A 57,671-nucleotide genomic window follows, 5' to 3' on the forward strand; every position below is an offset into this window, starting at 1 on the left:
ATAAATTTGGTTGCTCATACTACAGCACTCTTTATATGGTATATACCAAATTTAAACTTTAAATATTTCAGTTGAGTGACAAATTTATAGAAGCTAAATGACAGTTATATTGCAGATATAATAAGCATTTAAGATGCGTGCCCACACTGTATTACAAGCCCTCTGTAGCGATAAAAACTGACATGAGGGCTGAGTTTAGTCTTAGTTTAGATAATAATATTGACCTATAACTCCACCTTATCGGCCTTGCCTGCTGCACCAGCCAGCTTTGCCAATTGCTTATCTAGCCAACATGACGCCTTTCCTGAGTCTTCTGCGTTTTCTTTTCTGCGTACTGCATTGCGCACCGTCATAGCCCCTACCCAACGGAATGGCTCTGACGGGAAATGGCCAAGCGGTCCTTTGGTTAGCCCGCAGCAGGTCCAAGCGTTATCAGTTCCAAGTACCATAGACGATAAAATCTTTCCGCCCATACGAGTTTGTGCAACACCATTTCCAGAATAGCCGAGCCCATAATAGATGTTGTTTTGGTCTGTTAGATTACCGAAAAATGGTAATCCTGTTACCGATCGATCTGATCCCCCCGACCAGTTGTAATCAAATTCACTCTGCTCAAGCTTGGGAAACAGTTTTTGGAAGGATTGATTCAGAATCGGCAGATAGTTTGTCTTTTGGTTAAACATGCTTTCAACTTGATTGGCAAACGAGAATTTATTGCCACCTTTACCCAGCATCAATCGCCCATCTTGGGTGTCTCGGTAGTAGTGGACAAAGATACGTGAATCCACCACTGCCGCTCCTTTCTCAGGACCAAATTGTTGGAGCTTTTCAGGGATAGGCTTAGTGACGACCATGTCTGACGAGACAACCACAATACTGCGTTTAAACTCTTTAAAGTGATCGAGCATCCATGCGTTGAGCGCCAAAATCAATTTATCGGCAAATATTGATCCACCCTTGGTTTGGATTCGAGCTGGGTCTCCATAATCAAGCGAAGTCATCTCAGTATTCTCGTGAATCTCAACACCTAATTCAATGGCAACTCGACGTAAACCTCTCGCCAATAATGCTGGCTGCACACTACCTGCTGCTTCTGAGTAATAACCCTCAATATGGCGCTCAGATCCTGCTTTATCAGGCAAAGACTCATCACACTTCTTCCAACTATTGATGCCTTGCTTGACCAACTCGTTCACAACCGGCTGCATTCCACCTTTTTGTGCTTCATTGGTTGCCGTGTAATACGTACCGCTGCGATACAAATGCGCGTCTATGTTGTGCTCATTACAGAAAGCTTCGATCTCGTAAATGACCTTTTCCGATTCTTTAACTAGCCATTTTGCTTGTTCTTTTCCGTAGAGCTTTTTCAGTGTCGGATACTTGGTCGACCACGTCAGCATACAGCCACCGTTCGCGCCAGAAGCACCACTGCCACACAAGCCTTTTTCTATCACTACAACATGTTTTTGAGGTTGCTGTTGTTTAATTAAAATCGCCGACCATAACCCTGTGTAACCACCGCCAACAATCGCGATGTCGCAGTTAATGTCTTTTTGAAGTGGCTTGGCTGATTCTAACCCTGCGTTGATGTTGCCAAACTCCTTTTCTAGTGCTTGTTTGAACCAATATGAGTAGTGCTTTGTCATTTGTTGTACCTAACTTAAAACCTAAAGGCGTAAACTAAAAAAGGAAGACCGAAGCCTTCCTTTACTGATTGCTAACTTCCAACGAACTAAATAGTTAATTGACTGAGTAGATCGATAGATTAAGATTTTGGCTCTGATTTAGCGTCGAACTTTTCAGACCATGTTTTCAATACATCTGCACGTTCGCTGCCCATGCGTGCAAAGTCCATTTTTGCCATGTTCTTTTCAACCTTAGGGAAGTTATCAATTGTTGCCGTCACGTCTTGGTGACCAACAACCGGGTACATTTCGATGTAGAGCTCATTTGCTGCTTTAGAGATAGACCAGTCAACAACGCGCTGCGCCGCATCAGACGGCTTAACAAGACCAACCGCTTCAGATTCCCAACCGATACCCTCAGGTGTAATCACTGATAGTGGTGCACCTTGAGTTTTCAGCTTAGCGCCGCGGCTTGCCATAGAGATACCGATAGCGACTTCTCCCATACCCGCTTGAACACATGGCTTAGAACCAGAGTGCGTGTAGTGAGCGATGTTTTGGTCCAGCTTCTGCATGTAGTTCCAACCTTGGTCTTCACCCATGTTTTGTAGCCAAGCCGATACCTGCATGTACCCCGTACCAGAAGACGCTGGGTTTGGCATCGCGATGTGACCTTTGTAAATCGGCTTAGTGAGATCTTCCCAAGATTTAGGTGCTGGTAGGTTAAGTTGTTTTGCTACCGCTTCGTTGAAACAAACCGCATTGAAAAATGCATCATTGCCATACCAAGCTTGAGTAGATTGCGGATCATTAAGGTTAGCACGTAGCGCTTCTACACCTTGAGGAGTGTAAGGCTTAAGAATCCCCTCTTCTTTCAGTAAAGCCATTGAAGAACCTGCAAGGCCCCAAACCACTTCTGCACGAGGGTTGTTTTTCTCAGCCAATAGTTTTGCCGTCATGATCCCGGTTGAGTCACGAACCCACTTAATGCTGATGTCTGGGTTTTCACTTTCAAAAGCATTTTTGTATTTAGCTAATATGTCGGTTTCAAAAGCAGTGTAAACCGTCACTTCCTGTGCCGCATAAGCGTTACCAGCTAATAGAGTGACTAATGCTGCAAGTGATCCTTTCATAAAACGGTTTTTCATCATTTTCTCCAGTCAGGCCCGATGCCAAAGTTAGAAATTAGAAGTCCCATCAAGAGATGGCTATATCCATAAATTCATTTATGTTGTTGACACACATTTAAACTGGTATTTACCAGATTTTGATTATTAAGCTAAATGGCTTTTATGACGGTTAAATGAACAAAAAATGGCAGTTTAAAGATCGGTGAATTTCTCAGGGCAAGGGATTAATTTTAATATGAAGCTTTTGTGAAAATGGTATTTGGGCTATTTACGACCGTTTAAATTGGTTGTTAAAGTAGCCACACAAATTGGTATAGTCCAAATTAAATCGCGAGAAATTGAACATGAGAAACGATTACTTATTACTGACACCGGGCCCACTATCGACTTCTGAAACCGTTCGCCAAGCGATGCTTAAAGATTGGTGTACTTGGGATGATGATTACAACAAAGACATCGTTGAAGTGATTCGTAGCAAGCTAGTGAATTTAGCGACGAAACAAACGGGATACACGAGCGTATTAATGCAAGGTAGCGGCACCGCTTCAGTTGAAGCAACAATTGGTAGCGTTATCTCAAAAAATGGAAAACTTCTTGTGGTGGATAACGGTGCGTACGGCGCTCGTATTGCTCAAATCGCAGAATATTTAAACATTCCATGCCATGTCGTTTCTCCTGGTGAAACATCACAGCCTGACTTGAACGAAATGGAAACGGTATTGGCCATGGATTCAGACATCACTCATGTTGCGATTGTGCATTGTGAGACCACAACTGGCATGCTGAATTCAATTGATGACATTGCTAAATTGGCAAAACTGCACAACAAGACTGTAATTCTTGATGCAATGTCGAGCTTTGGTGGCATCCCTATGGATATTGCTGACTTAGGTATCGATTACATGATCAGCTCAGCTAACAAGTGCATCCAAGGTGTACCAGGCTTCGGCTTTGTCATTGCTAAGCAATCAGAACTAGAAAAGTGTCAAGGCCAAGCTCGCTCGTTAAGCCTTGACCTGTTTGATCAATGGCACTGCATGGAAATCAATCACGGTAAATGGCGCTTCACCTCCCCAACTCACACGGTGCGTGCTTTCTACCAAGCACTGCTTGAGTTTGAGCAAGAAGGTGGCATCGAAGCTCGTCATAATCGTTACCACACCAACCAAACTACGTTAGTGGCTGGCATGCGCTCCCTAGGTTTTGAACCACTACTTACTGATGAACTTCACTCCCCTATCATCACCTCTTTCTATTCTCCAACTCATAGCGATTACCAATTCAAGGAATTCTATGACCGTTTGAAAGAGCAAGGGTTTATGATTTATCCGGGCAAGGTTTCAAACGCAGACTGCTTCCGCATTGGTAACATTGGTGAAGTTTACCCGTCTGATATTGAGGCTCTCATTAGCGCTGTTAAGAATGCTATGTACTGGGACATTAAGTAATGCAAATAACTAACCAAGAGCCAGCACTAAAGGCAACGCACTCTCTAAGTGAAGGCGATGTGAACACCACACCCGCACGTGAAAAGTGGAATGAATCGCTAAACGATGAGGCAACTCAAGCGATGTTAAAACGCGACTCTGACGTGTTTCTCCATCAAGCAATGTCAACGCCTTGCCTAGACACACTTGAAGCCGCAGAAGGCATTTATATTCAAGATACGACGGGCAAAAATTATATGGACTTTCATGGCAATAATGTCCATCAACTAGGTTATGGCCACCCGCACATCATCAATAAAGTGACTCAACAAATGGCCTCATTGCCGTTTTCACCACGTCGCTTTACCAATGAAACAGCCGTGCAATGCGCTGAAAAGTTAACACAGATCTGTGGTGGTGATTTAAATCGCGTGCTGTTTGCACCGGGTGGCACCTCTGTGATTGGTATGGCACTCAAGTTAGCTCGACATGTCACCAACAACTTCAAAGTTGTTTCATTGTGGGATTCATTCCATGGCGCGTCACTGGATGCTATCTCTGTCGGCGGCGAAGCTTGTTTCCGCGAAGGAATGGGCCCGTTAATGGCTGGCGTAGAACGTATCCCACCGGCAGTCTCGTATCGCGGTGCTTTCCCCCTTAATGACTCTTTATCGCGTCGCGGGCAAAACTCAGGCGGTGAAAGTGAGATCTCATGTGATGTTCACTATGCAGATTACCTTGAGTACGTGATTGAAAAAGAGGGTGGTATTGGAGCCTTCATTGCAGAAGCTGTGCGTAACACCGATGTTCAAGTACCAAGCAAAGCTTACTGGAAGCGCATCCGGGAGATCTGTGATAAGCACAATGTCATGCTAATCATTGATGATATTCCAAATGGTATCGGTCGTAGCGGCGAGTGGTTTACTCACCAAGCGTTTGGTGCCGAACCTGACATCCTATGTATTGGTAAAGGTTTTGGCGGTGGCTTGGTGCCAATTGCCGCCATGGTCACCAAAGATAAATACAACACGGCAGCACAAGTATCACTTGGGCATTACACCCATGAGAAAAGCCCAATTGGTTGCGCAGCTGCACTGGCAACCATAGAAGTGATTGAGCAAGAGAATTTGCTTGAAAAAGTACAAGCGGACAGTGCATTCATGCGTGAGCAACTACTTAAAATGAAAGAGAAATACCCAGTCATTGGCGACGTTCGCGGCATCGGGCTGCTTTGGGGCGTTGAGTTGGTCACCGACCATATCACCAAAACCCGAGCGTTCGACGAAGCGGAAGCAGTACTTTATCAGTGTCTGAACGATGGCCTGAGCTTTAAGGTGTCGCAAGGCAATGTGATTCAGTTAAGCCCACCATTGATCATCAGCCGTAGCGAGCTAGAAGCAGCTTTGGCTGTCTTCGAAAATGCGATAGCAAAAGTCTGTAAAGACTTTGGATACCTTTAAACCAACATTAAATCAATAACCTAAAACATCATTCGTCCCTCCAGTGCTTTTAAGTGGGAGTGGCAAGAAAGGACACCACTATGAACACAACATCACCTATCCAAGCGGTTATCTTTGACTGGGCCGGCACTATCGTTGATTTTGGATCGTTTGCTCCAACCAGCATCTTCGTTGAAGCATTCAAACAAGGTTTCGACTTTGACATTGACTTAGCAGAAGCTCGTGAACCTATGGGCATCGGCAAATGGGATCACATCCAAGCAGTGGGTCGAATCCCTGCAGTTGATGCGCGTTGGAATGCTCAATTTGGTCGTTCGATGACCAGTGAAGACGTTGATACAATCTATGAGGCATTCATGCCTCTTCAAAAAGCCAAAGTTGCCGACCACGCCGCGCCAATTTTAAACGCGATTGAAGTAGTAAATAACCTAAAAGAGAAAAGCGTAAAGATCGGTTCTTGTTCCGGTTACCCACGTGAAGTGATGGATGTTCTGATTCCTGCAGCAGCAGATTACGGCTATCGTCCAGACAATGTCGTTGCAACCGATGATTTACCTCAAGGTGGTCGCCCTGCACCATTCATGGCACTTAAAAACGTGATTGATCTAGGCGTAACAAACGTTGCAGCCTGTGTAAAAGTGGATGATGCAGCCCCTGGCATTGATGAGGGTCACAACGCAGGCATGTGGACGGTAGGCCTTGTTTTATCCGGCAACGAAGCAGGATTAACTTACCAAGAATACTTAAACGCAGATGAAGCAACGCTCACAGCAGCACGAGAAAAAGCGAGCGTTAAGTTAAACAAATCAAACCCACACTATCTAATCGACACCATCGCCGATTTGCCTGAAGTAATTGCTGATATCGAAAAGCGCTTATTGGCTGGTGAGCGTCCTTAAAGACACTCACCTTTCTACTCATACAAGCTTCAGTACAAAACGAAAGCCTCGCATTACCTTTACATAAGGTGATGCGAGGTTTCTTCATTTCCAATATTTGAGACAACAATTAACTGACAAAATCGCCTGTAAATAGCACTTTGAACATATAAATCTTAACAACTTCATTGACTTCCACAAACAATAGGACTAACAATGTATTAACAGTTCCACGACAGGTTCGAACTGGATCACGCCTTGATTTGCTTACATTTGCAGTGTGCCTATCAGTAAGAAATAGTTTTAAAGGGCTGATTCAGATAACAATAAGAGTTAATCCAAGGATAAGATTATGAAAAAACTCTCAAAGATAATGTGCGCCGTCATTGCAGCTTCAGGCTTTGCTGCTGCCCCGTCAATCGCTGCAACCACTTATGTTGGTGCGAAAGTCGGGATGGGGTGGCTCGATAGTGCTTGTGTAGATAGTGTGAACTGTGAAGATGATTCCGTTGCCGGTGGTCTTTACGGTGGCTACAACTTTACCGATAACATTGCACTGGAATTAAACGCTGACTACCTAGGTGACTACGACACAAGTTTTAATTACAACGGGACAACTCAGCGCTACAGTGATTCCATTATTGCAATATCGTTGAGCCCAATTTACCGATTAGCGATCAAACAAGAGTTTGATGTCTTCTTCAAAGCTGGCCCAGCTTACATCATGCACGACGATGAAGATGATGTGGTACTGGCTCTGGGTATCGGTGCGGAGAAACAGTTTGCCGACGACTGGGCAGTGAGAGTGGAATACCAATACTTCGATGATTTTGACGATGAGATCATCCACAACCTAAACTCCAACCTTGTTACAGTAGGTCTTAGCTACAATTTCGGCACAGGTAATACAACCGCATCAGCGGCGGCAGTGGCTCAAGCACCTGCCGAACCAATAGCAGAGCCAGAAACTGTAGTTGTTGAAGAGGAAGCTGAGGTAGTGGTTATCAAAGCGCAAACTGAGAGCTTCTCTCAAGGTACATTTGCGACTAACAGCGCAAAGCTTTCAGACGAAGGTAAAGCCGCTATACAGCCAATTGTGGAAGTCTTACAAACATACCCTCAGTCTACCGTTAACATTGTTGGTCACACAGATTCAACAGGTGCAGCTGAGTACAACATGATGATCTCTAAGAAACGTGCGGCAGCAGTAGCAGCATACATCGAAGAGCAAGGCATTGAGTCAAGCCGCATTACCGCTTCTGGTGAAGGGGAAGAAAACCCCATCGCATCCAACGATACGGCTGAAGGTCGTGCGCAAAACCGTCGTGTTGAAGCAACAATTCCAAGCTTTGAGTACCAGGAAAAAGTTCAAGTTGAAGAAGTAATCGTAGAGACAGCGGAATAATCGCATCCCGCCGCAATCACGATATCTTACTTAATAATAAGGGCGGAGCACTGATAAGTGCTCCGCCCTTTTCTATATCTGTTTAACACTGAAACTAGTGGTCTAACTCTAATGCGCTGTCATTTGCTCAGAATTAAACAATTTCCCAGCTGTGCGTCATTTCTACGCCTGCACCTAGCATTAGGCACACTGAACAGTATTTTTCCAATGAATCAGCGCATACTTTTGCAACCAACTCAGGATCAAGGTTGTCACCTGAAACTTCAAAGTGAATGTTAATCGCAGTAAAGATTTTTGGCGCGGTTTCACGACGTGTAGTTTCAAGCTTTGCGTTACAACCTGTAATGTTTTGACTAGCAGATTTTAATCCATCAACCACATCAACAGAGCTACAACCACCAGCGGCCATAAGGACCATTTCCATCGGGCTTGGTGCCGTTGCACCACCGCTGCCATCCATAACAATAGAGTGGCCTGATTGAGATTGACCAAGGAATTTAAAACCTTCGACCCATTTAACTTCTGCTTGCATGCTGTTCCTTAGATGACTGATAACCGCCATCACTGTCTGTTATTTATTGTCAGTACCGACACCCTACTACTGGCAGCATTCATGAGCAAGATTTTCTCTAACACATATTTTTTCCTGAATGGTGCAATTTTTTCCATCTAAAACCTGTCTCTATTCGTACATTCAAAATCGAATAAAAAAGAACGTCAAGATGAGGTATCTATGAATAAATTATCTAAAATATTGGTATCACTCGTGGTTGCATTACCACTGATTTCGTTGTTTGTCAGCCAAACTGGTACTGCCAATACAATGGATAAAACGGCTAATTCAGGGAAAAGTGAAATCGCAACACTCGCGGGCGGTTGTTTTTGGTGTACAGAGTCTGATCTAGAGAAACTAAAAGGCGTAACAGACGTTGTCTCTGGCTATTCTGGTGGCGAGCTAGAAAACCCAACCTACAAACAAGTTTCTTCAGGTAAGTCTGGTCACATCGAAGTGATCAACGTGACCTATAACCCTGATGTTGTTAGCTATGAACAGGTTCTTGACCAATTCTTCCGACATATCGATCCAACCGATGACAAAGGGTCATTCGTAGACCGTGGTCCGCAATATAGACCTGCCATTTTCTATCATAACCAAGAGCAAAAAGACGTTGCTCAAAACTTTATGATGGAGATCGACAAGGCTCAAATCTTTGGTGCACCACTAAAAACAGAACTGATCAAATTTGAGAAGTTCTGGCCAGCAGAAGATTACCATCAAGATTATTACAAAAAGAGTAAGGTTCGTTATAACTACTACCGCTACGCTTCAGGTCGTGATCAGTATTTAGATAAGATCTTCGGTGACGATAGAAAGGATAATCCTAAAACACTTCGCCAGATTATCGACAGTAAGAGTGCAACAGCGAATGCTAAAACCTACGTTAAGCCTTCTGATGCGGAGATCAAAGCGAAGCTTACAGCACTTCAATACGATGTAACGCAAGAAGACGCTACTGAGCGCCCATTTGACAACAAATACTGGGACAACAAAGAAGAAGGTATTTATGTGGATATCGTTACCGGTGAGCCTTTGTTCTCGTCAAAAGACAAATACAAATCTGGTACGGGTTGGCCGAGCTTTACCCAACCAATCAACGAAGCTTACGTAGTGACAACCACAGACTACAAATTACTGTATCCACGCACAGAAGTGCGAAGCCGATTTGGTGATTCTCACTTAGGGCATGTCTTCAAAGATGGCCCTAAACCAACAGGCTTACGTTACTGCATGAACTCAGCGGCGATGCGTTTTATTCCAGCAGATAAACTTTCTGAAGAAGGGTATGAAGAATACGTTGAGATGTTTGAGGGCTAAACGTTCAGCAGTTAACGCTATGCCTATAACAACAAAGCCAGCATAACGCTGGCTTTATGTTTTCTGATTCATTAACAAACGCGCTAGCCTGTTAGAACAGTATCTTCTGGGTATTTGAGTAGTGAAGGCTCAGGGCGAGCTAACATATACGCCAACGTTAAAGGCCCGATACGACCAATAACCATCACAACAATCATAATGTATTTACCAGGCTCCGTTAAGTTTGCGGTTAACCCTGCCGTCAGTCCTACCGTTGCAAAAGCGGAAATGACCTCGAACATAACTCGATCAAAAGCGGCTTTTTCGGTAAGCATTAGCAAAAACATCGCCGTCGTTAATAACGCCCCACTGACCACGATAATGGCCAATGACTTGGTGACCGCCTGCCATGTAACAGTACGTTTAAACATCACAACATGCTTTTTCTGACGTAGGAATGTCCAAGTGGCGACAAAAGCAACTGCAAAGGTCGATACCTTAATCCCCCCCCCAGTTGAGGTAGAGCCAGCACCAATCAGCATCAACACAATCATCACCAATAAAGCAGGCTGCGTGTACTGAGATAAATCCACACTATTAAAACCAGCGGTACGAGCACTTGCTGATTGGAAAAACGCCGCTAACCATTGGCCCTGATTTGATAGCCCTTCCATAGTCGCAGAGTTGTTTCTTTCTAATAACCAAAATAACACTGTCCCCACTAACAATAGAGTCGGGGTTGCGGTTAGCATGATCTTGGTATGTAAATGCAGATGATGGAAGCCTTTGCGCCAGTTACTCGATAAGTCACCGACCACCGTAAAGCCTAAACCACCAAAAATGAAAAGAGCCGCTAAGGTAAAGGTCACCAATGGGTCGTCAACAAAGCTCATCATACTATCTGAGAACAGAGCGAAACCCGCGTTATTGAATGCTGATATCGCATGAAACAGTGCGTAGAAGCTGCCTGTTGACCAGCCCATTTCAGGTACCCATCGAAAACAAAGCATTACAAAGCCGATAAATTCAGCCACTAGTGCAAAGATGATGATCTTCTTTACTAGCTTACGCAGGTTAATCTTGCGATCTTGTCCTAATGCCTCTTTAGCCAATGCCTGTTGCTTCAAGCTTAACCGAACCCCAAACATGTACAGAAGAACCGCAGATAAAGTCATCTGCCCTAACCCGCCAACTTGCATCAAGAACATCAGCAAGATTTTTCCAGCCAAAGTAAAGTGTTCGCCCGTATCAACGACCCCTAACCCTGTTACGCTGATTGCAGAAGTCGCAGTAAACAATGCATCTGTGAAACTGAGCCCTGTGACAGAAAAAACCGGCATCGTGAGTAAGATGGCCGAGGGAATAAGAACCGCCAAAAAGCTGGTCAGGATTATCTTAGGTTCAGAGCCTTTACGCGGCTTTTCATCTCTTGTGAGTGTGTAGAAAGTACCCTTTCGCTGAAACGAATTCATACTGTTACCCTATTACAAGTTCCCTTACCAATTACGTAGCTTTCTAGATAGGGTCTCTTTAGGCCCAGCGATGATCACCACATCTCCGATTTCTAAACTAATATCGAGCTCCGGTGCTTTAGTGAGATTAGGACCGCGCTTGAACCCAAGAACTTCGACACCAACCTCCTTGCAAAGCTTCAAGTCACGAAGTTGCTTACCCAAGAGCTTTGAACCAATAACAATTTCAGTCATCGCTAAATCACTTCCAAGATCAATAAATTCAAGAACATGCCTATCTAGCATTTTACGCGCGACACGAATTCCCATGTCTCGCTCCGGCATAATAATATGGTCAGCGCCAATTTTAGAAAGGATCTTGCCGTGGAACTTGTCGTTCGCCTTAACCCAAACCGTTTTAGCCCCCGACTCTTTTATGACGAGAGTAGTCAATATGCTCGATTTCACATCAGAACCAATCGAAACCATTACCATATCGTACTCGTCGAGCCTGAGCTCTTTAACCGTCTCTTCACTCGTACAGTTAGCAACAATCGCTTGTGAAACAATGGACGCGGCTTCTTTCACTCGCTCTTCATCAATATCGACAGCTAATACCTGCGCACCAGAACTTTGAAGTTCTTTACACACAGATAAACCAAAACGCCCTAAACCGATAACTGCATATTGTTTGTCGCTCATTTGAAATCCTGTTTAGAAATTTTAACAACCCGGGATAGTCAAACCTACATTAGTTTCTATCTCAAAAAAAGTTAGTTCTGCAATAATAAGGTTATACTATTATCATAATCGCTTGATTTATAAAGGTAGAGAACAACTCGAGTTTCTGCTAATTTCCAATTCATAATTTCTGCGGCAGCACACACAATGAATGAATTCTTAACCCAAGTACAAATGTACATTAACCAGAGCCATAGTGATTGGGCCAACAGTGTCCTATTTATCACTATTGCGAGTTTTCTCGCTTGGGTAGCTTGGCGAATTATCCACAATCGCTTAGAAGTTCTGGTACAGAAAACCCCTTTTCACTGGGATGACCTGCTACTCGCAGCACTGAAAACTCCAGTCAGTACGTTACTTTGGTGTTGGCCGGCGACTGTCTCTATTGGGTTGATCCTTCAAGACCAGTTTGGCAACGAAATCAACTGGTTAAAAACACTAAAACACATTTTAATCATATGTACTTTCGTTTGGTTCACCTTGCGAATGATCACCAACACTGAAACGTACGTCTTAAAACAGAAAAACAGAGATGAAACGACAGTACAAGCGATCGCAAAAGTAGCTCGCCTATTCTTTATGGTCATGGGTGGCCTGACGATCATGCAAGCATTCGGTCTCAGCCTATCAGGCTTGCTGACCTTTGGTGGTGTGGGTGGTTTGATTGTCGGTTTGGCAGCAAAGGATCTACTCTCGAACTTCTTTGGTGGCATGATGATCTACTTCGACCGACCTTTTAAAGTCGGCGATTGGATTCGCTCTCCTGACCGTCAAATCGAAGGTACCGTAGAGCGTATCGGTTGGCGCATGACCATCATTCGTACGTTCGATAAACGCCCACTTTACGTACCAAACTCGGTATTTAGTAACATTGTCGTGGAGAACCCATCACGAATGCTAAACCGCCGAATTAATGAAACCTTTGGGCTTCGTTACGAAGACGCAAGCAAGTTAGCTATTATCGTGGATGACGTAAAAGCCATGCTTGAAGCGCACCCAGACATTGATGCTAAACAAACACTCATCGTGAACTTCGATAAGTTTGGTCCATCAACGCTGAACTTCTTTATCTACACCTTCACTAAAACCGTCAACTGGGTGAGATACCATGAAGTGAAACAAGATGTGCTACTGCAGGTGCTAGCAATTATTCACAAGCACAATGCGGATATCGCTTTCCCAACTCAAACACTAAAAATCGATCCACAAGGTTTGAGTGAAGCTCAGGATATTGCACTTCCTAGCGCAGAAGGACCTCGATAGCACAACGGCTCTACTGTTTATCGACAAGTAAGTCGCTTAACGATAATGAAAAAGTGTGAAGCGTGGTAACATGGCGCCAGAATTTTAATGCACCCTGTACCACGCTATGATTTTACCTGTCATTCTAGCTGGCGGCTCTGGTAGCCGCCTTTGGCCCCTGTCTCGCGAGCTTTATCCTAAGCAGTTCCTCAATATTGCTGGCGAACAATCGATGCTTCAGCAAACCCTTGTACGTCTTCAAGGTCTTGAAACGAACTTAACTAACACAGAATGCACTGCTCCGTTCATTATCTGTAATGAAGAGCACCGCTTCATTGCTGCAGAACAAGCTCGAGCGGCTAACATAGTACACAGTGGTATTTTATTAGAACCTGTCGGCAGAAACACAGCTCCCGCCATCGCACTCGCTGCGTTAGAGACTTTAAGTCACACAAGCGATAACCAACAAAATGAGTCAGAACCAATATTATTGGTACTGGCCGCTGATCACCACATCGCGAAAACAGCTAAATTTCAACAAACGTTGGCGAGAGGCGTTGAATACGCAAAACAAGGTAAACTGGTTACTTTTGGTATTACTCCAAACACACCAGAAACTGGCTATGGTTATATAAAACAAGGAGAACCACTCTCCCATCATGCTTTTGCCATTGAATGTTTCGTTGAAAAACCCGACCTAGCGACCGCAGAACAATACGTTAATTCAGGGCAATACCTCTGGAACAGTGGCATGTTTATGTTTAAAGCATCACGCTACTTAGAAGAACTGGCAAAACATCACCCACAGATCCTTGAGGCCTGTAAACGCTCGCTCGAAAAGAAAAATACCGATCTCGATTTTATCCGTATTGACGCCGAAGCATTCCAAAGCAGCCCGAGCGACTCTATCGACTATGCCGTGATGGAAAAAACGTCGGATGCTGCGGTGATTCCGATGGATGTTGGTTGGAATGATATTGGTTCATGGTCTGCAATCTGGGATGTCAGTGATAAAGATGAACACAACAATGTGATTGAAGGCGATGTTTTAACTGTTGATTCTCAGTACAACTATATCCGCGCTGAAAACAAACTGGTTGCAACTGTAGGTGTCGAGAATCTTATTATTGTCGAGACAAAAGACGCTATTCTCGTCGCGAACAAAGACAAAGTTCAAGGCGTGAAATCGATTGTCAGCCAACTGAATCACGCCGATCGCACAGAGCATGTTCATCACCGTGAAGTATTTAGACCTTGGGGTAAATACGATGTAATTGACCTAGGCAAACGCGACAAGGTTAAACGTATTACTGTAAAACCCGGTCACAAGTTATCGCTACAGATGCATCACCATAGAGCAGAACACTGGGTTGTAGTAGCAGGTATTGCGAAGGTGACCAATGATGACAAAACCTATCTCGTTAAAGAAGACCAATCCACTTATATTCCGCTTGGACATGTACACAGTCTAGAAAACCCGGGGGACACTCCACTCGAAATGATCGAAGTACAAACCGGTAGCCACTTGAGTGAAGACGACATTATTCGATATCAAGATAGTTACGGGCGAAGCGAACAACCCAGCTCTCCTCAAATCAACAAATCGAACTAAAGTAGCGGTGATAAAATGAAACAGACTTTAGACCTCAGCTGCTTCAAAAATAACGATATCCGCGGCATCATAGGTGAGCAAATCGATGAGCGCCTTGCCTACCTGCTTGGTCGTGCATTTGGCGAATATGTCCTTGCAAAGGCATCTAAAACGTCATTCGATGAGCTGGCACAAGTAGTCATTGGCCGTGATAACCGTGAAACCTCACTGCCATTGCAGAAAGCGATGACCAAGGGTTTGATTGAATCAGGGATCAACGTGGTAGCTCTCGGTATGACAGGCACAGAAGAAGTCTACTTTGCAACTCGCCACCTACAAGCCATTGGCGGAGTCCAGGTTACGGCAAGCCACAATCCAATAAATTACAACGGTATGAAGTTAGTCGGTCTAGGTGCTAACCCAATCAGCAAAAACAATGGGTTAGATGTGATTAAACAGCGCATTGAAGGTCTAGAGCGTGAGAGGATCAGCGAACAACCGCTCATCCATGAACAAGCTAGTAATCTCAGTAAAACAACCAGCATTCTCGCTCCTTATGTGGATCACCTACTCTCTTACATAAGGCCATCAAAACTATCATCGATGAAGATTGTGGTTAACGCGGGAAACGGCGTTGCTGGGCATGTTATTGATGCCTTAGAGACCAAATTCAATGAACTGAATGCTCCAATCACCTTCATCAAAGTACATCACACTCCGGATGGGATGTACCCAAATGGCATCCCTAACCCTTTACTCAAAGAAAACCAAGCTGCTACCCGCGACGCCGTTTTAGAGCACTCCGCAGACCTCGGTATCGCCTGGGATGGTGATTTTGATCGTTGTTTCTTCTTTGATGAAAAAGGTAATTACATTGAGGGTTACTACATCGTCGGTCTGCTAACCGAAGCCTTCTTGCTGAAGGATTCCAATGCAACTGTATTACACGACATGCGCATGACATGGAATACAATCGAGATTGCAGAAAAGCTCGGTGGAAACGCTGTTGGCATAAAAGCTGGGCATGCTTTGATCAAAGAGAAAATGCGAGAGCTGAACGCTGTGTACGGTGGAGAAATGAGCTCACATCACTACTTTCGTGACTTTGGGTACTGCGACTCAGGGATGATTCCTTGGCTACTCGTCATAGAGTTGATCAGTAAGACTCGACAATCTCTTCATCAACTTATCAGCTTTAGCGTAGAAAGGTTCCCCTCATCTGGAGAGATCAATCGCAAGGTAGCAGACCCGGAACAAGTTATCGCTCGTGTACTTTCATGCTACCAAAAGAGTGCTATAAACATAGATCATTCCGATGGTATTAGCATAAATATGGGTACTTGGCGCTTTAACTTAAGGAAGTCAAATACCGAGCCCCTAATCCGGCTTAACGTAGAAGCCAAACGAGACAAAGCTCTATTGTCACGTAAAGTCGACGAGCTATTACCTTTGCTCGTTTAGAGATACTAACAATTTCATATTGATCTCAAAAAAACCCTTACTCACGAAAGCGAGTAAGGGCTTCAATTGTCTAAGTCATTCTATTAACTAATTAAAGTCACTAATTTACTTATTACGGCGAGCTTCAACTGCATCTGCTAGTTGACGAAGTACTGTTTCAGTATCTTCCCAACCAATACAAGCATCAGTAATTGACTGGCCGTATGTCGGAGCTTTGCCGTCAACCAAATCTTGGCGACCTTCAACTAAATGAGATTCGATCATCACACCAAAGATAGCTTTATCACCACCAGAGATCTGTGCGCTCACGTCATCCGATACGTTCAGCTGGCGCTTAAATTGCTTAGAGCTGTTTGCATGACTGAAGTCGATCATTACTTTCTGTGGTAGGCCTGAAGCTTCAAGCTCTTGCTTAATCTTATCAACATGCTCTGCGCTGTAGTTTGGCTCTTTACCACCACGTAGGATGATATGACAATCAGGGTTGCCAGCCGTTTCAACGATAGCTGAATGGCCGTACTTAGTTACAGACAAGAAGTGGTGAGAAGCGCTTGCAGAACGGATTGCGTCTGTTGCGATCTTGATGTTTCCATCAGTACCATTCTTAAAGCCAACAGGGCATGAAAGACCAGAAGCGAGCTCACGGTGAACTTGAGATTCTGTAGTGCGTGCGCCAATTGCACCCCAGCTGATTAAGTCTGCTACATATTGAGGCGTGATCATATCTAGGAATTCACTTGCCGTCGGCATACCCATGTCTGTCAGATCAAGCAGCAGCTTACGTCCAAGACGCAGGCCATCGTTTAACTTGAACGTGTCATCCATGTACGGGTCATTGATCAGACCTTTCCACCCAACGGTAGTGCGTGGTTTTTCAAAGTAAACACGCATTACGATTTCAAGCTTATCGCCTAGTTCGTCACGCAGTACTTTCAGACGCTTACCGTATTCAAGAGCCGCTTGTGGATCATGAATAGAACATGGCCCAACAATAACCAGCAGGCGATCATCGTTGTCTTCTAGAATGTTGTGAATTGCTTTACGGCTTTCAAAGGTTGTAGAAGAAGCAACTTCGGTCGCTGGAAACTTTTCTAAAACAGCAACAGGGGGTAATAACTCTTTTACTTTGTTAATTCTTACATCATCAGTCTGGAACATTGCTTACTTCTTCCTATATCTATCCTAGAGCTGAATGTACGTTATCTCACGTAACTTTACATCAGCACATATCTTCTTGTTCCCTGTAACTTAACTAGTAAAAACGCTAGTTTCAATCACTAATTTAAAAAGAACGCAATTTTTTTTATGTTTTATATTCAAAACACCCTGTATAATTTTATTTACACGCTATCGATTGCTCAATTTCAATAGGATAACGTTGAATATTTTTTCACCCATCACTTCTCAACAAAACTGTTCTATCAACAGAAACAAACAAGCCCACGCCGTCAACGTGATTTTTATAATTAATTGCATTATTTTCAATTACTTGCAGACAACTCCGAGTCCTTCTGCTTTTGGCGCTAGACACAGTTTGAGCAAGTCACCTGGCTCATCGTTTGGGAACCCTTTCTAGTCAAATCAAACGTAGCTAATGCCGGCGAGATAATTGCTTGGAAGAGTAGTCCAATGGAGCGATTCTTCGGAAGCTACGAGACAAAGTGGATAGCAATTTCGTGATATCGGAGTTTTGAATAAGCAACAGATCACATAACACGAGATATCACAGGCGACTAAAGCCAATTCAGGCCGCGTCAAAATGATGGTGACATAACACTCAACGAGTCTGAAAGATGGAATTGGAAAGATCCTAAAGCCATGATCAATTTTAGTTACCCACTACATAGTGACCAATAAGATGAAAGCCAGCAAGAACACGTAATAACGAGTAAAATTAATCAATGTGACGTTCAAAACATTAGTATCTGTAACGAGTATCGTTATTTTGTAACGAAATACAACTGACGCTTTACACGGCTTTATTTTACCTGCAAATTGCAAATATAAACACACAACATGAGGAAGGTAGTCGGGCGCGTTTCACATCAAAATGAAATTACAGTCCAAGTCGCGGACATTGAATCCACGAGAATGAGTGCTGGTGACGAAATAACATTGAAAAACTCCTAATCTAGGTATGCGTAATTGAATGAATAAGGTTGTTCCGGATCGACGACTAAATTCAGTTGGATTAAGACCAAGACAGAAGGCATTGCTCAAAACCACCATAAAACAATGATGTTCACTCAAATCAATCACCGCACCACGTCCTAACCGTTTTGCTGGCTAAATAAGGTTGACAGGGAAGAGAAGCATTATTTGGTCGCCGCTAGTAGCGCAGGCGTGAATTTACAAGTTACAGCGCATTACGTTGGACATCAGGGTGAAAATGACTCTGGTCAACGTCGCGAGGGGTTGCAACTCTAAACATCCCGTAAATGCACTTGGGAATCTAATAAATTTCTATAACGTTAAATAGTTACAAACTCTAAATATTTGACATTTTTTTAAAGCAGTCTTCTGATTTTGTCACTGGGTTAATTAGTAGCAGTACAAAATTAGGGAGGAAAAATGAAGACAACACGTAGCAGGAAAGTTGAGATAACAATCCTTGCAATACTATCAATAGCACTCTTAACGTTTCTATTTACTAGCAGCAACATGGTTCTATTCGATTCAAAAGGTTCGATTGGTCAAGCCCAGTCTTCGCTAATCATTACATCAGTACTTTTGATGGCGATAATAATAGTCCCTGTTTTGCTGATGTCCGTGTATTTCCCTTACAAATACCGCCACAGCAATAAAGACGCTGAATACAAACCAAACTGGGAGCACTCCACAAAAATCGAAGCGGTTGTGTGGGCTGTACCTTGCTTAATCATTCTTGCGCTTGGTTGGATCACTTATCAAACCTCATACTCTCTCGACCCGCGTAAAGAGATTGCATCAGAAGAAAAGCCGTTAACTATCCAAGTTGTTGCAATGAATTGGAAGTGGCTGTTTATTTACCCTGAACAGCAAATCGCAACAGTTAATGAGATTGCACTACCTGTTAACCGCCCAGTTAGATTCTTAGTTACATCTGACACTACGATGAATTCATTCTTCATTCCACAACTTGGTAGTCAAGTATATGCAATGGCTGGTATGGAAAATAGACTTCACCTTATGGCAGAAGAAAAAGGCGTTTACCGTGGTATTTCTGCGAACTATAGCGGCTTTGGTTTTACCAACATGAAGTTCAAAACACACGCAGTAGACAATGCCGACTTTGACCAATGGGTTCAAAAAGTAAAAGCATCCGACAAAGTATTAAACGACAGCAGCTACGAGGTGTTAACAGCAAATGCTAAAGAGCAAATTAAAACAGCTCACCCTGTGACTTATTTTGCTTCTGTCGATCCTCTTCGATTCAAAGATATTATTGAAAAACACGCGGGAGTCCAAAATGGCTTATAAAGGCGATGTGTACGCCGATCCGGATCCTATCTTCGGCAAACTAAATTGGGATGTAATTCCATTTACAGACCCAGTCATATTACCCGTTATGCTAGGCGCCCTTCTTGGTGGACTAGCACTCGTAGCTGCAATCACTTACTACGGAAAGTGGAAATATTTGTGGGAGCAATGGTTTACCTCCGTCGACCACAAAAAAATCGGTATTATGTACATCATTGTCGCGGCAGTGATGCTTTTCCGTGGTTTTGCTGACGCTTTTATGATGCGTACTCAACAAGCAGCAGCAACCATCAATGGAACGGGTTATCTACCCCCTGAGCACTACGACCAAATCTTTAGTGCCCATGGTGTAATCATGATTTTCTTTGTTGCTATGCCATTCGTGGTTGGCCTTATGAACATCATCGTTCCACTTCAAATTGGTGCTCGTGACGTAGCCTTCCCATTCTTAAACTCTTTGAGCTTCTGGCTATTCGTTGTTGGTGCAATTCTGATCAACATGTCACTGTTTATCGGTGAATTTGCTGCAACAGGCTGGCTTGCCTACCCGCCATTATCTGGTATGGAGTACAGCCCTTGGGTAGGTGTCGACTACTGGCTTTGGGCGCTACAGATCTCTGGTATCGGTACCCTACTGACTGGTGTTAACTTTGTTGTGACCATTATACGTATGCGTGCACCAGGTATGAAACTGATGCAAATGCCTGTATTTACATGGACATCGCTATGTGCAAACGCACTGATTGTTTTAGCTTTCCCAATTCTGACAGTAACGTTAACGCTACTAACACTTGACCGTTACATTGGCACTCATTTCTTTACAACAGATATGGGCGGTAACGTAATGATGTACGTTAACCTTATCTGGGCATGGGGTCACCCTGAAGTATACATCCTTATTCTACCTGCTTTTGGTATCTTCTCAGAAATCACAGCGACATTCTCACGTAAACGTCTATTCGGCTACACCTCACTTGTGTGGGCAACAGCTGTTATCATGATTCTCTCATTCGTGGTATGGCTACACCACTTCTTCACTATGGGAGCTGGGGCAAGTGTTAACGCTTTCTTCGGTATTGCTACGATGATTATTTCAATTCCGACCGGGGTTAAGATATTCAACTGGCTATTTACTATGTACAAGGGTCGCGTCGAGTTTACAGCAAGCATGTGGTGGACAATTGCATTCCTAATTACCTTCACAATTGGTGGTATGACGGGTGTTATGCTTGCCGTTCCAGCAGCAAACTTCGTACTTCACAACAGCTTATTCGTTATCGCTCACTTCCATAACGTGATTATCGGTGGAGCGCTATTTGGTTACTTTGCAGGTTTCACTTACTGGTTCCCGAAAGCAACGGGGTTCAAGCTAAACGAGAAACTAGGCAAACTTTCTTGTGTTCTTTGGACTGTAGGTTTCTTCGTAACCTTCATGCCAATTTACGTTTTAGGTTTCAGTGGTATGACCCGACGCTTGAACGTTGCTGATAACCCTGAGTGGGCGCCGTTACTTTGGATCTCAGCAGTTGGTGTATTCATCATCGCATCTGGTATTGCGACTCAGTTCTACCAAGTTTACGTAAGTATTCGTGATCGTAAGAATAACCTTGATCTTACTGGTGACCCTTGGGATGGGCGTACGCTTGAGTGGGCAACTTCTTCCCCACCAGCGTTCTACAATTTTGCGACGCTTCCTAAGATTCACGATCGTGATGAGCACCACTATGCAAAAGAGAACGGTTTAGCGTACATAGCGCCTGAACGTTACAAACGTATTCATATGCCGAAGAATACTTGGGCAGGTGTCGTGATTAGCGCATTTGCATTAACACTCGGTTTTGCATTTGTATGGCACATCTGGTGGATGGTAATCGCTAGCGGTGTTGGTATTTTGGCGTCATGGATTGCATACAGCTTTGAGCGCAACAAAGACTACTACGTTGAAGTTGCTGAAGTTGAAGCAATTGAGCGAGCACATCTAGCAAATGTTAATGACAAACAAAAACTGACTAGCAAAGAGAACAAAGACGAAGATCAGGACGAAAGTGATTCTTCTGACTTAAAACCCGCTACGGCATAGGGACTGAAAGCAATTATGACTACAGAAGTTAAACATACATTTGAACCAAACGTCGCTGCTCAGTCACATGGAGGTCATGATCACGATGATCATGACCATCACGATTACGCAGGCGATACGATCTTTGGTTTCTGGATTTATATCCTTAGTGACTGTTTATTATTTGGCACGCTTTTCGCGGTGTTTGCTGTTTTCTCAAGCAGCTTTGCTGGGCAAATTGAGCCAACGGAACTGTTCAACTTAACCTTTGTTGCTGGTGAAACTGCCCTACTGCTTCTTAGTAGTTTCACTTTTGGCATGGCGATGCTAAAGGCGAATAAAGAAGACATGAAAGGCATGCTTAAATGGCTAAGCATTACCTTTGCACTCGGCCTGTCTTTCTTAGTAATGGAGCTTTATGAGTTCTGGCATTTCAGTAATGAAGGTGCCACTTTCCACAGTAGTGCATACTGGTCATCTTTCTATGCACTTGTTGCAACGCACGGTCTTCATGTATTTGCTGGTCTAATTTGGATGATTGTTCTATTCGTGCACTTTAAGCGCGATGGTTTTTCTGAAGACAATAAAACTCGTCTAGCTTGTCTGAGCTTATTTTGGCATTTCCTAGATGTTATCTGGATCTGTGTATTCAGCGTTGTTTATTTGATGGGAGTATTATAATGGCTAATTCATCTGAACACGGTCAAGGTGGACAGGCTCACGGTAGCGTAAAAGAGTATGTGAATGGTTTAATCCTATCCATAATTCTTACTGTCGTGCCTTTTGCTATGGTGATGGCCGGGATCGGCTCTAAGCCGCTGATCATTGGTGTAATCATGGTTTTTGCAGTAGCACAAATCTTTGTTCAACTTGTTTTCTTTTTACATATGAACACTTCATCAAAGCAGATGTGGAATACCTCTTCTGCCGTTTTTGTCGTGGTGATTGTTGCAATAATCCTCATCGGTTCATTGTGGATTATGGAACACTTAAATCACAATATGCTGATGGGCTATTAATAGGGTTTCAGGATGTATAGGCCTTATTTAAAAATTACCAAACCCGGTATTATCGGCGGCAACTTAATTGCCGCCATCGGTGGTGTACTTCTCGCTTCTCAAGGCAATATCGATTGGCTATTACTGCTTGCTGTTTGTATGGGTACTAGCCTTATCGTTGCGTCTGGCTGTGTTTTCAACAATGTGATCGATAAAGATATCGATCGCTTGATGAAACGCACTTGTGAAAGAGAGCTCGTTAAAAATGTGATACCTGTGTCTCACGCGCTTATTTGGGCTACGGTATTAGGTTTGTCTGGCTTTTATATGTTAAGCCAATTTACAACTACGGTTGCGTTGCAATTTGGTGTTCTCGGATTCGTTGTCTATGTCGGTTTATATAGCCTTTATTACAAGCGTAAATCCGTTTACGGCACATTGATAGGTGGACTTTCAGGGGCCTGTCCTCCGGTTATCGGTTATTGCGCAGTAACAGGCCACTTTGATGCAGGCGCTGCAATATTATTCATTACTTTCTGTATCTGGCAGCTTCCGCATTCCTATGCCATTGCCATTTACCGATTTGATGACTACAAAGCTGCATCCATTCCAGTTCTACCTGTAGAGGTAGGAATAGCACGTGCTCGTTTACACATCATTGCTTACATTATTGCGTTTGCTGTTGCAGCCCTAGCACTTAACTATCTCGGTTATGCGGGAAGCTGGTATGCGTTGGGAGTTGGTTTAGTCAGTCTTCACTGGCTATATATTGCCAAAGTAGGCTACCAAAAAGTGCCAGATGCGCAATGGGGCAAGCAGATGTTGCTGTGTTCAATCGCTAACATCATGGTGTTTTGTTTGCTTATTTCTCTCGACTTTTCAGAGGGAGAACTATCAGAAAATATTCAAGCTCACAACACCATAGTTTTTAATCTTCTCGGGCAAATTTAATGACGAAAAACCCTGTAAAAATTGTGCTCCTTCTTGGAGCACTTGCCATCGCTGGTATATTCGCACTTTACATAAACAACAGCACAGTTCCGATCGGAGAAAAACAAAAAACGCTCAAAGATCTTGGCGGGGAGTTTCAATTGAATAGCCTTGATGGCACCGTCAGTCTTAACCAATTTAAAGGGCAAACTGTCGTTCTCTATTTTGGATTCCTAAACTGTGCTGAAGTCTGTCCCTCTTCAATGGGCGTGATGTCGGCTGCTTTTTCTATGTTGCCACCTGAAGAATATGCAAACGTACAAGGTATCTTTATCAGCGTCGATCCTGGTCGTGATGACCTTGATTCTCTTGATAAATTTGCAAAGTACTTTGATAAACGCATTGAAGGGCTAACAGGAACTAAAAAGGAAATAGATGCCTTGACACAACAGTATGGTGTTTATTTTGATTTAGTTGACATGGAGTCTTCTGAACTTAGCTACACCGTAGACCACGCATCTCTTTTCTATATTATTAACCCAGAAGGGAAGTTGGTTGATGCAATGAGCCACACAACAACACCTGTGGAGCTAGCTGCAGGTATTGATCGAGCTCGAAGCAGAGCCCTTGCTAATAACTAAAACTATAGGGACAATTATGAAAAAGACCGTATTATCAGCCGCATTGGCACTGGCTACATTCCAAGCTTCTGCTCATGACCATAGTACACACGACCATATTACTCATGATACTGCAATGGCTGATTCTCAAACATATCATGAAGTACAAACTATTAATGACGTACTTACGATTGAAAATGCCCGTGCTAAAGCAACAATACCAGGGGTAAAAGTCAGCGCAGGTTATATGACGATAACCAACGATGCCAATAAGCCTATTCGTCTTGTAGAGGTGAAATCATCTATAGCAAAACACACTGAGATCCATCGTATGTTTATGCGTGATAGTAAGATGGCAATGCGTAAAGTTGATGCACTAGAGATACCTGCAAAAGGTTCTGTTGAGCTAAGGCCAAACGAGTACCACCTAATGTTTATGGGTGTAACAGAGACTTTAAAGCCTGGCCAAGAAATCCAAACGACTTTAGTTGACGACACTGGTAGAAGTTTTGACGTGCAAGTTACGGTTATGCCTATGACTGAGTATTGATTCGGAGGATAAATATGAAGTTATTTGCCGGTGTGGTAGGTTCGCTGCTATCTTTATCATGCTTGTTTAATATCGCTCAAGCAAAAACATCAATGGACAGTTTTTTTGAGAGCCAGGCTATCCCCTGCTCTTCTGAGCTTCAGGAGTTGGCAACAACCGCCTTGAAAAAAAATCCTCATAGAATGCTACCCTACGCTAGTAAGTCTGATAATATTCATCTTTTCAATGCGCTGGCTGTCACCATTTATCGGGACCGTCAAAGTCATGTGACCTTTCATGGTGTCAAAAATATCGAAGGTGGATGTGATACCTCCGTCACTGAAAGCTACATTTTGCAAACCTCATGTGCTGACGCTCGACATGAAGCCTTTAGCAAATGGGACTTCGAAGGGAAATTAAACGAGCATACCTACGTGCTTAAGAGCAAAAAGATTACCGGGAAACAAGCGTTTCTTACTGAGCAATTATCAAATTTTTGCTTAGTAACAACACGACAACTCATTAGCAACTAACCATACTCACATTCAATATCAATGCTCTGTTTCTTGATTATTAAAGCACAGGGCATTTTTTCTAAATACTATTAAAAAGCATCATTGACATAAAAGCCTATCATCAGGTCTGATATTTATACCTTTAATATGAGATCGTATTTTAGACGAGAGCAAGATAATACGTTTCTTCTAACTCGTCATAGTTCACCTCATTAGCGATTGTATTCACTTAACCATATTTTTCAAACCGCTGCTTAGGAGCTGTTCCATTGGGGTATTAAAGGTTTATCGGCTCAATCGATCGAGAGAAAAAAGGCAAGAATTGAGGCCGAGGGTATTTCCCCTGAATCTAGAAGTGAGAGCAAACGCCTTAAATGCCCGTCATTATGCCTGCCGTGATAACCGCTCAACCCTTAATCCATAAAGTTTCGTCATGAATGAGAAGTCCATACTTATGAGGCATTTCTTCTAGAACGCTTCTTTGGTAATGGGTTTCAAACCCTCACCTTTCAGTTATTTTGGTGGAGCTAACACGAACGTAGTTATAGATCTTAGGGCTTCTTATCATACTTAAGTGGTTTTACTATAGAATCTAAGCCTTCAATCTTGAGGGCGAGACTTAGCTGCATCAAATCCCCCAACTCCCCCGAAGGGAATTGTTTTTTATTGGCAAACCACAACAAATATTCTTCGGGTAAATCTATCAACTTACGACCCGCATACTTTCCAAATGGCATCTGCATTCGAGCCAACTTAATCAGGTTCTCTTTCTCTAACATTGTTCTGTCTTTCTATGCGTCATCCATGTTCTGTAGAGTATCACCTAAACGCTCAACCCAATAGTTGATTACATATTTGGCGTCGTCAAGCGAATCAAACATAGTCGAAAAGTCCTTATTGACGGCTTAACGATCACTGCGAATAAGGATGCACCATCTTGAGCATCACTCGCCAACGATCATTTTGTGAGGCGATATTTTCTCCTCTAAACGACTCAACATATGGTCGGTAAGCTCCTGAATCTCATCTTGATCTAACGAACCTTCTTCGGCGAGCACAAAAATTTGGTCAATGACGACAGAATCATAATAATTCAACTTGTTCTTCATGCGATTGGCGTCACGAAGCCCTAATCTTGCCCAAACGAGGTCAACTTCCCCTTCAGGGCCAGGCTGAAAACCTTCACAAGTGGTGAATTTGGTAGAAGTCTTGGTTGGGCCGCCTGCACAACCAATCAAGAAGATGCTGGTTGCGACAAGCACAGTCGTGTTAGAGGGTTCATAGCGCGCTTAGATTAGGAGAAAAACCCAAGTATTACATACCATACATGAGAAATTTGAAAAAAAAGGGGCTATAACTCAGAGCAAACTCTAACATTAGCTGTGTTGAACAGTGTGAGCATACTCTACGATCACTTGATTTCCTTCGATATAGGCATTTTGGATCTCTCCATCAACGCTCATTCTGCTTTTCAAATAGACCACCTTGGGACCAGAGTCATTTCCTTCTTTAAGTGACGGGAATACGTTTCTCGGTTCCAAATGAAGTAGACGACAAAAATGACTCACAAATGACATAGTTAGCGGTGACTCCCCTCGCAACACATTTGAGAAATCAAGCTGACTCATTCCAAGCTTCTTTGAAAACTCCATCTGCGTGATTCGCATGCGTGATTTTTGTGACATCCACGTTTGGTACAACGCTTCTCTATCTTGTTCAGTGAATTCCATACTGACTCCTTTATATAATTCATACCAATTAATTGTCCAGTTTTTCATACATAGCGTGTCAGGGTTCGGTTAGTGGAAGCCAAAGGTTTGGTTTTGATATGCGCTCAATTGTTATCCCAAACAAAAATCAAAAGACAAAACCATTCACAAAAACAATTAGAGCAAATACTTTCTTAATATATTTCAATAGCTTATGGGTAAATAAAGAATTCATTTAGCAAGTTAATTTGTGACAAGAATTAAAAGTTCGAGATTAGCATTCCACATTTAAATCTATTCATTCGCATTTATAAAACGCGTTGACTACATTTCGCTTGCTTAAACGCACTTCTGGCAAACTATTTGAAAGAATAGGACGCAAAGCCACCGGTCTGTCGACAATTACTCTGTCTATGATAGCGGAGCTGCCACTTAATGGGATTTAAGTGCAAATGCGTGCCGGAGTGTTCTCTTTTTTGTCGGCCAAATACAGTAAGGACAAATAATGAAACAACTCCCAAAAAAATCACTCATCGCTCTGTCGCTACTAAGCGTTAGCGGTGCAAGCTTCGGCCACGGTTATGTTTCGGCATACAATAATGGCGTCGCTGAAAGCCGTGTAGCGCTGTGTAAGTTTCCTGCGAGCGATACACAAGAGAAGAACACCAACTGTGGTGGTATCCAATACGAACCGCAAAGTGTCGAGGGCCCTGAAGGCTTCCCAGAAATTGGCCCTGCGGATGGAAAAATCGCTAGTGCGCAATCTTCTTTAGCCGCTGCGCTAGACGAGCAAACGGCTGACCGTTGGGTTAAACGCCCAATACAATCTGGATCTCAATACTTTGAGTGGACATTCACAGCAAACCACGTGACTCACGATTGGAAATATTACATTACAAAACCAAACTGGAATCCAAACCAGCCTTTGGCTCGTAGTTCTTTTGATCTAACGCCATTCTGTGTAGTCGAAGGCAATATGGAACAGCCACCAATGCAAGTAAGCCACTTGTGTAATGTCCCTGAGCGTGAAGGCTACCAAGTGATTCTAGCTGTTTGGGATGTGGGTGATACTGCAATGGCTTTCTACAACGTTATTGATGTGAAATTCGATGGCGATGGCCCGATCATTCCTGATTGGGACCAAGGCGGTCAAATCAACCCAACTCGCGACCTAAACATCGGTGATGCCGTTTACACTCGTGTCTTTGACCAATCTGGTGAGAATGCTTCATACAGCACAGAACTAGTTATTGAAAATAACGAGCAAGGTAAAGCGAATAACTGGTCTTATGCATTGGCATCAAAGATCAACCAAGAGCAGACGCAAATCAAAGCGGGTCAATTTAACGACCAGGGTGATTTCGCTCCTGTATACGGCTCAAACCCGGTTTACTTAAAAGCAGGTTCAGGCTTTAAGAGCGTAGAGATCGGCTACAAGATTGATACTCCAGAGCCAGAGCATGAAGTTGAAATAACAGGTTTAGAGTCAGAGTACATTATCAACGAGAATCAACCGACTCAACTTGATCTTACTCTAGCGGCAACGGGCGACGTTCAAGCAGAGCTCACGGTATACAACCACCATCGTGAAGCACTGGCGTCTCAGAAATCTGAACTTAAAGACGGACAAGTTGAAGATGTTCAGTTGACTCTGTCTAAATCTGAAGCTGGCCACCACATGCTTGTGGTTGTAACTAAGGATGACCAAGGCAACTTAGTTGACCAAAACACGCTTGATTTCCACCTTATGGACGAGCAAACACCGCCACCAGCAGGCGATTACGATTTCGTATTCCCTGAAAGCATTAAATCTTACACTGAAGGTACAAAAGTACTGAGCAGCGACGGTAGCGTTTATCAATGTAAAGAGTTCCCATACTCTGGTTACTGTATTCAGTGGGCACCAACGGCAACTCAATACGAACCTGGTGTAGGCTCACACTGGCAAGATGCTTGGTACAAAGTCGACTAATTGATCGCTCTGTACTTACTTTCACATGAGTGAAACTAAGCAATCAGCCAAACAAAAACGGATGCCAAGCGCATCCGTTTTCTCGTTCTGTATTCATCTACAAATCTGATCTTAAAGTAGGTAATGGTCTGCCAGCAAAGCAACAAACAAAATCATGAGATGGTAAATTGAGAACTTGAATGTCTTCATCGCCATGTTAGGCTCATCGCGATACTTCAATACCCAGGCATGATAAACAAACCCACCGTTGAGCACCAAAGACGCGCTCAGGTATATCCAACTACTCATTCCAACTAATACCGGCAGCACACATACAATGCTTAGCAGTAGTGTATACAGCAGAATTGAAGTCTTGGTGTACGCTATCCCATGCGTCACAGGCAACATCGGAATATCCACCTTGGCATACTCGTCACGACGATGAATCGCAAGTGCCCAAAAGTGAGGCGGTGTCCAGATGAAGATGATCATCACCAGCAGCCAGGCATTAGAATGTAGCTCGTTCGTCACAGCTGTCCAGCCCAATAAAGGTGGCATTGCCCCTGCGATCCCTGCAATCACAATGTTCTGTGGCGTTGCTCGTTTTAAATACATGGTGTAGATAACCGCATAACCTAATAGGCTCGCAAAAGTTAACCAAGCCGTAAGCGGGTTAACTAACAAGGCTAAAGTCACAAAGCCCAGTAAGCCGATACCGGCTGCAAAGGCGAATACTCGTACGCTGCTGAGCTCACCCGATGGTAAAGGACGACGGTTAGTGCGAGACATTTGCCCATCGATCTTCTTGTCGATCAAATGATTAAATGCAGCGGCTGAACCCGCCATCAACCCTATCCCTATCATGCCAAATAATGCTTGCTGTACTGGCAATCCGTTAGGCACAGCTAAACACATGCCTACTAATGCCGTTAACAACATCAAAGCAACCACTTTCGGCTTGGTCAGTGTTAAATAGACCTTCCAAGCTGCTTTGTTTTGAGTAGCAACTTCATTACTTGAAGCGGTATCTTGCACCACTATTTGATGCTGTGTTGAAGTTCTACTGACCATGATTACCTCCTTGTAATACACTGTTCTTTACCAAGCTCTCACTTGGTTTTCGTTGCCACACTACAAAGTTTGTCACAACCAAACTGACAAGCAGCATCGCCGCAACTAAGTTATGCAGCACGGCCACTGAAATCGGTAGATGGAACCACACGTTACTGATCCCTAGACTGACTTGCACGGCTAATACCAATGCCACGATGACACCCAGTTTTTGGTGCGCTGTTTGACCAAACTTCCACAACTGGTACACGACCATTAGCACCGTTATCGTTGCCACAATAGCACCAAACCTATGCATGACATGTATGGTGAGCCTTGCAGGATACTCGAGTACACCAAACTCATAGTTATCATGCCCATGCTGCGCAAAGTCGAACGCATTGTTGAAATCTAGGTAGCTCGTCCAATTCCCTTCACAGATAGGCAGTTGAGTACATACCAGTGCGGCATAATTTGAAGACGTCCAACCTCCTAGTAAAATCTGTCCAATTACAATTACCAAGCCAAAAAGTGCAGCAAACTTGATAGTGGCCGAGTGTGTCCTTTCACCGAAACTAGTCTGGAAATTAGAGAGGCGACAATAGAGTAAGCAGAGCATAGACAAAAGAGTGAAACCTCCCATCAAATGCGCCATCACCACAACTGGCATCAGCTTGAGGGTTACCGTCCACATCCCTAACAAAGCTTGAAAAATCACCGTTGCCGCAATAAGTAACGGTAGCCCAGCAGAGGTGATGTTCTTCTTAATACACCAAGCGACCACAGCAAAGATAAGAAGCCCTAAGGAACCTGCACAGTAGCGATGTATCATCTCTATCCAAGCTTTGTTAGCCTCAAGAACACGTTCAGGGAATTGGAGATTGGCTTGGTTCACTGCTTGTGAATCAGACGGTACTGTGAGCTTTCCATAACACCCAGGCCAATCAGGGCAACCAAGCCCAGCATCCGATAATCGGGTGTAAGCACCGAGCACAATCACTGTCAGCGTCAGTAAGATAGTCACTCGCATCACACGCATGAGTAAATCAGGGGCTTTGCTCTGCATCATTTATCTCCCTATACTTATTCCCTTTCGCTGCCAGAGTTCAGTCACAACAGTCAAACCGATTTGCTTATCAGCTACCCAACACGCGACAGTTTAAGAAGCTTTCTTAAATCATGAATCATGCCTTTGGACTGCCCGACTAACTGCGACGGTTCTGAGACACTTTTGTATTCCATAACGAGTTGACCAAGGGGATCAATTATAACAATCGACGCTGGCGCGAATTTGGTGCTCAACTGCTCCCCACCAGACAAAAATGACAAATCAGGTTTGTTAAACGCTCCTGGTAATGTATTTCCCTCAGAGACAAACACCACAGCGGTTACTCGTTCTTTATTCCTACCCAGCGCTAAATAGCTTTGATTCAAGTAGTGAAGTTGTTGTTCACATAAGCTATCGCAGTCCGTTGGCGCAATATAACCCACCAACCATTCTTCTTCATTCGGAGCCGTCAGCCCAAAGTCTTGTAGAGTCACTCTTGGCTCAACTAACTCCCCCGTATTTGTTACACCAGATGTGTACCAATTTTGCTCCAGTACAGTTTTAGCGATAATGGCAGGTAAGGCGAAGACCAAAATCAATCCGATGAGTACAAGTCGACCACGTGAGCGGCGCTGTTTAAACGCAACAAAACTGGCATCGGTACTTTCCTTTTTAGTTTGTGTTTGAAGCTTATCCATTTTAATTCCCTGTATTAGTCGCTGCCTATCGCTAACCGTGTTTATGTCGTTGCAAGCATTTACTTCTTATTTATGTGCCTATGTTTCTTCAAATATCTAAAACCAATCAACAACATCAGCGAAAGCAATACCGCAGCCATCACAAACCATTGAAATGAGTAACCAAAGTGCTTCTCAGACTTCATCGCCGTCGGGCGCCATAACATTTCATAAGGCAACGAATCTAAGCTCTGAGGTTGAAAAATGAACGGCAACACCTCTTGTCCTGTGTATTGTGATAGCGCTTCTATGTTGATGTTTTGGATCCTTTTCGGCGTTATGTTTTCTAGACCAAGTTCCTGACTTAACGGATTTACCGAACGGGTATACAAGCGACCAGACATCTCGGTTGGTAGCTTTATTTTTCCTATTTCTGGTAGCTCTCTTCTGTCACTACTTGCTGCAACGAATCCAAGATCGATCAAAAGCTGTTTTCTTCCATCTTGAGTTTGAACCTCGCCCAGCATGTAAATCACATACCCCACCGTTCCTTGATTGATTTGATTGTCCAGCAAGAGAATTAAACCACTCGATTTCACTAACTCAACGTCAGCTTTCAAGCCATTTAAGGTCGAAGGAGACAACGGCTGCTGAGTTCCAACGCTTGCCTCTCTCCATTCATTGAGTACTGCATCTAGTGGTTTAGAAGGTTGCATTGCTCTCTGCGATAGCTGCTGCTCATAACGCAGCTTCTCGTTACCTCTGTCTAATTGCCATAAACCCAACTTGATTAAAATGCCGACTGAAACCAAAGTTAAAGCAACCGCAAACCAAAAACCTTTACTGCGGAACTTTCGCTCATCATGATTCAAACGGTTTGGAGTTATCACTATGGCGTCACCTACCTTTATCCTGTTATTCAAAGTTGTGTTGGTTGCACTGCTGTTTTTCATCGCATTCAATTTAATGAAAGGGCTCATCCAAATTGCTTCGAGCAAACACAATGGCAAAAAGCTAAGTCACTTTTTGGGTCGTCGAGTCATGTGGTCAGCCATTGTTGTGCTACTGTTATTGCTTGCTTTAGAGTCAGGAGTAATAGCTCCTAACCCTCGTCCTTATTAAGTTCTTGAGACTTATCACTTAACTAAAGCACGTAAACAAACACAAATAATCCTAACCAAACCACATCAACAAAGTGCCAATACCAGCTGCCAGCTTGGAATGCAAAATGGTCTTTGGGTGTAAAATGATCTTTGGCAACCCTAGCCAACAGTACGATTAAAAAGATCGTCCCTAAGCAGACATGTAAACCATGGAAACCCGTCAATAAGAAGAAGGTGTTGCCATAGATTCCCGATTGCAGGGTCAAACCCATATCTTGGTAAGCATGGATATACTCTTCAACTTGGAAAAATAGGAAGAACCCAGCCAGAACGATAGTGATCTCTAACCAAACGATTAACACCATACGCTTGTTTTGTTCGAGACTTAGATGCGCCATATGTAGCGTGATGGAAGAGAGTAATAGGATAATGGTGTTCTTAAGAGGGATACCTTGCCACGGCATCGCTTGTGTTGTTACACCATCCGGTGTCGTTGTCAGCGGCCACATCGATTGGAACATTGGCCATAACACTTCGTGAGTCATTGCATTGTTGCCCGCCCCGCCAATCCATGGGACAGCAATCATACGAGCGTAGAACAGTGCGCCAAAAAAAGCACCAAAGAACATGATTTCAGAAAAGATGAACCAACTCATGCCTTGTCTGAAAGAGCGGGATATTTGCTCAGAATAGAGGCCGCTCAAGGATTCCGTTATCACATTGCTAAACCAACCCGCCAGCATGTACAACAACATCGCAAACCCAACAAACAGCACAGCCTTACCGAATACACCACCAGCACCATCAGTGTCCATGTTTTGCACGGTTAACCCAGCCCCAACGGCAACAAGAAACAGAGCAACGGCACCGACTAATGGCCAATGGCTTTGATGTGGAACGAAATAGACTTCCTTTTTAGAACTCATCGCTCAACTCCTTATGTTGATTCTGATTCCTAGTTACTCGCGATTGCATTAGGCTCGGCACTGCTTGATTCCCTGACCACCTCACTCGTAATGTTAAATAGCGTATAAGAGAGCGTCAGTGTATGAATCGATTCTGGAATATCTGGCTCTATATAAAATATCAAACCCATTTCAGCGCTTTTGTGCCCTTCTAACGGCTGCTGGTTAAAGCAGAAACATTCCACCTTATTGAAGTAAGTCGCCCCCATCCCCGGGGATACTGAAGGCACAGCTTGTCCTACTAGAGAGTTTCCTGATAAATTTTTGGCTATATAGCTCGTTTGGATCACCTCTCCGGGGTGAACCTCTAACACACGCTCTTCAGGGACGAACTGCCAGGGCATACCAGGTTTGATGTGCGACATAAACTCCACACGTACGGTACGAGAATAATCCGGCTGCATCCCACGAGGCTGAACCACTGACACCGTATTGGTTTTGCCATTAATACCCAAAGCCTCGCACATCACATCGTAAAGCGGCACCAAAGCAAAACCGAAACCAAACATCGCCACAACACTCAATACCAAGTACCCCGTCAGCTTCTTGGTTGACCGCTTTGGTTGGTTTTTATCTAGATCGCTTTGCTTATCACTCATAACTCATCCCTCTAATCGATTTTAGGTGGATGAGTAAAGGTATGATGAGGTGCAGGGCTTGGTAACGTCCATTCTAACCCTTCAGCACGTTCCCATGGCTTGCTTGATGCTGGCTCACCACCTCTTACACACTTAATAACCAACCACAAGAAGATCAATTGAGACAAACCAAAGGCAAAGCCCCCTATCGATACCACTTGGTTAACGTCAGCGAACTGGATAGCGTAGTCTGGAATACGACGTGGCATCCCCGCTAAACCTAGGAAGTGCATAGGGAAGAAAAGAACATTCACTGAGATTACTGACGTCCAGAAATGCCATAGACTGAGCTTGTGGTCGTACATATGTCCTGTCCACTTAGGTAACCAATAATAGGCGGCGGCCATTATCGAGAACACGGCACCAGTCACCAGAACATAGTGGAAGTGAGCCACTACAAAATAGGTGTCGTGGTATTGGAAATCTGCAGGAACAATAGCCAGCATCAATCCAGATAAACCGCCTATCGTAAACAAAACAATAAACGCAATGGTGAACAGCATTGGGGTTTCGAAGGTCAATGCGCCTCGCCACATGGTTGCGACCCAGTTAAAGACTTTCACCCCAGTTGGCACCGCAATCAACATGGTGCAGTACATGAAGAACAGCTCAGCAAAGACGGGCATTCCCGTGGTGAACATGTGGTGTGCCCAAACTAGGAAAGACAAGATTGCGATACTACAGGTCGCATACACCATTGAGTGATAACCAAACAAACGCTTACCACTAAATGCTGGGATGATTGCTGAAACAATACCAAAGGATGGCAAGATCATGATGTACACTTCAGGGTGACCAAAGAACCAAAATATATGCTGGAACATGACTGGGTCACCGCCACCAGCCGCATCGAAGAAGCTCGTCCCAAAGTATTTGTCTGTCAACACCATGGTCACTGCCCCCGCGAGAACGGGCATGACGGCTATCAGCAAGAAAGCTGTGATTAACCAAGTCCAAACAAACATTGGCAATTTAAACCAAGTCATACCTGGAGCTCTCATGTTTACGATAGTCACGATGACATTGATCGCCCCCATGATCGAACTGATACCCATGATGTGAACAGAGAATACAAACAACGCCGTGCTATCTGGGCCATACGTCGTTGAGAGCGGCGCATAGAATGTCCAACCAAAACTCGGACCGCCCCCTTCAGTAAACAAAGATCCAATCAAGATTAGGAAGGCGAAAGGTAGGATCCAGAAACTGAGGTTGTTCATTCGAGGTAACGCCATATCTGGCGCACCGATCATCATAGGGATCATCCAGTTGGCCAGCCCTGTGAATGCAGGCATTACCGCGCCAAATACCATTATCAAACCATGAACTGTAGTCATCTGGTTGAAGAAATCAGGCTCAACAAGCTGCAGACCCGGTTGGAATAGCTCCGCACGGATCACCATCGCCATCGCACCGCCAGTTAGGAACATAGCGAAACTGAACCACAGATATAGCGTACCTATGTCTTTATGATTGGTTGAATACAACCAACGCGCCCACCCTTTTGGGTCAGCATGGGAATCATGATCATCCATAGGTAAGTCATGGCTGTCTAGGATACCGTCTAAAGTATGACTTAGAGCCTGACCTTCTGCAGGCGCCGATTTCACCGGCTTTTCGATTGGTGAACTCATAGCTGCTCCTTAGCATCACTTTGTGCTTCATCCGCAGAGCCTTCCGCTCCACCCGATTGTTTTACCTTATAGGCATTAACATCTGAAGCTTGAACCACATCGCCAGTATCGTTCCCCCAAGCATTTCGTTGGTAGGTTACGACTGCAGCAATCTCTCTTTCTGTTAACTGATTATCGAAGGCTTGCATTGCCGAGCCTCCTCGACCATAAACAATAGTGTCGATATGAACATCCACATCTCCAAGAGCAACTGGGCTGCCTTTGATCGCAGGAAACGCTCCAGGGATCCCTTCGCCGTTAGCTTGGTGGCAAACTGCACATCGAGTTTTGTATACCTCTTCACCTATGGTGTTCAACTCTTCCAACGAAAGTGACGCGTCTAATGCATCTTGAGCCGCTTGTTGTGCGGCAATCGTTAGCTCTTTCTGTTCTGCTAACCATACATCAAACTCATCTTCTGCCATGGCATGCACTACTATCGGCATGAAGCCATGAGCACGACCACAGAGCTCTGCACACTGTCCTCGGTAAACGCCTGGTTCATCAATTTTGGTCCACGCTTCGTTAATAAATCCCGGAATGGTGTCTTTCTTAACAGCAAAAGCCGGTACCCACCAAGAGTGAATCACATCGTCAGAGGTCATTAAGAACCGTACTTTCCGGTCTATGGGCAGCACAAGTGGTTTATCAACCTCCAGCAAATAGTGCACCCCTTTTACTTCAATACCTTCAATTTCTTTGTCGCTGGTCGCGAGCAAACTGAAGAACTCAACATCTTCACCGAAATAGCTGTAGTGCCATTTCCATTGTGAACCCGTGATCTTAACGGTAAGTTCGGATTGGGAAGTGTCTTCCATCGCTATCAAGGTTTTAGTAGCGGGAATCGCCATAGCGATGAGAATAATGATTGGGATAATGGTCCAGAGGATCTCGACTTTGGTACTTTCATGAAAATGAGCAGCCACAACGCCCTTCGACTTTCGGTGCCTTAGAATCGAATAAAACATCACCCCGAAAACCACAAAGGCGATTGCACAGCAGATGTAGAAGATCAGCATGTGGAGCTCGTAGACTTGTCCGCTTATCTCTGTTACACCTTGGGTCATGTTGTATTCACTGTTCGCATTCGCCGAGAACGATGCCAGTAGCACAACAAAACTATTCAACAGCCACCCTAGCCTAACCAGTAATCTTTTCAAAAGATCTCTCCTTATCCTTCCTAATTGGATATATTCGACCAAAACGTCGTAGCGAACCGAACAACATTCATTGCTATACCGGCTTCGCATGAAAAGGCTGAATCTCAATCTACTACTCGCATCGGCACAGCCCTTGAGGACTGAACACTCCAGTCTTAATTATCGACTTATACGTCTCAAAAAGTCCTTAGGTTTTAACGAAAGATTCAAAAACGGCGAAACTATTCAATTTTGTTATATTTATGTAAAAGGCTAGTTAGTGATATCTAATTGTTCAAGGTAAGTTTACTTACAAAATAGTCAATTATTTAGAATGGCTTAGCCGACATGTCTTTGCCGTTGGAGTTTATTTAAATCGAGTTTTACGATTGCCTTCATGGAAATGATAATCAATATTACTTAGATTAATCCCAACAGTAAGTTATACCGACATTAAAAGGTTCAGTAATTATGCAAGATGCTATGAATTGGTTAGCGAGAGACCCAGATCCAAGAACTCGTGAAGAGCTACAACACCTCATCGACGAGGGAATGCATGACGAATTAGAAGACCGCTTTACGCAGCGATTAGAATTTGGAACAGCGGGTCTTCGAGGCAAAGTAGGATGTGGCCCAAACAGAATGAACCGCTTAGTCATTCAAGAAACCGCAACTGGGCTCGGTCACTATCTAATTGAACATGTGCACAACGCGACCATGAGAGGTGTCGTTGTAGGCTATGATGGCCGATTAGATTCAAAGCAATTCGCTATTGATACCGCTTCGGTACTAACGGCTTTAGGCATCAAGGTTTATCTAACATCGAATGTTGCCGCGACCCCTATCGTTGCTTTTGGTATCGAGCATTTCAACGCAGCTGCTGCCGTTGTGGTAACTGCTAGCCACAACCCACCGGAATATAATGGCTTCAAGGTATACTGGGAAAATGGCGCACAAATTATACCGCCTCATGATGCTGGTATTGCCGCTGAAATTAACTCCGCAGCGACTAAGCCCATCCCTTTGATGAGTCTCAGTGATGCGGAAACACAAGGCAAGTTAGTGTGGCTCACCGAGGGTTACTATCAAACCTATCGCGCGGCGATCAACCAAAGCCCATTTGTAAAGAACGACATTGAATCGGCTAATACCATTATCGCTTACACAGCAATGCATGGCGTCGGCGCACAAATGGCAGAAGATCTTCTCCATGATTCGGGTTTCCACAAGGTATTTAGCGTTGCAGAGCAAAGAGAGCCTGATGGCCACTTCCCAACTGTGAACTTCCCTAACCCAGAAGAAAAAGGGGCAATGGACCTTGTGGTTAAACTAGCAAAAAGCGTCGATGCGGATATTGCTTGTGCTAATGACCCTGATGCGGACCGATTTGCGGTTGCAGTAAGAACAAACGATGACTCATACAAAATGTTAACGGGTGACCAAGTAGGCGTGCTATTTGCACATTACTTACTGTCAAAGCCGCACTCTAACAACCAATTGGTCGGCAACAGTATCGTATCGTCTACCCTGCTTGAGAAAGTCGCTAACTCTCACGGTGCTACCTACTTCCAAACTCTGACCGGGTTTAAATGGTTAGCTAACATTGGCATGCAGTTGGAAGATGAACAAAACGAATTCCTATTCGCCTATGAAGAGGCGCTAGGCTATACGATTGGTACTCAAGTCCGCGATAAAGACGGTTTGTCAGCCATTGTCGTTTTTGCACAATTGGTCGAAGAGTTAAAATCTCAAGGTCGGACAGTCTGGGATCTTCTGGCTCAGATTTCCTTTGAACATGGTGTTCATACCAATGCACAACGCAGCATCGCACTGGACCCTGATTCACCTTCAATTGGCTCTAAACTTCGCGCAGCACAACCAAAAACAATCAATGGCACAGCGATATCTGTGATTGAAGATCTTCAGTCTTCACTACGCTTTGTTACATGTGGTGTAACAGAAGCAATAAACCTCCCTGCGAGTGACGTACTCATCTATCATCTCGAAGATGGTTCTCGCATTATCGTCCGCCCTTCGGGCACAGAGCCAAAGGTTAAGGTTTATTACGAGACCGTAACAAAGTTTGAGAAGACAGAAACCTATGACGATACTCGTCAGCGAGGCGAAGAATATATGGATAAACTCATCGAACAGCACCAGAAAGAACTGAACTCTTAGCGGATAAGCGCATTCAAAATGAATCAGCTAAAACAAAAAATGGACGCACTAAGCGTCCATTTTTCTTTAAACATTTGATTACAATTAATAGGGCTTGGTTGGTGCTTATGAAGTGAAGAAAGAAGACAGCATCCAAACCGCTAACACAACAAATACGCCACCCATCACTTTCTGTTGATAGGTACGAAACTTAGCATTCTCTACCAGTGACTTACCGATATTTCCTACTAACGCCACAAGTAAGAAGTTGAACATTAAGCCTAGAACGTTCAGCAATAAGCCGAGCACCAACATCTGCTCGCCCGATGTCGCCTCAATATTTGTCGACACGAACTGAGGCAAAAACATCACAAAGAATACCAAGGCTTTAGGATTAAGCAGGTTACTGATCAACGCTCTTTGGTAGTAAGCCTTTGCAGCGAAATTATCAGTCAGTTCAGGCGCATTTCCCTGCTCTGTTCGTAAACAGTCCCACCCCATTTTTAGCAAGTATGTGCCACCTAATAAGTGCAGAGCGTTCAAAGCAACGGGGCTCATTGCGATTAATGCAGATACGCCCATAGCCGCTAAAACAGTAAGAATGATCCCTGAAGTCGCGTTACCTAAGCTCGCAAAGACACCAACCTTGCGACCATAACTCATACTTGAGCTAGCAATCAGCAACATATCAGGGCCAGGTAAAAGAAGAAGAGCGACGACAGCAGTCAAGTACACAGGCAGAATGGTTAAATCGATCATGGGGTTTAGCATTGATAAAAATGGATGCGGATTTTATATCAATTACCAATACCCTTCCAGATGCAATCAGTTGTACCGTGGCAAAAATATAGAATTAAAAACCAACATCATAAAATTTGCCAAAATTATTAACTAAACCGATAACAATAATTAACTCGCGACCCACTCTATCTCTATCAATGTTGTCTCACCACACTTAAGGCGACCTAGGAAAATATCACCTTGGTGCACTTCTCCTACACCTTTAGGGGTGCCCGTCATAACTACATCGCCATCTAGCAAAGTCGTGTAAGAAGAGAGCTCTTCGAGGATTGTTTGTGGGGAATATAGCATCTGCTCAACGTGTCCTTTCTGAACACGAACACAGTTAATAAACAGCTCTAGATTTAAGTCTGCGAGATCCAAGTTTGTTATTGGAACAAAGCGGCTAAGAACGGCAGAACCATCAAATGCTTTAGCGCGCTCCCAAGGCAAGCCTTTCGCTTTCAAGCTGATTTGCAGCTCGCGCTTAGTCAGATCTAACCCTAGACCTACTGCTGAATATTGACCGTTTTCAACGATGAAACAAATTTCTGCTTCATAGTGCAGGGCTTCCTGATGAAAAGAAGAGAGGGAAGAAGTTACGCTAGTACAGGGTTTATTGAACACCACCATAACGTCTGGAATCGCGTTGTTAAGTTCTTCAATATGATCGACATAGTTACGCCCAACACACAGTACTTTCGTCGGTGTCGCTGTTCGTTTCGAATTCATTAACTTTTCCTGATCTACAACACTGCTCATAGTTTATCCCTGAACTATTTTGGAATGCAGAGTTTACCTCATCCCAAAGATAGAATCTTCGACAAGCTGGCGACTGATCTCTAAATTCTGATCTTTAGCTCAATTCGCTCATTGGGAAATTTTCATAAGGAAATCGGGGCATTCTGAGGTGGTCATCCAAAACGAAAAAAGCCCTCTCCAACCAAAAGGTTTGAGAGGGCTTAGCATGGTGTCTAGGACAGTATCCTAAAAGGTAAACCTAAGGAGTAAACACTATGCTAAATCAGTCTGCGACTTATAGGTAGTAGCGGGCATCAGTAGCCACCAGTAGTCTGCGTTACCGAAATCAAAAGTATCTCAGTAGTTCACCGTTTCTTCCATATTAGTCAGTACCTAGTTAGCGAACTCCTCTTAGATGACAACGGTCATGAATGAGTTTGGCGTATAAGAAAAGTTGTAACAATATTCTATTGAGATGGACAAAAATCAATTACAAAGAAGAGATTCAAAGCTGGAAGTAAAATACCCCCTACTTTCAGTACCAGTTAAAAGTACATGAGAAATGAGTATAGGGGGTGATTTCTCGATGGTTCACCTTACAAGGTTTGCTCAAGAGCTTGTTTAAGTTCTGCCTCTGCTCGCTCAATCACTTGTTGAGCCTGCTCGCGTTGCGCTCTGCCTTCCTTCACTCGCGATAGCGTATTGTTCAACGTTTCTATCGTCAGTTGATTCACGGTCTCTAGAGAATTGAGATCGAGAATGCCACGCTGGTAGTTTTCTGCAATTTGTTCTTCTAACGCCTTCAGTTTCTCTGCGTTTTGCACATATTGCTTATTGGTGTAATCCTTCACCGCACGCGTTACCTTCAACGCTTTCTCTTTTTCATAATTGGAAATCGCAATCAAGAATTGGCGCTTCCACAATGGGAAAGTGTTGTGCACGATATCTTGAATGTCTTCCATCAGCATTTTATTGCCTTCTTGAGACAATCGAATCTGAGGTGCGGTTTGGATAGCAGCAAGGCGAGTGAGCTCAAGGTTATGCACGCGCTTTTCTAAACGCGCAACGGCTTGAGTCGCATCACGGTATTTCTGGGCATCTAACGCGTCACCACTTTGCTCAGATTGTGCCAGTAAGCTTGGTAATACATTTTGCGTAAGCTGGTTTAACTTGTACTTACCAGCGGCGATGTACTGCTCTAATCCGCCGAGCAACTCTAAATTATGGTCATAGAGCGTATCGAGCTGGCTAATATCATGAGCCAACTTCATCTCTTGTGCTTCTAAACGTCCTGAAAGCTGTTCCAATTGGCTTTTCACTGAATCAAAACTTGCCGAGAATTTTTTGAATGAATCAAAAAGCTCACCGACTAAAGGAAGCCTCGATAACAAGCTGGTTTTGCCTAAATTTGAAAATTCAGCGCTGTCCATGGACGATACCATTGCATGCAAAATATCGCCCGCTTCACCACTGTCGCGAACACGAACTTGCTCTAATACTTCGTCAGAGAAAGCGGTGATTTTTTCCAGCGCGTCTTTACCAAAAGTGATCGTCGCTACGCTATCAAACGCATCAAATTGCTCTGCGAGTGCGACGATTTGAGGAGTAGCATTCACCTCAAGTACCTGATGTTCAGAATTCATCAATTCGGTCATGTGATCTCCCTATATTTATGACGGCTTATGGCAAGGAAACTTCTGCCATAGCGTTTCAAATTGTCTTAAGAACGCAGATACAAACCTGCGGTCGTCGGTAAGCGTGATATCTTCCTGATTATATTTAGAAGCGCTGCGTGTCCAGTTAAAGCTGCCATTGATCAACCTCTGTTGGTCGAAGATCGCGAACTTATGGTGCATATGGTATCGAGTCGTATCAATTTTGACCGCCACGCCCTGTGCTGCAAGGTATTCAACATCACTGCCTTTATCGTACATCTTGTCGTTGTCGGTCACGATTCGGACCGCCACGCCTCTTTTATGCGCGGCGAGGATCTGATCGGTTAAGTCGTTATCCGCGATAGTGAAAACACAAATGTCCACCGAGTGACGAGCCAGCTTCAGCTGTTCAATGATGCCGGACGCACACGCTCTCCCCGGAGAAAACCAGCTCGACGCGGTGTCTGCCGAGTTCTCACTCATAACATTGTCTAAAACCTTGACCACGCGCTCCAACCAACGAACTAAAGCGGCTGCATCACCTTGATTTTGGATTTCTTGCTGCACGAGCTTAAAGCTCATATTACGCAGGTAGGCGCGGTCTTCATGACTTAATACCGAGTCCTGCAGCTCCGATTGGAGCTCTCTTCGCTCACTATCATCTAGGCGGTAATCTTGTATCGAAGCCTCTAGCCACGCAGACCATTTCTGTCGATTCATTTAGCTCCCCTCCTGATCATGACGACCAAATCGAGCAACATGCTGATTCAACATAGCAAGTTGCTGCACAACCTGTCCTGCTCGGTCTTCGGAATCACCCATCATTTGCTGACGCTGATACCCTTCTTTGATTTCAGACCAACGTGCTTGCTGTTCATCCGTCATGTCACCACGCAGCTCTGCAAGCTTGAGTAGGTTTTCCTCAGTGCCCGCGGCCAGCGTTTGTGCTTCACCCTGATAGTGATCTTGAAGCAGCGTATTCATCTCTTGGTCGGTCATCACTGACGAGATTTTCTCCGCCAGTTTATTCATGTTTCGATACGAGCCTTGCAGCTTGAACGGAGGTTCGACACGATACTGATCCGCGGTTGCGGCTGACTTGATGTACTGCTGATTCACCTTCAAGACAATTTGCTGCGCCATGATCAGTTTTTGCAAGGTTGTCACGATCTCGCCCGATTCGATCGCAGAATAAGAATGGCTCATCTCACTCAGCGCGATGCTTTCTCCCTCTGCCATTCTGACAAAGCGGTACAAATCATTCAGGTCTCGCGTTGCTAAAGGCGCAAGCACGTTGTTGGAGGTGAGCGAGTTTTCGATAAAGCTTAAATCGAAGATCGATTTCTGGTCAGAGAGCATATCACCGAGGTTGTAGATGTCCGCACGGTTAGCCAACATATCTGGGACTCTGAATGCTTCGCCACTCTCGGTGTACGGGTTACCCGCCATCACGACAGCAAACTTTTTGCCGCGCATGTCGTAGGTTTTCGTTTTCCCTTTCCAAGTGCCTTCTATGCGACGCGTGCCATCACAGAGTGAGATGAATTTCTGTAAGAATTCGGGATGGGTATGTTGAATATCATCCAAGTACAGCAACACGTTGTTGCCCATCTCGAAAGCGAGGTTAATTTTCTCAATTTCGCGAGCCGCATTTTGATCAGGGGCGTCAGCGGGGTCGAGGGATGTCGCTTGATGACCGATGGATGGGCCATTGATCTTCATGAACACCAAACCTAATTTGTGTGCAACATACTCAATTAACGTCGTTTTACCATAACCAGGCGGAGAGATAAGAAGTAGCATCCCCATCAAGTCAGTACGCTTTTTATCGCCTAACGTGCCCATTTGCTTAGCAAAGTTGTCGCCAATAAGAGGTAAGTAACTCTCACTGATCAGCTTGTTGCGCACAAATGACGTTAATGGGCGAGGTTTAAACTCACTAAGACGGAAATCTTCTTTAGCAGCACTCAACAACTGGGTGCGCTGGGATAGATAAGCTTCAAAGCTCGGAACCACAGAGCTTCGGTGATGTTCGTTTCTTTGAATAAAGTCATCCAATACGAGATCTAAACTGCCTTTACTAATTAGGGTGTGCTCTCCCAGTAACCCTTCGACATGACACACCAATGAAAAGTCGACACTGGCTAGCCTTTTCTCAGACAAGGTATTCACCACTGCCACCGTCGCCGCTTCGCATACGAATGCCTGACCGTATTGCTTTTTCGCAGTGTACGCACTTAACCACTGATGATGATCGTTAAATGACTCGGTAAAACTGAGCGGTTGAGGTTGCCAGCCCAAACTGCGTCTAAATTGCAAATAATCTTCGCAGAGAGAAAGGGAATCCTGACTCACTTCGATTTGCCAATCTTGCTCACTCAATAGCTGCGCAAGGTAGTCAGCGGCTTCATGTTGATCATCATTTAGGGAATCAACCAGTTGTTTTTGCAGCTCTTGATACGCTTGCGATGCATTTAAATGCTCTCGCAATAACTTCGCGTTTTGCGCCTGTTGTTGATAATGATCTATTTGGTCAGCATCTTGCTCTAATAGCCACAAGATGGCCTTCGAGCGCGCGGTTTGGCTGTAACGCAGTAACCCCGCTTGCTGATAAACAGGCAGCACTTTACGTAAAATGTTGACCGCATCATGATCGTGGATACCTTTGACATACCCTTCTCGATAACGTGGTGCTGCAAAGCGTTGAACAAGTTCGTTCAACTGATTTTCTCTCAAGGCATCATAAAGCTTATCTAGGCTCTGCCCATCTTGATTGATAGACGCTTGATGCAAGATTAAGTACGCCAGATACTCCGCTCGATAGACTTCCTCACTCTCTGAGGCAACGTCTAAACGAGAGACGGTTTGCAGATCGAGAAATGCTTTGTCTTCTACCGCTTGGTAAAAATCCGTACCGGAGATGTGTAGCGCCAACTCACCACTTTGATCGACCAAGCTGAGGTCAAGTGGTTGCTGGTTGACGCTAAATCTATGCTTGCCCAAGCGCAGAACCGTTCCACCTTTCTCGAAGATGTCTTGGTTATCTCGTAATGCACGTAGCGATTGGTCTTGAAGCGACTTCAATTTTGAGTCAACGCTGTCTGCTTTGACACTGTCGCCAAGCTCACGAATAGTCTGAGACAACTGTTGTAGCTTGAGAACCATTGCGTCGGTGGCAAAGTAGCTGTTCAGCCCTGCAACATCATCGAATCGCTCAACGCGTTTTTCTATGCTGCTCATGGTGACGTTGGCAGCTTGAAGTAAGTTTTGTACTCGACGTTGTTGACCTGCAATGAGCTGCTGCTTGTGGTTATCCAACGTTGATTGGATCTCATCACGCTTTGAATAAATCTCGCTTAAAAACTGGTCGAAATCCGCGAAGCGCGACTCTAACTTATCCAGTTGCCCAACGAGCTTAGCAAGCTGGGTATCACAATCATCTGGCGTTAACGCTTGCTCCATTGCACTGCTCACAGACTGGCTGAGCAGCTTAAATTGAGCACTGAATTCCGCTTGAGCTTCTTCACTTTGTAAGCTTTGAGATTTTGCTCTTAGCTTGGCTGAAACAGTGTTAAGTAGCGACGTTACTTCTGTGGTGAGGTCTAAGATTCGAGTTGCTTGTGTCGGGTCTTCGGTTTCGATGTCCGTGACTTCTTCCGTCACTATCTGGAGCTCATGACGAAGCGTTTCCACTTCTTCATTAAGCTTCTGAATCTCCGCCGTTTTGGTTACTTCTTCGAGCTGTAATTCAATTTTTTGAATTTGCCTCTTGAAAGGGACGTACGCTTTTTCGTCTTGAAGAAGAGTGAGCAAATGCAGGTTAAGTGACTCACGCTGTGTCTGTAATTCCTCAAGCAAACGGTCAACTTGAACTTCATCAATGTAATGTTGCTGACGGAGCGACATAGTCACACCGACTTGCCCTTTTACTTCACTAAGCAAACTCAGCAATGTGTTCGCTTGCTCTTTTGGGGCCAGTTTGATTTTGCCAATGAGCTCGGAAACTGCCGATTTTTGCTCATCAAGGCTGCTTGAAGCATGTTTTTGTAACTGCTGAACTTTGGCAAACTCATCGATGATCTTATCGGTAGTCCCCATGAGTTCATTGATCGCACTGCCTATTCCGCAAGCGTAATCATGATTGAGCCAAGTGTAGTGATCTAGGGTCGAGCGACACTGCTTGATAAGTACTTCATAGGCCGCTTGGGTTACTTCTTCACTCTGCGCTAATTGGCAAATCGAAAGAACAGAAGACAACGCTCGAACCAACTCAGTATTACCAAGATTGAACAGCGGACTGCTGCCTTGGGTTTGCGCGTTGACTTTCGCATAGTGCTCTGGGGTAGAAAACGGCGTATCCCAAATTCTCATTGGGTGGATGGTCGACGCCTCTTCATTCTCAGACAATTGAAACACTAACCAGCGGCCATCTGGGTATAAGCTGTAACCGTGGCTCTCCATTGGTGCTTCAAATTTCTTCTCAATCAAGTTGTAGGTGTACGCGATGTAATAACCTTCAACGGCGTTGAAAAAGATATAAAGAATGTCCTCTCCATTCGGTGACGTGATCTGCTGGAAGAACTTGAGCTGGTCAGCGTCAAAGGCGAACTGTTTGTCTTCGCCATTTGATAATACGTAGCCATTGGCGTACAGCACGCCATGATCTTCAGGTAGCGTTTTTGCGCTTCCCCCTAATGCATCAGCCCTTACGACGGACTGAGTCACTGAATTGTAGAGGAAGTATCGAGCGTGCTTTTCTCGGTTTGGCTTTACTCGTAGCGCAATTAAGTCTCCGACAAACGCGTAATCGATGTGTGCGTCAGCCACGCTTTGGTGTGGGTCTTCAACGTCTTCTCTATAGATACCTTTACCATCTTTGGTATTGTCTTCGACCTTGATGGTTAAGTCCCCGCCAACACATTCAACAAACAACTTATCTTGAATAGACACGTGCGGATGATCGCCAAGCACGTGGTCATCTCGCGTTGTTGGGATCCAATCAAAATCATGCTGAGGAACACTGGTTAAGGCGTTCTGACCTAGGGAATCAATGTACTCGATAGAATGAACGTTGATCTGAAAACGGAAAACTTTTCTGTCTTCTGGACGCATGCCAATTTGGAAGGCGATATAAAGCGTGCTTTCTTGACGAGAGATTTGAGAAAGCTTTGCGTCTCGGTAGTAAGTAAACAGTTCCGTCAATTCATGGGTAAAACGGGAATCGGATAAAAAACTGGATTCAAGTGGAAGCGGCTCAACACGAAATGTCCCTTCATTTTCATGGAGGTGATAAAGCCCAAACACATCGTCTAATGAAGGCGTCGCTTTCATCCCAACTTGCACATGATAACCGAACAATAAATGCTGATTTACCTGAGCCATATCGATTGGAATGCACTTAGCATCGGTTTGAACATTGACCTTGCCGATCAATTTAAAATCTTGGCCGCCAAACGTTTCTTGGCGTTGCTGATTGAAGGATTGGGAGAGAGACTTTAGCTGGCTGCCTTGCTGCAACAAACGCGTCTTTAAAACATCGTATGCACCAGCATCACTCACCGCTTTTTGAGTCATATCTGACATGCTAATACCTATAAATCCCGCTTTCGAAGAAGCGGGATTTTTTAGAGAGAGTGAAAATTATGATTTATCGCTGGTTGTCGTATCTAGGGAGCTTTGGATTTTCTTCATTAGCTCCGCAGCGCCACCTTGTGAATTCAGTAAACTCGCGAGCGCGACATTACTCAAGTCACTGCTTTTCAGTTCTGTACTCTCTAACACGTCTTTGATGTCTTGCGGCAGGCTACGGTTGCCATTCACATAATCTGAGACCAGTGGGTTAAGAACCTCTGATTCATTAAACTTCGCATCGACGACAGCGGCATCCATGATAGTGCGACGGATTTGCTCCATTCCTTCACCACCAAACAAACGGATATCGGCTTTCGATAGCGCCTCACCCAAGGCTTGAGCGTTCGCCCCAACCACGGTTTTCTGAGCATCAATGCGCGCCAATTCAAGGTCTTTCTCTTGTTGCAACTGCATCACCCACTTGTCGTGTTCACGGGTGTGATCATCGTATTGCTGAGCCGCCTCAAAGCGAGCTGTCTGAGCTTCTGCTTCTGCCAGGCCTTTAGCACGTAGAGCTTGCGCTTCCGCTTCACCGGCACTTTGTAAGGTGTAAGCTTCTGCTTCACCCGTCTCTTTGATCGCAAGTGCACGCTCGCGCTCAACTTCCACTTCAGCAAGACCCGTAGCACTGATCAGCTCTTTTTCTGCCTGTGCCATACGCTCTTTTGCTGCAGCTTCACGGTCTTTCGCCACAAACTCAGCTTCTGCACGCTTGGTCGTCACTACTTGTTCCGCTTCGGCTTGACGTGTCTTCACCGCTAGCTCGTTTTCCGCATCACGCGTTTTCACTTTCAGCTCAGCTTCGTTCTCAATCAAAATACGTTCAGAACGTTCGCGAGCGGCATCTTTCTCTGCACGAGCGGCAACCAGCAGTTCAATCTGTGCAGATTCAGCAACCGCTTCTGCTTCCGTCAGTTTGATGCGTTTTTCACGGTTAACTCGCTCATTAACGCGTAGGTTTTCCGTCTCTTCTTCTTCGCGAGCAATCTTACGTTCGATTTCTACACGCTGAGAACGAGTTTCCGCGACAGACTTCATCGCTTCTTCTACCGTCGTCTCTTTCTGCATTTCTCGCTCAGCAACCTCCGTAGAAGTACGAACTCGCTCAGTCTCTACTGAACGGTTCAATTCTTCTTGTTGAATTGCCACTTGACGTTGGTTTGCGATACGCGTCATCTCGACTTCCATCTCGACGCTTTCGCGCTTCTTGGCAACTTCTTCTTCAGTTTCCAGCTCCGCTAGCTTAGTGATTCGCTCATATTCTTCACGTTTTTCAGCGGCCAACGCTTCTTCTTGCGCTTTGATAATATCGATTTCACGCTGAGTGCGGGCAATACTCTCTTTTTCTTGCTTATCAAGCTGTAAGCGGTTTGCTTCAGCTTCAACATTTTTCTTCTTGATCGTTGTGCGTTCATCCTGACGAATCGCGTTGGTTTCCGTATTCTTTTGCGCTGTGATGGCAGAGATCTTACGGATACCTTCTACGTCAAGAATGTTGCCCGGGCTATGGGCGTCCAGCGCGGTTTGGTCAACTTTATCGATAACAACGTCGTAGATTTTAAAGCCATCCATTTCGCTACCGATGACTTCAACAACGGCATCGCGGAAAGCGCGGCGATTCGTTAACAGCTCTTCAAATTCAAACTGTTTTACTGCCGTTTTCAGTGCTTCAGAGAACTTAGGTTGGAAGTGCTCTTTTAGGCGATCTAGGTTAGAAGCATCATGAGCAGTAAAAAGTTTAGCAACACGAACAATATCTTCTTCTTCGTGATTCACACCGATGTAGAAATCAACTTTAAGGTCCGCACGAATGTTGTCTCGGCAATGAAGGCCTTCGTATTCTTCGCCTTCTTGATCTTTGCGTCCACTTCGAACAACAGAGATCTTCTTACGAGTAATATCCATAAACTCAAATTTGTTGATCACTGGCCATACAAAAGTACCAGTTAGAGAAGCGCGCGTGGCATGCAGTCCATTGACAATTAGTGCGTCGCCTTCACCTCGAACCTTTTTATATCGGGTGGTGAGAAAGATAAGAATAATCAAAAAAATCCCGATACCAATCCCAAGGAATATCAGACTTGGAGAAATCTGCATAGCTGCTCCTTAATTTTCTAGCTACTGATTAATAATGTAATATTTTTTTTGTTTATTGAGAGAAACGATCACAACATCGTTCCCATATTCAATGGGTGCATCAGACTCCAAAATCCGTGCATCCAGTAAAAATTCGCTTCCATTATGATGAACAATAATTTCACCGCGTTGACTGTTCACCTCACTGCTGTGAACTTTTGCTTTCATTCCAACAAAGTCCACCTTTGCAAAAGCTTTACTCTTATCAAAAAGTGGCGCTAAGGGGCTTAAGAGCTTCGCGCTGATATACAAGGATAGGTAGAAGTTAACTGGAATAGAGACAAGTTCCGCAACCGTCAAAAAAACAGAACTAAGGTGTTGATTTAGGAAAGATGATGAGTAAAACGATAGAATAGTGGCGAAAAAGAAACTAACACACAAACCTACCGCCAAGGGGACTTTGGATAAAATAGGTGGTAATAAAAGCCCACCGCTAAATAAGCTGCCTGATTCGAATAATTCTATATCTGTAACGGCTACATCTACCACGTTGAAAATGAGATCGATGAACATAATAAGGAGAAGAAAAACGAAAGGTACAAAGAATACATTCGTCGGGAAAGACAACAATATTTCAAACATTAACAGAAAACACTTTAGTAAAGTAAGTCACTGTTGCATGTTAGTTTATTTCAGTTTCAGTGTATTTTTGTAAGCTTTTTTTTGTGATTGGTGTGGTAATTTTTTAGTAGCAATAAAATAGTATTTCAGCCTGTAAGAACGAGCAGGCAATTGACAATTAACACATTAACAATATTCAAAGTAAATATATCTCCGCCCTTCTAAATATAAAAGAATAAATAAGCAAGATAACTACATTGAAAGCCCGGAATCATAATTTGAAGCCGGGCCAACTGTATTACTCAATAACTAATTAATCATTCAGTGATCTCAACACCAAAATGCTCGGTACAAGTCACTTGGCTAGGCTGACCGCCTGAGTCATAGCCACAAAAGTCTTCCTCAAGAATAGCGTAATCGGCACGCGTATCTGCCAATTGCTGCATAAATTCTTCTTTGGTAACTTTCTTTTCTCGGTAGAAACTTGCATAAGTTGGCTGGTCCATAAAAAAGCCTTGAGCTGTACGCACTCTCGTATCATTTGGTGGGAGGGTCGTTAACTGGTTTTGCATGATACTTCCGTCAGGCAAATACACTTGGTATAGAACACTGTTTTCCCCCATCAAAGTGGTTGAGGTGTCCACCATCATTCCATATGCTTCGTAAGAGCCAGCTAAACCCCCATTACAATCCGATGCACTTTGATCGGCACTAAAGATCTTTTCATTACCATTCGTTCCACAAATTCCCGAACCAACAACATCTTCACCGCTTGTACATTCTGTTAGGTCCTTCGGAGGGTAGAGGAACACATTTCTCTGCTTAATGCTGTTCCCAACAACTTCTAGATGAATGAAACCTTTGTAGTGATCGTAGCGGTAGGGCCAACTGGAGGATACATTGGGGTTACCATCGCTTCCTAAAAAAGTATACTCACCAACCCACCACCCCTCTTCTCTTTGCCAAGCTTCAAAATCAAGCAAGTTTACTGACTCTAAATCACAAGAAGAGTCAGAAATAACAGTCTCGACTTCCGAACTACCCTCGACTTCCGCACTAGTGTCATTATCGTCATTGCAAGCGGCTATTAAAGTACATGTAACAATGACAAATGTTGTACGTAAAAACATAGAACCTCCATATCGGAATAAACTTTGTTCAACAAACAACACATAAGCATATTTTATACCCTATGTTACTTATTTTTCACATCAATCATTGTTGACGTTAACTCATCGCCTCCAACCCTACGCAACCTTTAAGAGTTCATATACTTAAATCTACTTGTAACTCAGAACTCATTACTGGATGTAGCGAGAATCATTTTTACGATGGTACAAAACACTGCAATCATTTTTAAAATTGATAGTATTGCCAACATTTCCTACTCTTGTTTTTATTTTGATTCTCTAAAAGCAAAGTGAGTATTGAAATAATACAAATATCCGTAGAATTCTCTAAGGTCCATTTTTACTGAAGCAAACCTCAGCCCAACGAGCTAAGCCCGCCGTTACTGAACCGAAATAGTTGCCACTCACAATAGGCACATTCGGTACGGCTTGTTGAACCGCTTCTCTAAGGATAGGTGAACGTGCTGAACCACCCGTCATATAGATAACATCTGGTTTCTTTTCGCCTTGTTGAATGGCCTCTTTAACCAGCTCAATCATCTTAGACTTTGGCGTATCGATAGCATCGACCATCTGTTCAACTGAGATATCGACTTCGATCAACTCGGAGGCAACATTCATCGCTGCGCGATACTCTGAAGATTCCGCCAACGCGATCTTAGCTTCTTCGGCTCTACGTACGATGCCATACCCCAAGGTATCTTGATAAACCTTGAGTAAGCGTTCTAACTTGTGTGGTTCAGCAGCTTCTTTACGCAATAACTTCAATGCTGCGAGGTTTTCTCGAGAATAAAAATTCTTCTGAGCTTCTACATTATTGATGGCGATTGGATTCCAGAATTGGGTCAATGGCATATCAATACCGGAAATGGCTTTACTACTCATACCGAAAGGTGACATCAGTTGTTTGAAGGCCAGGTAAATATCCAAGTCATTACCTCCTACCCTTTGACCACTGTGTGCTAATAAGCTTTGGCTACGATCCGCTTTTCCAGACCAACTCGGGCCCATTTCTAATAAAGAACAGTCGGTCGTACCACCACCGATATCAACAACCAATACCGTTTGGTTTTCAGTCAGAGTGCTTTCATAGTCTAGGCCGGCAGCTACGGGTTCAAATTGAAATGCAATATCTAGGAAACCTGCACGCTTCGCGGCGCGAGACAAGATAGTTTCAGCTTGTCTATTTGCCTCTTCACCGCCGCGACCATGGAAGTTAATTGGTCGACCAATAACCGCTTGTTTGATTTGTTCTTGAGTAGTGAGCTCAGCTTGCTGCTTGATGTTCGCCATCATGGCGCATACTAGATCTTCAAAAAAACTGACCTGAACGTCATGTAGCCCACTTGCGCCTAGGAAAGACTTTGGAGACTTAACATAATAGACGTCACGCGGATCTTCTAAGTAGAGATCTAACGCTGCCTCACCAAATGCCATGTCTTCTGGCACAAGATCGATACTCTCTTCGCGGTTGAGGGCAATTGCACGTCGTAGCACTTGCTCACCGACAGCATCGCTCGGTTTAATGTTCAGGTGGCGAAATAGATGTTCAGATACACTCTCACGAGTAGGAGCAAATACGGTTGAGGGAATATAGTGGTTGCTACCTTCTAACGGTAACAAGCTTGGTTCCCCATTAACCATTGCAGCCACAGAACAGTTTGCTGTTCCATAATCAAATCCAATAAACATAATATCCCCCACTCAACAAAAGGGGCGAGATGCTACATGAAAAGCCTTTCAATTACGAGGTCATTAGCTATTTTCGGGGGCAATTTTTAGTGAGTTTACTCTAAAAACAGAAACAAGTGTGCTACATTTCAGCTCAAACAAATCAAGGGTCCAATAGATGAAAACACCTTGCCGAGCGGCTTGTAAAAATAATGGTGGCATGTGTAGCGGCTGCTTCAGAACCATGGACGAAATTATAGGTTGGAAAGGCTTATCTGAAATTGAAAGAGAGTCTGTAATGAATAACCTTAGCGGTATTAGCTCCACACACCAGTGCCCACAATGTAATGAACCTACTCAGTGCGATATTAGCGCAGGTAAAGAGACCTGCTGGTGCTTTGAGCTAGAGACAAGAGACACGAGCTCTATACCCAAAGTTGAAGTATGTATATGTCGTAAATGCTTGTCTGAATTGCCAATTCAGTAGCCTGTCGGTATTGAAAGATCTAAGAAAGAAGCGAGATAAGCTCATCTCGCTTCATGCTCTTAATGTTTAAGTAAGTATTTACTTCGCCATTGAAACCTATTTACTTGGACTTTAAAACCAACGCCGGCTGGGATAATTCAACCCCACTCCAGCCATGAACCATAAAGTTTCGGATGTTCTGGTGATCAGTGTTCTCTGGAAAACCTAGCACATCATTACGGTAGTATTGACCGAAGCACGCTAGTGTTTGCTCTACTGAAAGCCCTTGATCTTGGCCGAACGCAAAAATTTTGCACGAGCCATTGTTCTGCCCTGCCTCATTCACCACATCTCCATTACGAAATTCGCACTCAGAAAAATCATAATGAGCTTCAATTACCTGCATTGTATCTTCAAATTGAACACTTTCAGGTGATTCAGACAGGGTGTTTAACAAGGTTTCTAGTTCCATTTGCTCTTTTCCTTTAACTAAATTATGGATAGCAGTGTAACGCGTTTTTTGTTCAGAGTAAGCCGTTGTTTGAGTGACAAACCATTTCCACTTTTTTCACTCAGATATCTTCATTACCCCACTAAATAATGACATAGCCCTATTGGAGGGTTACATTATTTCAGCATATGATTAACACCTTTCATTGAAGAACATCCATAAAGATAAGAACTTAGAACTGTTTAGATACCTTAAACCCGGTACAAAAACAGCAGGCGTCTAGGAGTTTGGACCCGATGACTCAATTTCGATCATTACTCTATATATTAGGCACAAAGAAGAGCTGTACCTCATCTTAAAGCTGTCACAAAAAAGCGACCGAGGCACTGACGTCAAGAAAACTTATCAACGTGGATATTATCGTTCGAGCGATTACATACACGGAACTTGGTCACATCGTTGTGTTCAAAACGAATGTACTGGCTCGTATCACTTCCCCTGCACATCTCCTATTTCCTTGTCCGCCAACTAACTTTGCAACGAAATCAATCCGTGAGCACGAAAGATACAAGGTACGCCTTAACTGCGAAGTTACCTTTGACACCTTAACGCTAGACGCCACATTGGTTGACTTCTCAGTTTCAGGTTGGGGCATCTATATCATGCAACAATCCGATATTGATGTTGGCTGGAAGACCAAAGTTGACTCGGTGTTGAGTGAACATTTGGATAGCGAGTTAGTTTATAAAGTGGTGAGTAAAAAAGACAAGGGCAAGGTTGACTGCTGGGTATTCAGTTCCCTGCACACCTACATATGAGTGACGAGCTTAAAACATTACTGTTAGAACAAGCTTTCGTTGCTGGCTTTGTATAGTTGTTCGCATATGCTCAGAGTGCAGTACTGACACCACTTAGCTTAGCGCTGACCTGCATTCAAAAAGATTAAGAAAAACTAGAGTCTGTTTCCATCCCAATATGAGTTTTTGAAATGAACAAAAGCTTGGTGTAATGACTCTTCTTTTATCGGCTTAACAATAACATAGTCCGCGCCAGCAGCCATAAAACTATCTCTTGTAGACTCCTGAGCATCGGCAGTACATGCATAAATTGGTGCAGATACGCCAATCTCCTCTCGCAGCTGTTGTGTCGTCTCAACACCGCCTAAGTTTGGAAGTTGATTATCCATAAGGATGAGGTCATAAGTGGTCGCTTTTGCCATCTCAAGTGCCTCTAAACCATCCTTAGCCCACGTAACCACCATGCCATACTTCTTACAAAAAGCCTGCGCGATAAAAGCGTTAGTGTGATTATCTTCCACCAGCAGTACATTCAAAGCACGGTCAAATAAAGCCTCAGGTCCCCACCTTGCCTCTTGTGTAACATCAAGTAACGGCTTAGAATTTAACTCTACTGGTATTTCTATGATGAACTCCGATCCTTGATCTTTCACACTGCGAACTTGGATATCTCCTTCGAGCATATCGACTAAGTTCTTAACGATCGTCAAGCCCAATCCGGTCCCGCCATATTCACGTGTTGTCGTCTCTTCGGCTTGGACAAAAGGCTCAAAAACAGCGTCAATTTTACTCTCGTCAATACCGATACCGGTATCTTGCACTCGTACGATCAAACTGGCTTTATTGGTATTAAAAATACTTTCAAGCTCGAAGCTGACTGAGATGCCACCTTGATGGGTAAACTTAAGTGCATTACTCAGCAAATTAAACATAATTTGATTTAAGCGCACTTGGTCAGTGTTGATCTCCATGTCGTTAGCCAGGTGATTCACTATCGTGAATGTGATCGATTTATCCTTGCAAAGTGGACGATAGATGCTGTCTAGAGTGTTAATCAACTCCGCCAAGCGGAAGTCTTTCTTTTGAATATTGAATTGCCCTTGCTCGATCTTTGAGAAATCCAAAATGTCGTTCAATACCGCTAGCAAGTGTTCTGCACTGTTACAGAGTACATCGACCTGCTCTTTATTATCTTCATTGTGCATAGAGCGTTTAAGAAGCTGAGATACGCCTAAGATACCATTGAGTGGTGTTCGGATCTCGTGACTCATCTTCGCCAAGAAATCAGCTCGAACGTTGGCAAGATGCTCTGCCTCTTCTCTCGCTCTATCCGCTTGCCTTTCAGCTTCCACCAACTTAGTAATATCTTGTCCTTGAACCACAACCCCCGTGATGCCGTGCTCAACCCGGATAGCCGACATGTTCCAACGGAACACCTTCTCACCAATCGGTACGTTAATTCCTGTTAGCTTTGCGCCCTGAACCACCATTTGGATATTCGGTAGCATACGTAGTTCAAACTCATGGGCAACTGCACCGTAATTATCATCTTCATCAAACAACGCCATACGAGCCGCTGGGTTCATCTGGATTAAATCGCCTTTTTCAGACCAAACCAAAATCGGTGAATGTGCAAAGTTAAAGAGATCTTGGAATTTTTGATTTTGCTCGGACAAGCGTTCAAAGGTGTCTTCCAGTGTACAGCCAATATGATGAAACTCGAAAATATTCGACCCATCGAACTTGTTAAAATCTTCGCTATCACTCGCTGAACGAGTAAAGTGCATCAACTTATCGAGCTCTGCCGCTACTCTTCTTTGAATCCAAGTACGAGCGAAGAAGTACATAAACACAATCACGACCACAACAACGATGATGGCGCGCTCATAGTTTTCTTCTAACGCGATAAAATTGGTATTTTTTTGTACCGCACGAATAACCAGTGGAGTCTCTACAGCGTTGATCTTGATTGTCGCCACTGTGACGAAATCACGAGGCAACTGCTCGTAAATTTTATATTCAAGAATATCCTTTATCGAATACGTCTCATCGCCGCTGAACGTCGAGGTCACCGGCGTTCCATACGCCTCAATTACGATATTCTCACAGTTACTGCCCTGCTGTATGGACTCTGCGAGAGAGAAATTGTTGTCGAGTACGATTGCA

Annotated in this window: 47 protein-coding genes, 2 pseudogenes and 1 riboswitch (1 of these 50 running past the window's edge); of the genes and pseudogenes, 21 read left to right on the forward strand and 28 right to left on the reverse strand. The window is 44.0% G+C overall.

All coding sequences use genetic code 11. The annotated features are described in order from the left end of the window. Positions 1-224: 224 nt before the first annotated feature. On the reverse strand, positions 225-1,646 hold the full coding sequence (locus A3712_RS12955) for an FAD-dependent oxidoreductase (RefSeq protein WP_063523787.1): 1,422 nt from the start codon (positions 1,644-1,646) through the stop codon (positions 225-227). Between the two features lie 119 nt (positions 1,647-1,765). Then, on the reverse strand, positions 1,766-2,776 hold the full coding sequence (locus tag A3712_RS12960; RefSeq protein ID WP_063523788.1) for a putative 2-aminoethylphosphonate ABC transporter substrate-binding protein: 1,011 nt from the start codon (positions 2,774-2,776) through the stop codon (positions 1,766-1,768). A 323-nt stretch (positions 2,777-3,099) separates the two neighbouring features. Here A3712_RS12960 and phnW point away from each other — a divergent pair, with 323 nt between their 5' ends. The 4 genes from phnW to A3712_RS12980 all read left to right on the forward strand — a co-directional run bounded on the left by phnW (position 3,100) and on the right by A3712_RS12980 (position 7,925). Continuing rightward, entirely contained in the window at positions 3,100-4,203 is a 1,104-nt protein-coding gene (phnW, locus tag A3712_RS12965; RefSeq protein WP_063523789.1) for a 2-aminoethylphosphonate--pyruvate transaminase, read from the forward strand. Continuing rightward, positions 4,203-5,642, forward strand: coding sequence for an aspartate aminotransferase family protein (locus tag A3712_RS12970; protein WP_063523790.1), 1,440 nt, complete (start codon positions 4,203-4,205; stop codon positions 5,640-5,642). Before phnW ends, A3712_RS12970 begins: the two co-directional genes overlap by 1 nt. A gap of 80 nt (positions 5,643-5,722) precedes the next feature. Next, positions 5,723-6,541, forward strand: coding sequence for a phosphonoacetaldehyde hydrolase (gene phnX, locus A3712_RS12975; protein ID WP_063523791.1), 819 nt, complete (start codon positions 5,723-5,725; stop codon positions 6,539-6,541). Positions 6,542-6,872: 331 nt separating this feature from the next. Next, positions 6,873-7,925, forward strand: coding sequence for an OmpA family protein (locus A3712_RS12980; RefSeq protein ID WP_063523792.1), 1,053 nt, complete (start codon positions 6,873-6,875; stop codon positions 7,923-7,925). A 133-nt stretch (positions 7,926-8,058) separates the two neighbouring features. On the opposite strand, the gene A3712_RS12985 is transcribed toward A3712_RS12980, so the two are convergent. After that, complete coding sequence (locus tag A3712_RS12985; protein WP_063523793.1) at positions 8,059-8,457, reverse strand: OsmC family protein; 399 nt, start codon at positions 8,455-8,457, stop codon at positions 8,059-8,061. Between the two features lie 201 nt (positions 8,458-8,658). Here A3712_RS12985 and msrB point away from each other — a divergent pair, with 201 nt between their 5' ends. Continuing rightward, positions 8,659-9,801 (forward strand): peptide-methionine (R)-S-oxide reductase MsrB, encoded by a 1,143-nt coding sequence (gene msrB, locus A3712_RS12990; protein WP_063523794.1) that lies wholly within the window; start codon positions 8,659-8,661, stop codon positions 9,799-9,801. Between the two features lie 83 nt (positions 9,802-9,884). On the opposite strand, the gene A3712_RS12995 is transcribed toward msrB, so the two are convergent. Together A3712_RS12995 and A3712_RS13000 are read right to left on the reverse strand one after the other, a co-directional pair. Continuing rightward, entirely contained in the window at positions 9,885-11,252 is a 1,368-nt protein-coding gene (locus tag A3712_RS12995; protein ID WP_063523795.1) for a TrkH family potassium uptake protein, read from the reverse strand. Between the two features lie 24 nt (positions 11,253-11,276). After that, positions 11,277-11,933: a potassium channel family protein gene (locus tag A3712_RS13000; protein WP_063523796.1), complete on the reverse strand. Its 657-nt coding sequence runs from the start codon at positions 11,931-11,933 to the stop codon at positions 11,277-11,279. A 186-nt stretch (positions 11,934-12,119) separates the two neighbouring features. On the opposite strand from A3712_RS13000, the gene A3712_RS13005 reads away from it, so the two are divergent. From A3712_RS13005 to A3712_RS13015, 3 genes are all read left to right on the forward strand, one after another. Continuing rightward, entirely contained in the window at positions 12,120-13,235 is a 1,116-nt protein-coding gene (locus A3712_RS13005) for a mechanosensitive ion channel family protein (protein WP_063523797.1), read from the forward strand. A 106-nt stretch (positions 13,236-13,341) separates the two neighbouring features. After that, positions 13,342-14,826 carry a mannose-1-phosphate guanylyltransferase/mannose-6-phosphate isomerase gene (locus A3712_RS13010; RefSeq protein ID WP_063523798.1) on the forward strand — a complete coding sequence of 495 codons (1,485 nt, stop codon included), beginning with the start codon at positions 13,342-13,344 and terminating at the stop codon, positions 14,824-14,826. A 15-nt stretch (positions 14,827-14,841) separates the two neighbouring features. Then, the gene (locus tag A3712_RS13015; protein ID WP_063523799.1) at positions 14,842-16,266 is read left to right on the forward strand and encodes a phosphomannomutase/phosphoglucomutase; all 1,425 of its coding nucleotides are present in this window, start codon (positions 14,842-14,844) and stop codon (positions 16,264-16,266) included. A gap of 105 nt (positions 16,267-16,371) precedes the next feature. Here A3712_RS13015 and aroG read toward each other — a convergent pair whose 3' ends face one another. Next, positions 16,372-17,424, reverse strand: coding sequence for a 3-deoxy-7-phosphoheptulonate synthase AroG (aroG, locus tag A3712_RS13020; RefSeq protein WP_063523800.1), 1,053 nt, complete (start codon positions 17,422-17,424; stop codon positions 16,372-16,374). A 1,413-nt stretch (positions 17,425-18,837) separates the two neighbouring features. On the opposite strand from aroG, the gene cyoA reads away from it, so the two are divergent. Genes cyoA through A3712_RS13060 form a run of 8 tightly spaced genes read left to right on the forward strand, consistent with a single transcriptional unit; the run spans position 18,838 to position 25,394 of the window. Further along, entirely contained in the window at positions 18,838-19,725 is an 888-nt protein-coding gene (gene cyoA / locus A3712_RS13025; RefSeq protein WP_063523801.1) for a ubiquinol oxidase subunit II, read from the forward strand. 28 nt (positions 19,726-19,753) lie between these two features. Next, entirely contained in the window at positions 19,754-21,805 is a 2,052-nt protein-coding gene (gene cyoB / locus A3712_RS13030; RefSeq protein WP_231891810.1) for a cytochrome o ubiquinol oxidase subunit I, read from the forward strand. Positions 21,806-21,820: 15 nt separating this feature from the next. Next, positions 21,821-22,465, forward strand: a complete 645-nt coding sequence (gene cyoC, locus A3712_RS13035; RefSeq protein WP_063523803.1) for a cytochrome o ubiquinol oxidase subunit III — start codon at positions 21,821-21,823, stop codon at positions 22,463-22,465. Then, the gene (gene cyoD, locus A3712_RS13040) at positions 22,465-22,803 is read left to right on the forward strand and encodes a cytochrome o ubiquinol oxidase subunit IV (RefSeq protein WP_005532427.1); all 339 of its coding nucleotides are present in this window, start codon (positions 22,465-22,467) and stop codon (positions 22,801-22,803) included. The genes cyoC and cyoD overlap by 1 nt, the downstream gene beginning before the upstream one ends. A 12-nt stretch (positions 22,804-22,815) precedes the next feature. Continuing rightward, positions 22,816-23,733: a heme o synthase gene (gene cyoE, locus A3712_RS13045; RefSeq protein ID WP_063523804.1), complete on the forward strand. Its 918-nt coding sequence runs from the start codon at positions 22,816-22,818 to the stop codon at positions 23,731-23,733. Next, positions 23,733-24,353, forward strand: coding sequence for an SCO family protein (locus tag A3712_RS13050; RefSeq protein ID WP_063523805.1), 621 nt, complete (start codon positions 23,733-23,735; stop codon positions 24,351-24,353). Before cyoE (A3712_RS13045) ends, A3712_RS13050 begins: the two co-directional genes overlap by 1 nt. Before the next feature lie 16 nt (positions 24,354-24,369). After that, on the forward strand, positions 24,370-24,882 hold the full coding sequence (locus A3712_RS13055; protein WP_063523806.1) for a copper chaperone PCu(A)C: 513 nt from the start codon (positions 24,370-24,372) through the stop codon (positions 24,880-24,882). Positions 24,883-24,896: 14 nt separating this feature from the next. Next, entirely contained in the window at positions 24,897-25,394 is a 498-nt protein-coding gene (locus A3712_RS13060; RefSeq protein ID WP_063523807.1) for a hypothetical protein, read from the forward strand. Between the two features lie 533 nt (positions 25,395-25,927). Here the strand turns inward: A3712_RS13060 and A3712_RS13065 are convergent. The 3 genes and pseudogenes from A3712_RS13065 to A3712_RS13075 form a co-directional block, all read right to left on the reverse strand. Next, positions 25,928-26,155, reverse strand: coding sequence for a DUF3820 family protein (locus A3712_RS13065; RefSeq protein ID WP_063523808.1), 228 nt, complete (start codon positions 26,153-26,155; stop codon positions 25,928-25,930). A 12-nt stretch (positions 26,156-26,167) separates the two neighbouring features. Then, positions 26,168-26,638: pseudogene (locus tag A3712_RS13070) on the reverse strand (hypothetical protein). Between the two features lie 114 nt (positions 26,639-26,752). Beyond that, a complete protein-coding gene (locus A3712_RS13075) occupies positions 26,753-27,106 on the reverse strand; it encodes a transcriptional regulator (RefSeq protein ID WP_063523810.1) in 354 nt (117 codons plus the stop codon). Positions 27,107-27,428: 322 nt separating this feature from the next. After that, positions 27,429-27,518: riboswitch (cyclic di-GMP riboswitch) on the forward strand. Between the two features lie 72 nt (positions 27,519-27,590). Here A3712_RS13075 and gbpA point away from each other — a divergent pair. Continuing rightward, positions 27,591-29,057 (forward strand): N-acetylglucosamine-binding protein GbpA, encoded by a 1,467-nt coding sequence (gbpA, locus tag A3712_RS13080; protein WP_063523811.1) that lies wholly within the window; start codon positions 27,591-27,593, stop codon positions 29,055-29,057. 111 nt (positions 29,058-29,168) lie between these two features. Here the strand turns inward: gbpA and cyoE (A3712_RS13085) are convergent, their stop codons facing one another. The 4 genes from cyoE (A3712_RS13085) to A3712_RS13100 form a co-directional block, all read right to left on the reverse strand. Then, a complete protein-coding gene (cyoE, locus tag A3712_RS13085) occupies positions 29,169-30,107 on the reverse strand; it encodes a heme o synthase (RefSeq protein ID WP_063523812.1) in 939 nt (312 codons plus the stop codon). Then, a complete protein-coding gene (locus A3712_RS13090) occupies positions 30,097-31,152 on the reverse strand; it encodes a COX15/CtaA family protein (protein WP_063523813.1) in 1,056 nt (351 codons plus the stop codon). Before A3712_RS13090 ends, cyoE (A3712_RS13085) begins: the two co-directional genes overlap by 11 nt. A gap of 74 nt (positions 31,153-31,226) precedes the next feature. After that, entirely contained in the window at positions 31,227-31,832 is a 606-nt protein-coding gene (locus tag A3712_RS13095; RefSeq protein WP_063523814.1) for a hypothetical protein, read from the reverse strand. 59 nt (positions 31,833-31,891) lie between these two features. Continuing rightward, entirely contained in the window at positions 31,892-32,791 is a 900-nt protein-coding gene (locus A3712_RS13100; RefSeq protein WP_231891806.1) for an SURF1 family protein, read from the reverse strand. Between A3712_RS13100 and A3712_RS13105 the strand changes: the two genes are divergently transcribed. Next, a complete protein-coding gene (locus tag A3712_RS13105) occupies positions 32,703-32,933 on the forward strand; it encodes a DUF2909 domain-containing protein (protein ID WP_063523816.1) in 231 nt (76 codons plus the stop codon). The genes A3712_RS13100 and A3712_RS13105 overlap by 89 nt on opposite strands. 22 nt (positions 32,934-32,955) lie before the next feature. Here A3712_RS13105 and A3712_RS13110 read toward each other — a convergent pair whose 3' ends face one another. From A3712_RS13110 to coxB, 4 genes are read right to left on the reverse strand one after another with little or no spacing between them, the layout of a single operon-like run. Further along, complete coding sequence (locus A3712_RS13110) at positions 32,956-33,840, reverse strand: cytochrome c oxidase subunit 3 (RefSeq protein ID WP_063523817.1); 885 nt, start codon at positions 33,838-33,840, stop codon at positions 32,956-32,958. Positions 33,841-33,869: 29 nt separating this feature from the next. Next, positions 33,870-34,478, reverse strand: coding sequence for a cytochrome c oxidase assembly protein (locus tag A3712_RS13115; RefSeq protein ID WP_063523818.1), 609 nt, complete (start codon positions 34,476-34,478; stop codon positions 33,870-33,872). Positions 34,479-34,489: 11 nt separating this feature from the next. Next, a complete protein-coding gene (gene ctaD / locus A3712_RS13120) occupies positions 34,490-36,151 on the reverse strand; it encodes a cytochrome c oxidase subunit I (protein ID WP_063523819.1) in 1,662 nt (553 codons plus the stop codon). Beyond that, positions 36,148-37,350 carry a cytochrome c oxidase subunit II gene (gene coxB, locus A3712_RS13125; protein WP_063523820.1) on the reverse strand — a complete coding sequence of 401 codons (1,203 nt, stop codon included), beginning with the start codon at positions 37,348-37,350 and terminating at the stop codon, positions 36,148-36,150. Before coxB ends, ctaD begins: the two co-directional genes overlap by 4 nt. A gap of 450 nt (positions 37,351-37,800) precedes the next feature. Between coxB and A3712_RS13130 the strand changes: the two genes are divergently transcribed. Further along, positions 37,801-39,507: a phospho-sugar mutase gene (locus tag A3712_RS13130; protein ID WP_063523821.1), complete on the forward strand. Its 1,707-nt coding sequence runs from the start codon at positions 37,801-37,803 to the stop codon at positions 39,505-39,507. 105 nt (positions 39,508-39,612) lie between these two features. Here the strand turns inward: A3712_RS13130 and A3712_RS13135 are convergent, their stop codons facing one another. The 9 genes from A3712_RS13135 to yegD all read right to left on the reverse strand — a co-directional run bounded on the left by A3712_RS13135 (position 39,613) and on the right by yegD (position 53,812). Then, the gene (locus tag A3712_RS13135) at positions 39,613-40,245 is read right to left on the reverse strand and encodes a LysE family translocator (protein WP_063523885.1); all 633 of its coding nucleotides are present in this window, start codon (positions 40,243-40,245) and stop codon (positions 39,613-39,615) included. Positions 40,246-40,395: 150 nt separating this feature from the next. Next, positions 40,396-41,028 (reverse strand): fumarylacetoacetate hydrolase family protein, encoded by a 633-nt coding sequence (locus A3712_RS13140; protein ID WP_063523822.1) that lies wholly within the window; start codon positions 41,026-41,028, stop codon positions 40,396-40,398. Positions 41,029-41,603: 575 nt separating this feature from the next. Next, positions 41,604-42,662, reverse strand: coding sequence for a toxic anion resistance protein (locus tag A3712_RS13145; RefSeq protein WP_063523823.1), 1,059 nt, complete (start codon positions 42,660-42,662; stop codon positions 41,604-41,606). Positions 42,663-42,677: 15 nt separating this feature from the next. Then, positions 42,678-43,382, reverse strand: coding sequence for a phospholipase D-like domain-containing protein (locus tag A3712_RS13150; protein WP_045383987.1), 705 nt, complete (start codon positions 43,380-43,382; stop codon positions 42,678-42,680). Then, on the reverse strand, positions 43,383-48,245 hold the full coding sequence (locus A3712_RS13155; protein ID WP_063523824.1) for a DNA repair ATPase: 4,863 nt from the start codon (positions 48,243-48,245) through the stop codon (positions 43,383-43,385). A gap of 57 nt (positions 48,246-48,302) precedes the next feature. Beyond that, positions 48,303-50,390, reverse strand: a complete 2,088-nt coding sequence (locus A3712_RS13160; protein ID WP_010645911.1) for a peptidase — start codon at positions 50,388-50,390, stop codon at positions 48,303-48,305. 21 nt (positions 50,391-50,411) lie between these two features. Next, positions 50,412-51,011: a hypothetical protein gene (locus A3712_RS13165; protein ID WP_063523825.1), complete on the reverse strand. Its 600-nt coding sequence runs from the start codon at positions 51,009-51,011 to the stop codon at positions 50,412-50,414. A gap of 296 nt (positions 51,012-51,307) precedes the next feature. Then, positions 51,308-52,120 carry a hypothetical protein gene (locus tag A3712_RS13170; protein ID WP_063523826.1) on the reverse strand — a complete coding sequence of 271 codons (813 nt, stop codon included), beginning with the start codon at positions 52,118-52,120 and terminating at the stop codon, positions 51,308-51,310. A gap of 327 nt (positions 52,121-52,447) precedes the next feature. Beyond that, the gene (gene yegD / locus A3712_RS13175; protein ID WP_063523827.1) at positions 52,448-53,812 is read right to left on the reverse strand and encodes a molecular chaperone; all 1,365 of its coding nucleotides are present in this window, start codon (positions 53,810-53,812) and stop codon (positions 52,448-52,450) included. A gap of 157 nt (positions 53,813-53,969) precedes the next feature. Here yegD and A3712_RS26785 point away from each other — a divergent pair, with 157 nt between their 5' ends. Continuing rightward, positions 53,970-54,278 carry a DUF1289 domain-containing protein gene (locus A3712_RS26785; RefSeq protein WP_082856240.1) on the forward strand — a complete coding sequence of 103 codons (309 nt, stop codon included), beginning with the start codon at positions 53,970-53,972 and terminating at the stop codon, positions 54,276-54,278. Between the two features lie 100 nt (positions 54,279-54,378). On the opposite strand, the gene A3712_RS13180 is transcribed toward A3712_RS26785, so the two are convergent. Then, complete coding sequence (locus tag A3712_RS13180) at positions 54,379-54,729, reverse strand: HopJ type III effector protein (protein ID WP_063523828.1); 351 nt, start codon at positions 54,727-54,729, stop codon at positions 54,379-54,381. A 193-nt stretch (positions 54,730-54,922) separates the two neighbouring features. On the opposite strand from A3712_RS13180, the pseudogene A3712_RS13185 reads away from it, so the two are divergent. Further along, positions 54,923-55,582: pseudogene (locus A3712_RS13185) on the forward strand (PilZ domain-containing protein). A 78-nt stretch (positions 55,583-55,660) separates the two neighbouring features. Here A3712_RS13185 and luxQ read toward each other — a convergent pair. Beyond that, positions 55,661-57,671: the 3' portion of a quorum-sensing autoinducer 2 sensor kinase/phosphatase LuxQ gene (gene luxQ / locus A3712_RS13190; RefSeq protein ID WP_063523829.1), read on the reverse strand. The gene runs 560 nt beyond the window's last position; 2,011 of the gene's 2,571 nt are visible here — the last part of the coding sequence; its start codon lies off the right edge, out of view; its stop codon occupies positions 55,661-55,663.

It is taken from the genome of Vibrio sp. HI00D65, assembly GCF_001635455.1.
Taxonomy (GTDB): Bacteria; Pseudomonadota; Gammaproteobacteria; order Enterobacterales; family Vibrionaceae; genus Vibrio.

Excerpts from the sequence above, each read along its gene's own strand:
- A3712_RS12955 (WP_063523787.1), bottom strand. The coding sequence starts at position 1,646 with ATGACAAAGCACTACTCATATTGGTTCAAACAAGCACTAGAAAAGGAG.
- A3712_RS12960 (WP_063523788.1), bottom strand. The coding sequence starts at position 2,776 with ATGATGAAAAACCGTTTTATGAAAGGATCACTTGCAGCATTAGTCACT.
- phnW (WP_063523789.1), top strand. The coding sequence starts at position 3,100 with ATGAGAAACGATTACTTATTACTGACACCGGGCCCACTATCGACTTCT.
- A3712_RS12970 (WP_063523790.1), top strand. The coding sequence starts at position 4,203 with ATGCAAATAACTAACCAAGAGCCAGCACTAAAGGCAACGCACTCTCTA.
- phnX (WP_063523791.1), top strand. The coding sequence starts at position 5,723 with ATGAACACAACATCACCTATCCAAGCGGTTATCTTTGACTGGGCCGGC.
- A3712_RS12980 (WP_063523792.1), top strand. The coding sequence starts at position 6,873 with ATGAAAAAACTCTCAAAGATAATGTGCGCCGTCATTGCAGCTTCAGGC.
- A3712_RS12985 (WP_063523793.1), bottom strand. The coding sequence starts at position 8,457 with ATGCAAGCAGAAGTTAAATGGGTCGAAGGTTTTAAATTCCTTGGTCAA.
- msrB (WP_063523794.1), top strand. The coding sequence starts at position 8,659 with ATGAATAAATTATCTAAAATATTGGTATCACTCGTGGTTGCATTACCA.
- A3712_RS12995 (WP_063523795.1), bottom strand. The coding sequence starts at position 11,252 with ATGAATTCGTTTCAGCGAAAGGGTACTTTCTACACACTCACAAGAGAT.
- A3712_RS13000 (WP_063523796.1), bottom strand. The coding sequence starts at position 11,933 with ATGAGCGACAAACAATATGCAGTTATCGGTTTAGGGCGTTTTGGTTTA.
- A3712_RS13005 (WP_063523797.1), top strand. The coding sequence starts at position 12,120 with ATGAATGAATTCTTAACCCAAGTACAAATGTACATTAACCAGAGCCAT.
- A3712_RS13010 (WP_063523798.1), top strand. The coding sequence starts at position 13,342 with ATGATTTTACCTGTCATTCTAGCTGGCGGCTCTGGTAGCCGCCTTTGG.
- A3712_RS13015 (WP_063523799.1), top strand. The coding sequence starts at position 14,842 with ATGAAACAGACTTTAGACCTCAGCTGCTTCAAAAATAACGATATCCGC.
- aroG (WP_063523800.1), bottom strand. The coding sequence starts at position 17,424 with ATGTTCCAGACTGATGATGTAAGAATTAACAAAGTAAAAGAGTTATTA.
- cyoA (WP_063523801.1), top strand. The coding sequence starts at position 18,838 with ATGAAGACAACACGTAGCAGGAAAGTTGAGATAACAATCCTTGCAATA.
- cyoC (WP_063523803.1), top strand. The coding sequence starts at position 21,821 with ATGACTACAGAAGTTAAACATACATTTGAACCAAACGTCGCTGCTCAG.
- cyoD (WP_005532427.1), top strand. The coding sequence starts at position 22,465 with ATGGCTAATTCATCTGAACACGGTCAAGGTGGACAGGCTCACGGTAGC.
- cyoE (WP_063523804.1), top strand. The coding sequence starts at position 22,816 with ATGTATAGGCCTTATTTAAAAATTACCAAACCCGGTATTATCGGCGGC.
- A3712_RS13050 (WP_063523805.1), top strand. The coding sequence starts at position 23,733 with ATGACGAAAAACCCTGTAAAAATTGTGCTCCTTCTTGGAGCACTTGCC.
- A3712_RS13055 (WP_063523806.1), top strand. The coding sequence starts at position 24,370 with ATGAAAAAGACCGTATTATCAGCCGCATTGGCACTGGCTACATTCCAA.
- A3712_RS13060 (WP_063523807.1), top strand. The coding sequence starts at position 24,897 with ATGAAGTTATTTGCCGGTGTGGTAGGTTCGCTGCTATCTTTATCATGC.
- A3712_RS13065 (WP_063523808.1), bottom strand. The coding sequence starts at position 26,155 with ATGTTAGAGAAAGAGAACCTGATTAAGTTGGCTCGAATGCAGATGCCA.
- A3712_RS13075 (WP_063523810.1), bottom strand. The coding sequence starts at position 27,106 with ATGGAATTCACTGAACAAGATAGAGAAGCGTTGTACCAAACGTGGATG.
- gbpA (WP_063523811.1), top strand. The coding sequence starts at position 27,591 with ATGAAACAACTCCCAAAAAAATCACTCATCGCTCTGTCGCTACTAAGC.
- cyoE (WP_063523812.1), bottom strand. The coding sequence starts at position 30,107 with ATGGTCAGTAGAACTTCAACACAGCATCAAATAGTGGTGCAAGATACC.
- A3712_RS13090 (WP_063523813.1), bottom strand. The coding sequence starts at position 31,152 with ATGCAGAGCAAAGCCCCTGATTTACTCATGCGTGTGATGCGAGTGACT.
- A3712_RS13095 (WP_063523814.1), bottom strand. The coding sequence starts at position 31,832 with ATGGATAAGCTTCAAACACAAACTAAAAAGGAAAGTACCGATGCCAGT.
- A3712_RS13105 (WP_063523816.1), top strand. The coding sequence starts at position 32,703 with ATGGCGTCACCTACCTTTATCCTGTTATTCAAAGTTGTGTTGGTTGCA.
- A3712_RS13100 (WP_231891806.1), bottom strand. The coding sequence starts at position 32,791 with ATGAGCCCTTTCATTAAATTGAATGCGATGAAAAACAGCAGTGCAACC.
- A3712_RS13110 (WP_063523817.1), bottom strand. The coding sequence starts at position 33,840 with ATGAGTTCTAAAAAGGAAGTCTATTTCGTTCCACATCAAAGCCATTGG.
- A3712_RS13115 (WP_063523818.1), bottom strand. The coding sequence starts at position 34,478 with ATGAGTGATAAGCAAAGCGATCTAGATAAAAACCAACCAAAGCGGTCA.
- ctaD (WP_063523819.1), bottom strand. The coding sequence starts at position 36,151 with ATGAGTTCACCAATCGAAAAGCCGGTGAAATCGGCGCCTGCAGAAGGT.
- A3712_RS13130 (WP_063523821.1), top strand. The coding sequence starts at position 37,801 with ATGCAAGATGCTATGAATTGGTTAGCGAGAGACCCAGATCCAAGAACT.
- A3712_RS13135 (WP_063523885.1), bottom strand. The coding sequence starts at position 40,245 with ATGATCGATTTAACCATTCTGCCTGTGTACTTGACTGCTGTCGTCGCT.
- A3712_RS13140 (WP_063523822.1), bottom strand. The coding sequence starts at position 41,028 with ATGAGCAGTGTTGTAGATCAGGAAAAGTTAATGAATTCGAAACGAACA.
- A3712_RS13145 (WP_063523823.1), bottom strand. The coding sequence starts at position 42,662 with ATGACCGAATTGATGAATTCTGAACATCAGGTACTTGAGGTGAATGCT.
- A3712_RS13150 (WP_045383987.1), bottom strand. The coding sequence starts at position 43,382 with ATGAATCGACAGAAATGGTCTGCGTGGCTAGAGGCTTCGATACAAGAT.
- A3712_RS13155 (WP_063523824.1), bottom strand. The coding sequence starts at position 48,245 with ATGTCAGATATGACTCAAAAAGCGGTGAGTGATGCTGGTGCATACGAT.
- A3712_RS13160 (WP_010645911.1), bottom strand. The coding sequence starts at position 50,390 with ATGCAGATTTCTCCAAGTCTGATATTCCTTGGGATTGGTATCGGGATT.
- A3712_RS13165 (WP_063523825.1), bottom strand. The coding sequence starts at position 51,011 with ATGTTTGAAATATTGTTGTCTTTCCCGACGAATGTATTCTTTGTACCT.
- A3712_RS13170 (WP_063523826.1), bottom strand. The coding sequence starts at position 52,120 with ATGTTTTTACGTACAACATTTGTCATTGTTACATGTACTTTAATAGCC.
- yegD (WP_063523827.1), bottom strand. The coding sequence starts at position 53,812 with ATGTTTATTGGATTTGATTATGGAACAGCAAACTGTTCTGTGGCTGCA.
- A3712_RS26785 (WP_082856240.1), top strand. The coding sequence starts at position 53,970 with ATGAAAACACCTTGCCGAGCGGCTTGTAAAAATAATGGTGGCATGTGT.
- A3712_RS13180 (WP_063523828.1), bottom strand. The coding sequence starts at position 54,729 with ATGGAACTAGAAACCTTGTTAAACACCCTGTCTGAATCACCTGAAAGT.